The organism is Actinoplanes sp. TBRC 11911 (assembly GCF_012933445.1).
Lineage (GTDB): Bacteria > Actinomycetota > Actinomycetes > Mycobacteriales > Micromonosporaceae > Actinoplanes.
This window is the reverse complement of record NZ_JABBNC010000016.1, coordinates 115,344-173,014: the sequence shown is the minus strand read 5'-3', so window position 1 is coordinate 173,014 and position 57,671 is coordinate 115,344. Positions and strand designations below refer to the sequence as shown.

General features: G+C 68.6%; 50 protein-coding genes, 1 tRNA gene and 2 pseudogenes (2 of these 53 cut by a window edge). 36 read left to right on the top strand and 17 right to left on the bottom strand.

Going from position 1 to position 57,671, the window contains the following annotated elements; genetic code table 11:
- The coding region annotated (locus HH310_RS22590; RefSeq protein ID WP_211192474.1) for a hypothetical protein crosses the window boundary (this coding region is incomplete at its 5' end): on the top strand, positions 1-10 show 10 of its 1,034 nt. 1,024 nt of the annotated region lie to the left of the window's left edge.
- Positions 11-498: 488 nt separating this feature from the next.
- Positions 499-1,506, top strand: a complete 1,008-nt coding sequence (locus HH310_RS22585; protein WP_169177595.1) for a hypothetical protein — start codon at positions 499-501, stop codon at positions 1,504-1,506.
- Positions 1,507-1,721: 215 nt separating this feature from the next.
- On the opposite strand, the gene HH310_RS22580 is transcribed toward HH310_RS22585, so the two are convergent.
- The gene (locus HH310_RS22580; protein ID WP_312034263.1) at positions 1,722-3,041 is read right to left on the bottom strand and encodes a helix-turn-helix transcriptional regulator; all 1,320 of its coding nucleotides are present in this window, start codon (positions 3,039-3,041) and stop codon (positions 1,722-1,724) included.
- 169 nt (positions 3,042-3,210) lie between these two features.
- Here HH310_RS22580 and HH310_RS22575 point away from each other — a divergent pair, with 169 nt between their 5' ends.
- Together HH310_RS22575 and HH310_RS22570 are read left to right on the top strand one after the other, a co-directional pair.
- The gene (locus HH310_RS22575) at positions 3,211-3,996 is read left to right on the top strand and encodes a DapH/DapD/GlmU-related protein (protein ID WP_169177594.1); all 786 of its coding nucleotides are present in this window, start codon (positions 3,211-3,213) and stop codon (positions 3,994-3,996) included.
- Positions 3,993-5,177 carry an acyl-CoA dehydrogenase gene (locus tag HH310_RS22570; protein WP_312034262.1) on the top strand — a complete coding sequence of 395 codons (1,185 nt, stop codon included), beginning with the start codon at positions 3,993-3,995 and terminating at the stop codon, positions 5,175-5,177. Before HH310_RS22575 ends, HH310_RS22570 begins: the two co-directional genes overlap by 4 nt.
- A gap of 63 nt (positions 5,178-5,240) precedes the next feature.
- Here the strand turns inward: HH310_RS22570 and HH310_RS22565 are convergent, their stop codons facing one another.
- Positions 5,241-5,714: an NUDIX hydrolase gene (locus HH310_RS22565; protein WP_312034261.1), complete on the bottom strand. Its 474-nt coding sequence runs from the start codon at positions 5,712-5,714 to the stop codon at positions 5,241-5,243.
- A gap of 277 nt (positions 5,715-5,991) precedes the next feature.
- On the opposite strand from HH310_RS22565, the gene HH310_RS22560 reads away from it, so the two are divergent.
- A tRNA-Arg gene (locus HH310_RS22560) sits at positions 5,992-6,060 on the top strand.
- A gap of 640 nt (positions 6,061-6,700) precedes the next feature.
- Here the strand turns inward: HH310_RS22560 and HH310_RS22555 are convergent.
- From HH310_RS22555 to HH310_RS22545, 3 genes are all read right to left on the bottom strand, one after another.
- Entirely contained in the window at positions 6,701-8,269 is a 1,569-nt protein-coding gene (locus HH310_RS22555) for a hypothetical protein (RefSeq protein WP_169177593.1), read from the bottom strand.
- 466 nt (positions 8,270-8,735) lie between these two features.
- Positions 8,736-8,918, bottom strand: coding sequence for a hypothetical protein (locus HH310_RS22550; RefSeq protein WP_169177592.1), 183 nt, complete (start codon positions 8,916-8,918; stop codon positions 8,736-8,738).
- Entirely contained in the window at positions 8,915-9,397 is a 483-nt protein-coding gene (locus HH310_RS22545) for a helix-turn-helix domain-containing protein (RefSeq protein WP_248294278.1), read from the bottom strand. The genes HH310_RS22550 and HH310_RS22545 overlap by 4 nt, the downstream gene beginning before the upstream one ends.
- A 300-nt stretch (positions 9,398-9,697) precedes the next feature.
- Here HH310_RS22545 and HH310_RS22540 point away from each other — a divergent pair, with 300 nt between their 5' ends.
- The 4 genes from HH310_RS22540 (at position 9,698) to HH310_RS22525 (ending at position 15,718) form a co-directional block, all read left to right on the top strand.
- Entirely contained in the window at positions 9,698-10,945 is a 1,248-nt protein-coding gene (locus HH310_RS22540; protein ID WP_169177590.1) for an acyltransferase, read from the top strand.
- A gap of 172 nt (positions 10,946-11,117) precedes the next feature.
- Positions 11,118-14,045, top strand: a complete 2,928-nt coding sequence (locus tag HH310_RS22535; RefSeq protein ID WP_169177589.1) for a fibronectin type III domain-containing protein — start codon at positions 11,118-11,120, stop codon at positions 14,043-14,045.
- A gap of 456 nt (positions 14,046-14,501) precedes the next feature.
- Complete coding sequence (locus tag HH310_RS22530) at positions 14,502-15,011, top strand: putative toxin-antitoxin system toxin component, PIN family (RefSeq protein WP_169177588.1); 510 nt, start codon at positions 14,502-14,504, stop codon at positions 15,009-15,011.
- Between the two features lie 149 nt (positions 15,012-15,160).
- Positions 15,161-15,718 carry a hypothetical protein gene (locus HH310_RS22525; protein ID WP_169177587.1) on the top strand — a complete coding sequence of 186 codons (558 nt, stop codon included), beginning with the start codon at positions 15,161-15,163 and terminating at the stop codon, positions 15,716-15,718.
- A 69-nt stretch (positions 15,719-15,787) separates the two neighbouring features.
- On the opposite strand, the pseudogene HH310_RS44040 reads toward HH310_RS22525, so the two are convergent.
- A pseudogene (locus tag HH310_RS44040) lies at positions 15,788-15,940 on the bottom strand (transposase); the annotation flags it as partial.
- A gap of 126 nt (positions 15,941-16,066) precedes the next feature.
- On the opposite strand from HH310_RS44040, the gene HH310_RS45465 reads away from it, so the two are divergent.
- Together HH310_RS45465 and HH310_RS22515 are read left to right on the top strand one after the other, a co-directional pair.
- A complete protein-coding gene (locus HH310_RS45465) occupies positions 16,067-16,861 on the top strand; it encodes a peptidase inhibitor family I36 protein (protein WP_312034264.1) in 795 nt (264 codons plus the stop codon).
- A 640-nt stretch (positions 16,862-17,501) separates the two neighbouring features.
- Positions 17,502-17,690 carry a hypothetical protein gene (locus HH310_RS22515; RefSeq protein ID WP_169177585.1) on the top strand — a complete coding sequence of 63 codons (189 nt, stop codon included), beginning with the start codon at positions 17,502-17,504 and terminating at the stop codon, positions 17,688-17,690.
- 133 nt (positions 17,691-17,823) lie between these two features.
- Here the strand turns inward: HH310_RS22515 and HH310_RS22510 are convergent, their stop codons facing one another.
- Entirely contained in the window at positions 17,824-18,672 is an 849-nt protein-coding gene (locus HH310_RS22510) for a helix-turn-helix transcriptional regulator (RefSeq protein ID WP_169177584.1), read from the bottom strand.
- 445 nt (positions 18,673-19,117) lie between these two features.
- On the opposite strand from HH310_RS22510, the gene HH310_RS22505 reads away from it, so the two are divergent.
- The 15 genes from HH310_RS22505 (at position 19,118) to HH310_RS22440 (ending at position 37,094) form a co-directional block, all read left to right on the top strand.
- Entirely contained in the window at positions 19,118-20,221 is a 1,104-nt protein-coding gene (locus HH310_RS22505) for a sugar ABC transporter substrate-binding protein (protein WP_169177583.1), read from the top strand.
- Positions 20,222-20,334: 113 nt separating this feature from the next.
- Positions 20,335-21,594: a nucleotide disphospho-sugar-binding domain-containing protein gene (locus HH310_RS22500; protein ID WP_169177582.1), complete on the top strand. Its 1,260-nt coding sequence runs from the start codon at positions 20,335-20,337 to the stop codon at positions 21,592-21,594.
- A gap of 1,017 nt (positions 21,595-22,611) precedes the next feature.
- On the top strand, positions 22,612-23,211 hold the full coding sequence (locus tag HH310_RS22495) for a DsbA family protein (protein ID WP_169177581.1): 600 nt from the start codon (positions 22,612-22,614) through the stop codon (positions 23,209-23,211).
- Positions 23,212-23,308: 97 nt separating this feature from the next.
- A complete protein-coding gene (locus tag HH310_RS22490) occupies positions 23,309-24,502 on the top strand; it encodes an ROK family protein (protein WP_169177580.1) in 1,194 nt (397 codons plus the stop codon).
- 81 nt (positions 24,503-24,583) lie between these two features.
- Complete coding sequence (locus HH310_RS22485; protein ID WP_169177579.1) at positions 24,584-25,663, top strand: sugar ABC transporter substrate-binding protein; 1,080 nt, start codon at positions 24,584-24,586, stop codon at positions 25,661-25,663.
- Positions 25,660-26,427 (top strand): ATP-binding cassette domain-containing protein, encoded by a 768-nt coding sequence (locus tag HH310_RS22480; RefSeq protein WP_169177578.1) that lies wholly within the window; start codon positions 25,660-25,662, stop codon positions 26,425-26,427. Before HH310_RS22485 ends, HH310_RS22480 begins: the two co-directional genes overlap by 4 nt.
- The gene (locus HH310_RS44030) at positions 26,424-27,572 is read left to right on the top strand and encodes an ABC transporter permease subunit (RefSeq protein WP_312034260.1); all 1,149 of its coding nucleotides are present in this window, start codon (positions 26,424-26,426) and stop codon (positions 27,570-27,572) included. Before HH310_RS22480 ends, HH310_RS44030 begins: the two co-directional genes overlap by 4 nt.
- A gap of 13 nt (positions 27,573-27,585) precedes the next feature.
- Positions 27,586-28,911 (top strand): GH1 family beta-glucosidase, encoded by a 1,326-nt coding sequence (locus tag HH310_RS22475; protein WP_248294277.1) that lies wholly within the window; start codon positions 27,586-27,588, stop codon positions 28,909-28,911.
- Positions 28,912-28,923: 12 nt separating this feature from the next.
- Positions 28,924-30,558 carry a GAF domain-containing sensor histidine kinase gene (locus HH310_RS22470; RefSeq protein ID WP_169177576.1) on the top strand — a complete coding sequence of 545 codons (1,635 nt, stop codon included), beginning with the start codon at positions 28,924-28,926 and terminating at the stop codon, positions 30,556-30,558.
- 84 nt (positions 30,559-30,642) lie between these two features.
- Positions 30,643-31,692, top strand: a complete 1,050-nt coding sequence (locus HH310_RS22465) for a methyltransferase domain-containing protein (RefSeq protein WP_169177575.1) — start codon at positions 30,643-30,645, stop codon at positions 31,690-31,692.
- A gap of 85 nt (positions 31,693-31,777) precedes the next feature.
- Positions 31,778-33,328, top strand: coding sequence for a M48 family metallopeptidase (locus HH310_RS22460; RefSeq protein WP_169177574.1), 1,551 nt, complete (start codon positions 31,778-31,780; stop codon positions 33,326-33,328).
- Complete coding sequence (locus HH310_RS22455; protein ID WP_169177573.1) at positions 33,325-34,269, top strand: hypothetical protein; 945 nt, start codon at positions 33,325-33,327, stop codon at positions 34,267-34,269. Before HH310_RS22460 ends, HH310_RS22455 begins: the two co-directional genes overlap by 4 nt.
- Before the next feature lie 92 nt (positions 34,270-34,361).
- Positions 34,362-35,399 carry a hypothetical protein gene (locus HH310_RS22450; RefSeq protein ID WP_169177572.1) on the top strand — a complete coding sequence of 346 codons (1,038 nt, stop codon included), beginning with the start codon at positions 34,362-34,364 and terminating at the stop codon, positions 35,397-35,399.
- A gap of 13 nt (positions 35,400-35,412) precedes the next feature.
- Positions 35,413-36,405, top strand: a complete 993-nt coding sequence (locus HH310_RS22445) for a permease (RefSeq protein ID WP_169177571.1) — start codon at positions 35,413-35,415, stop codon at positions 36,403-36,405.
- Positions 36,402-37,094: a TIGR03943 family putative permease subunit gene (locus HH310_RS22440; protein WP_169177570.1), complete on the top strand. Its 693-nt coding sequence runs from the start codon at positions 36,402-36,404 to the stop codon at positions 37,092-37,094. Before HH310_RS22445 ends, HH310_RS22440 begins: the two co-directional genes overlap by 4 nt.
- Before the next feature lie 7 nt (positions 37,095-37,101).
- Here HH310_RS22440 and HH310_RS22435 read toward each other — a convergent pair whose 3' ends face one another.
- Positions 37,102-37,722, bottom strand: a complete 621-nt coding sequence (locus HH310_RS22435) for a TetR/AcrR family transcriptional regulator (RefSeq protein WP_169177569.1) — start codon at positions 37,720-37,722, stop codon at positions 37,102-37,104.
- 93 nt (positions 37,723-37,815) lie between these two features.
- Between HH310_RS22435 and HH310_RS22430 the strand changes: the two genes are divergently transcribed.
- Entirely contained in the window at positions 37,816-38,583 is a 768-nt protein-coding gene (locus HH310_RS22430; protein WP_169177568.1) for an SDR family oxidoreductase, read from the top strand.
- On the opposite strand, the gene HH310_RS22425 is transcribed toward HH310_RS22430, so the two are convergent.
- The 4 genes from HH310_RS22425 to HH310_RS22410 all read right to left on the bottom strand — a co-directional run bounded on the left by HH310_RS22425 (position 38,577) and on the right by HH310_RS22410 (position 44,902).
- On the bottom strand, positions 38,577-40,550 hold the full coding sequence (locus HH310_RS22425; RefSeq protein WP_169177567.1) for an ATP-binding protein: 1,974 nt from the start codon (positions 40,548-40,550) through the stop codon (positions 38,577-38,579). The two genes, HH310_RS22430 and HH310_RS22425, sit on opposite strands and share 7 nt — an antisense overlap.
- Complete coding sequence (locus tag HH310_RS22420; RefSeq protein WP_312034259.1) at positions 40,538-41,122, bottom strand: M15 family metallopeptidase; 585 nt, start codon at positions 41,120-41,122, stop codon at positions 40,538-40,540. Before HH310_RS22420 ends, HH310_RS22425 begins: the two co-directional genes overlap by 13 nt.
- Before the next feature lie 930 nt (positions 41,123-42,052).
- The gene (locus HH310_RS22415) at positions 42,053-44,056 is read right to left on the bottom strand and encodes a multicopper oxidase family protein (RefSeq protein ID WP_169177566.1); all 2,004 of its coding nucleotides are present in this window, start codon (positions 44,054-44,056) and stop codon (positions 42,053-42,055) included.
- Between the two features lie 249 nt (positions 44,057-44,305).
- On the bottom strand, positions 44,306-44,902 hold the full coding sequence (locus tag HH310_RS22410; protein ID WP_169177565.1) for a TetR/AcrR family transcriptional regulator: 597 nt from the start codon (positions 44,900-44,902) through the stop codon (positions 44,306-44,308).
- 204 nt (positions 44,903-45,106) lie between these two features.
- On the opposite strand from HH310_RS22410, the pseudogene HH310_RS45845 reads away from it, so the two are divergent.
- Together HH310_RS45845 and HH310_RS44025 are read left to right on the top strand one after the other, a co-directional pair.
- Positions 45,107-45,748: pseudogene (locus HH310_RS45845) on the top strand (serine hydrolase domain-containing protein); the annotation flags it as partial.
- Position 45,749: 1 nt separating this feature from the next.
- Positions 45,750-46,007 carry a hypothetical protein gene (locus HH310_RS44025; RefSeq protein WP_248294276.1) on the top strand — a complete coding sequence of 86 codons (258 nt, stop codon included), beginning with the start codon at positions 45,750-45,752 and terminating at the stop codon, positions 46,005-46,007.
- A gap of 52 nt (positions 46,008-46,059) precedes the next feature.
- Here the strand turns inward: HH310_RS44025 and HH310_RS22400 are convergent, their stop codons facing one another.
- A complete protein-coding gene (locus tag HH310_RS22400; protein WP_248294275.1) occupies positions 46,060-46,779 on the bottom strand; it encodes a DUF4097 family beta strand repeat-containing protein in 720 nt (239 codons plus the stop codon).
- An 87-nt stretch (positions 46,780-46,866) separates the two neighbouring features.
- On the opposite strand from HH310_RS22400, the gene HH310_RS22395 reads away from it, so the two are divergent.
- Positions 46,867-47,784, top strand: a complete 918-nt coding sequence (locus HH310_RS22395) for an arginase family protein (RefSeq protein WP_169177563.1) — start codon at positions 46,867-46,869, stop codon at positions 47,782-47,784.
- On the opposite strand, the gene HH310_RS22390 is transcribed toward HH310_RS22395, so the two are convergent.
- Positions 47,773-48,054, bottom strand: a complete 282-nt coding sequence (locus HH310_RS22390; RefSeq protein ID WP_169177562.1) for a hypothetical protein — start codon at positions 48,052-48,054, stop codon at positions 47,773-47,775. The genes HH310_RS22395 and HH310_RS22390 overlap by 12 nt on opposite strands.
- Positions 48,055-48,239: 185 nt before the next feature.
- On the opposite strand from HH310_RS22390, the gene HH310_RS22385 reads away from it, so the two are divergent.
- The 3 genes from HH310_RS22385 to HH310_RS22375 are packed head-to-tail and all read left to right on the top strand — an operon-like array spanning position 48,240 to position 50,358.
- Positions 48,240-49,127 (top strand): YbjQ family protein, encoded by an 888-nt coding sequence (locus HH310_RS22385; protein ID WP_169177561.1) that lies wholly within the window; start codon positions 48,240-48,242, stop codon positions 49,125-49,127.
- Positions 49,124-49,954 carry a heavy metal-binding domain-containing protein gene (locus HH310_RS22380; protein ID WP_211192473.1) on the top strand — a complete coding sequence of 277 codons (831 nt, stop codon included), beginning with the start codon at positions 49,124-49,126 and terminating at the stop codon, positions 49,952-49,954. Before HH310_RS22385 ends, HH310_RS22380 begins: the two co-directional genes overlap by 4 nt.
- A gap of 17 nt (positions 49,955-49,971) precedes the next feature.
- A complete protein-coding gene (locus tag HH310_RS22375) occupies positions 49,972-50,358 on the top strand; it encodes a hypothetical protein (RefSeq protein ID WP_169177560.1) in 387 nt (128 codons plus the stop codon).
- A gap of 260 nt (positions 50,359-50,618) precedes the next feature.
- On the opposite strand, the gene HH310_RS22370 is transcribed toward HH310_RS22375, so the two are convergent.
- Entirely contained in the window at positions 50,619-51,125 is a 507-nt protein-coding gene (locus HH310_RS22370) for a cupin domain-containing protein (RefSeq protein ID WP_169177559.1), read from the bottom strand.
- Positions 51,126-51,427: 302 nt separating this feature from the next.
- The gene (locus tag HH310_RS22365; RefSeq protein ID WP_169177558.1) at positions 51,428-52,603 is read right to left on the bottom strand and encodes a right-handed parallel beta-helix repeat-containing protein; all 1,176 of its coding nucleotides are present in this window, start codon (positions 52,601-52,603) and stop codon (positions 51,428-51,430) included.
- Between the two features lie 594 nt (positions 52,604-53,197).
- Between HH310_RS22365 and HH310_RS22360 the strand changes: the two genes are divergently transcribed.
- The 3 genes from HH310_RS22360 to HH310_RS45455 all read left to right on the top strand — a co-directional run bounded on the left by HH310_RS22360 (position 53,198) and on the right by HH310_RS45455 (position 56,815).
- Complete coding sequence (locus HH310_RS22360) at positions 53,198-53,572, top strand: hypothetical protein (protein WP_169177557.1); 375 nt, start codon at positions 53,198-53,200, stop codon at positions 53,570-53,572.
- Complete coding sequence (locus tag HH310_RS22355; RefSeq protein ID WP_169177556.1) at positions 53,569-55,725, top strand: bifunctional polysaccharide deacetylase/glycosyltransferase family 2 protein; 2,157 nt, start codon at positions 53,569-53,571, stop codon at positions 55,723-55,725. The genes HH310_RS22360 and HH310_RS22355 overlap by 4 nt, the downstream gene beginning before the upstream one ends.
- Positions 55,726-55,900: 175 nt before the next feature.
- The gene (locus tag HH310_RS45455; protein WP_169177555.1) at positions 55,901-56,815 is read left to right on the top strand and encodes an endonuclease/exonuclease/phosphatase family protein; all 915 of its coding nucleotides are present in this window, start codon (positions 55,901-55,903) and stop codon (positions 56,813-56,815) included.
- Here HH310_RS45455 and add read toward each other — a convergent pair.
- Positions 56,812-57,671, bottom strand: partial view of an adenosine deaminase gene (add, locus tag HH310_RS22345; protein WP_312034258.1) — the 3' portion only. Its footprint extends 97 nt past the window's final position; only the last 860 of its 957 coding nucleotides appear in the window; the start codon falls outside the window, past its right edge — the gene reads right to left on this strand; the stop codon is at positions 56,812-56,814. The two genes, HH310_RS45455 and add, sit on opposite strands and share 4 nt — an antisense overlap.

Here is a 57,671-nt window from a genome sequence, read left to right as displayed (position 1 = left end):
GCTCGACTGACCCTTACAGAGTCCTGCCGATGCCGAAAACCTCATCCGCCCTGGTCGCGGCCATCTCGATCGCCGACGTGTGCGGCTGGGTCCCGGGCCGGATTTCGATAGTCGGACCTCGGTAAAAGGGCGCTTCCCGCGACCGGTCCGGCGCGGCCCCTTCTTCCCGCTGCGGCTGGTCCAGCCGCGTGGCCCGCGAAGCGGGATCGGGGGCTGCGAGGGGAGGGCGTCGACTCGGCAGCGGGTGAGATCACGATTGGCGAGCCGCTCATCTTCGTCCGTGGGTGGTGACGCTCGACAGATTAAGCGTGGCCCTGCGGCCGGCGCCGTGGCCCGAATAGAAACTCACGGTTCGAACTGACACGACGCGACCGTCGCTCGTGAGCATCTCGTCGATGACTACGATCGCCGTCGACCGGGTTCGGCAGACGTCTTTGACTATCTGGTGGACCTGCTTGCGGCGTACGGGAAAGACATTGATCTGATGCGGGGGATGACTTGAGCGAGCGTGACGCTGACGAGCGGACGGATGTGCGGGCGCTGCCCGAGTTGGTGCTGCGGCGGCACGGGCGGCTAACGGCCGGTGATCACGGCGACGAGCTGCTGACCATGTCGGTGGGGCCGGCGGGCGAGGCCATCGGTCTGTGGTGTTCTCCCGACGACGTGGCCGGGTTGACGTCGATGACGACAGAGCCGGGTGGCGCAGCGTTCCCTGACAGTCGGGCGGCCCGCCCGGCCGACATTCGGATCACCGTGCACTGTCCTGATTTGGGCGATGTCGTGCGGGTCGCGGCGATGCCGCTGGCGTACCCGTCGGTGCAGCCGCTGCCCGGTGGCCGATCTCTGGCGGTCGGCGGTCGCTGCCTCTGGCGGCCTGAGGGACCGGACCGCAATGCCATCATGTACGCCTCGGACGGCACGGTTGCGGGTGAGTACACCCTCGGCGATGGGATTGAGGATGTCTTCACCACGCCGTCCGGGCAGGCCTGGGTCTCCTACTTCGACGAGGGGGTGTTCGGCAACTACGGGTGGGGTGGGCCGGGGCCGGCTCCGCTGGGTGCTTGCGGGTTGGCACGGTTCGGACCTGCCGGGGAACCTCGGTGGCGTTTCCCGTCGGACGGCGCATTGGGCATCGCCGACTGCTATGCACTGAACGTCGTCGGGGAGACCGCCTGGGCGTGTTACTACACAGACTTTCCGGTGGTGCGAGTCCAGCACGGGCAGGTCACGTCTTGGCGCAACGAACTCGCCAGCGGTGTCCGGGGCCTGATCGTCGACGACGGCCGGGTCGCCCTGGTCGGTGGTTACAGTGGGCACCGCGACCGGCTCGTCGTCGCGGAGCTCGGAGACGGCGCCCTGCGCGAAGTTGGCAGGTATCGGCTGGTACTGCCAGACGGCCGGCCCCTACCAGATCGGGTGCGTGTCGTCGGCCGCGGGGACCGCTTGCACATCTTTCACGGGCTGGATTGGTTCCAGATGTCCATGGACGACATCGTCAGTCCGTGACGCGCGACCCCCACTCACCGGGTGATTTGACGAGGCGCGACCGGTCACCGTGTCGCGTCGGCTGCTTGTCGATTGAGTCACGTCGTCCGCCTGGACGTTTCTTGCGGCCAAGACGCGGCGTGTGCGATTACGTCACCACCGGCGGCTGATCCGGACTTGTGCTCGTCTGGGTCGTGAGCCCCAACCCGATACTGGTCGATGCTGCGCGGCAGCGGTTAGGCGACGCCGACTCGGGTTGCGAATTCGCGTATGCCGGATAGGCCGTAGCTGGCGGGGGTGGACAGCAGGTCGCGGGTTAGTTGTTGGGCCCAGGGCCGGTATCGGACCTCTTCGGGAACGTCGCGTTCGGCGGCCAGCAGCGTGTCGTAAGCCGCTCTTGGCCGGCCGCGGCCCTGCAAGGCGAGGGCACGGTCTTCCCAGTAGCGGGCGCGGCGCTCGGCGTCAGGAATCGAGCGGGGATCGACGCGGCGGGCGTAGTCGACGGCGGCACCGTAGTCGCCAAGGGTGCGGGCGACGCTGATGCGGTAGACCGAAATTTCGGTGGTGTTGAAACGGTCGGACGTCCCGGCTGCGACGGCTGGCTGCTCAGCCTCGGCCAGCAGCGTCCACGCAGTGTCCCTGTCGTCGCGGATCGCGGCGGTGTAGGAGGCTACGGCGAGTAGCTGCCCGTACATGGCGTGATACGCCGGTCCTCCCTCTCGGGTGAAGGCGTGCACCTGCTCGGCGGCGTCGAGCACATGCCGCTGGGCGCTGTCGCCGTGATCAACGCGGCGTAGCACGGTTGCGGCGAGTCGTTGGCTCTCGGCCATGATCAGCGGGTCGTTGCCGCCGGTTGCGGCTTGTACGGCCCGGTCGGCGGTGGCGAAGGCCAGGCCGTCGTCGTGCAGCTTGATGAGCAGTTGGGTGGCGAGGCCGTACGCCTCGGCGAGTCGCTGGGCCGCGCCTGCCTGCTCGTGGAGGTCGGCCGCCGTGCGGCTGGCTGTTGCCTGGGCGAGCAGCCGCGGCAGCCGTCGGGCGAGCCTTGTGAAGCGGGTCGCGCGGTAGTCGGCTCGGCCCGCGGCGATCTGGGCGGTCATCTGCTGGGGCGGCAGCGGTTCGGCGGTGAGCCGGCCGAACAGGACGTCCTCGATGGTATTGCCGGCGGGTGCGGCGGTTGCGGGTGCCGGCATCATCGCGCCGGCCCCGACAGCGGCTGCGCCGGCCAAGAACCTGCGTCGTTGCACGGTGTCGCCCTCTCCGTCGACGGTTCTGGTCAGGGTAGACCCGTCGTGTGGTCCAGGCGTGGTTGCCAGGCCGAGCAGTTCCGCAGGTACGTCGTACAGGTCAGCCAGTCGGCGTAGTTCAGCGACGTCGCGGATAGACCGGCGACGGCTTTCCAGCCTTGACAGTGTGGATGCCGAGTAGCCGCCCGCCGCGCCGAGCTGCTGCAGGGTCAGCCCGGCCGCGAGCCGGGAGAACCGCAGGATCGTGGCGTAGTCGCCGGCCTCTGCCGCTTGTTGGACTGCGGGGTTGGCGGTCCACTGGGGTGCGCTCACGGTGGCTCCGTCCTCGCACGGGGAATTCGAGCGTGACGGTTCGGTTGCAGATCATGCAAGTCTCTTGCACGGAAAGTGACATGCCTTCTCTGGGTCGGGTCTGTCCGATGGACTGTTTACGCCGCCCGCACCACCTCGTCCGGCGGGAACGACTCACAAGGGGAGCCTGATGATGACCCATACCATCACCGATGAGCCGATCACCGCGGCGCAACTGGTCCAGGCCGGCCTGTTGCAGCTCGGCGGCGGCTGCCGGCTGCACCCGACAGCGGTGTTCATCCCTGCGGACTTGCGGGCAACCCCACGTCCGATTGTGCTGGGCGAGCAGGTCACGATTGGCGCGTACGCCGTGCTCAACGGCGGTGTGGCCATCGGCGACCGCACGTACATCGGACACCACGCCGTGCTCGGAGAACCCGAGTACGGCTACGCCGTGCGCGAGGTCTACAGCGGTGCAGGCGCCGGCACCATCATCGGCGCCGGAGTGATCATCCGCTCCGGAGCCATCGTCTACGCCGACACCACGATCGGCGACGACACGACGATCGGGCACCACACCCTCCTGCGCACCGGCGTGCACGTCGGCGCCGGCAGCCAGCTGGCCGCGAACCTCACCGTCGAGCGAGGCTGCCAGATCGGCTCCGGCGTTCGGTGCTCACCTGGTTCGCATTTGACCGCCGACACCGTCGTCGGCGACCGAGCATTCCTCGGCTCCGGCGTCCGTACGGTCAACGACCAGCAACTGATCTGGCGCGACCCCGCCCACGAGATGCCGCTGACCCCGCCCGCGTTCGGCGCAGGGAGCAAGGTCGGTACCGGCGCCGTCGTGCTCGCCGGCGTCACCGTACGCCCGGGCGCCCTCGTCGGCGCCGGCTCGGTGGTCACGCGCGACGTCGCCGAGGACACCATCGTTTACGGAGTTCCCGCCACGGCGCGCGGGCAGGTGACGCCGTGAACGCCCTGACCTGGCTGGAGCCGCTGCGTAGCAGCGTGCCCGAACTCGATACCCCCGCCTGGACAAGCCTGGAACGCTTCGATGCCGCCCTCGGCGAGTTGAGCTCTGCCGCCCCCGCCCACCACGACGCCGCAGCCTGGTCGGCGTGGCTACTCCAGCTGCGCCACGAACTCGCCGCCCGCAGGCACCGCGCCCCGACGGGCCCGGCCGGTCCGGTGTGGCAGACCCTCGCCCAGTTCCTCGCCGGCGCCCGCGACCTCGACCTGCGCGACTGCACCGGCGCCGGGCACGGAGCCATGGTCCTCACCCACGCGCCTACCGCTATCGCCCGCGCCTGGGACGAGCGGCTGCGCGCTGGCGAGCTGATCGGTATCGCCGCCACCGAACGCCATGGCGGCTCCCGCATCCGTGAGATCACCACCCGGGCCCGCCCCGGGCGTGGCGGCACCTGGCGGCTGACCGGCGAGAAGTGCTGGGTGTCCCGGCTGACCGAGGCCGCCGCATTCGTGGTGTTTGTCCGCGACCCGGACGCGCGGATCAGCGCGGTACTCGTCGACGCCGACGACCCTAGGGCCGAGCGGGACGTCATCGAGCCGTTCGGGCTCGGCGGCTGGAGCTGGGGCGCGCTGCGCCTGCACGACCTGCCGGTCGACCCCGCCACCGCGCTGCTCGGCGCCCCCGGCAACGGCCTGGAGATCTTCCACCAGCACTTCGCCCGCTTCCGGCCCCTGGTCACCGCGACCGCCCTGGGCACCGCCGCCGGCGTACACGCTCTGGTCGCCGACGCCCTGGCCGCCCGCCGCAGCACCGGCATCCTGCCCCGGGTCCGCGACAACGCCCTAATCGCCCTGGGCCGCACCCACGCCGAAATCACCGCGGCGTTGCTCGCCACGGTGACCACCACCCGGCTTGCCATGATCGGGCACCCCGCCGCCGACCTGCTCGCCCGGCTCGGCAAAGCCGCCGGCGTCGACACCGCCGTGCAAGCCGTGAACAACCTGGCTCCGCTAATCGGCGCGGCTGGCTTCCAGCGCAGTCACCCCGTCGCCAAGGCCCGCGCCGACCTGACCGGGCTGCTCTACGCCGACGGCATCCACGACAGCCTCTACCGCTCGGGCGGGGTCAGTCTGCTGGCCGGACCCGCCAATAGCAGGCTGGCCACGCTGACCGCCGCAGCCTGATTAACAACACGGGCTCCACGGCCGCGGTGCCGTGGAGCCCGTTCGCTGTCCGGGAAATGCTCCTCAGGCTACGAAGAAGCCGTTCTCCAGGTAAAGGACCGTACCCTCCGCCCGGGCTCGCATAGCCGCCGCTATCCGCCGGGCCAGTAATTCCGACAACCGCTCGGCGGCCTCCTGCTCGGTGCACCATGCCCAGCTCCGCAGTTCCTCGGCCGGTATTTGAATCTGGGCCGTCTGCTGCGGCGTGAGGATCCCGCCGTCGAAGATCAGCATCAGACCCTCGGTCCGGCCCGGCCGGGGCGGCACCCAGTCAGTCACCAGCAACCGGCGAGGTTGCACGTGTAGCGCCAGTTCCTCCTTCAGTTCGCGCACGACCGCGGCGTACGGCGACTCATCGGCTTCGACCGAACCTCCGGGGATCTCGAAGTAGTCCTTGTAGGTCGGTTCGACCAGCAGCACTCGGCCAGCGTCATCGCAGAGCAGCGCCGCAGCGCCCATGCGCTTGCGAGGCAACGACGCCGTGTAGTCGTCAGTCACCGCGCCAGGCTAACCGCGAGCGGGCCAGGGGATCCGCCTTTGGTCAGTCGCTTTGAACCGGTACTACGCAGGGTGATGGCGGTGCGTGGTGCTCCGTGGGTGATCGGATGTCGGCGACCGTTCCAGTACGGCCGAGACTGAATCAGCACGACAGGATGGCGATCGACGGTCCCGACAGCACACCAATGGTGGACTCGGCCACCACCTGCGAGAACGTAAATCCGCTCTGAACTGCTCAAATGCCTCCGGGCGAACCTTTCCGGCCGAGGGTTACACAGCGTACGTACGACCACTAGTCATCTGACTACGGATCAGAAGGTTAGGGGTTCGAGTCCCTTCGGGCGCACAGCACGGAAAGGCCGTCATCAGCGGAAACGCCGGTGACGGCCTTTCCGTTTCCCGGTTTCAAGTCGTCCCATTATGCGGAACCCGGGTGATCGGATGGTGATCGTGTGCCGCTGCGGCGTTCATCCACAGTGGAATGGGTCGTGTCGAGGGCATTTGTTCGGGGTGGGATGCGAGGACTGGTTAGTTGGTGTCCCGGTCCAAGCCGGCCGACCAGCCGCGGGAGGGTGGGCAACGAGCGGGCGCGTGGATGTGCTTGCGATCCGCTGATCGGCGCGATTGTGGGGGCGGAGTGACGCCGCCCGCCCCGCTCCAAGGCTGGATGGGCTTGACGGGCGTCTCGCCGCCCGCGGCGGCTCCGGCCGATCCATGCCGAGCCGGCAGCCGCGACTACGCTCTGCGTCGTGGAGATGACTCGGTTTCAACACGTCGGGTGAGCCGTTGGCGGCGATCTGGCTCGCCGTTAAATTTCTGAAATGTCCTCGTCTGCGCCCATGGTCGCCCAGATCGGTCTTTCTGCTCCGCGCGTCGCTCTGGTTCTCGACGGCGGAGCGGGGTGGCACTTTTGGGCGCGCCTGGTCGAGAGCTGGCGATGACTCGTCTATGACCAGCAGGTCAGCGTCTATGCCGGTGCGTATCGGTCACCGGACTCGGCGACGCGGAGGGCGGCGGAGCGCCGCGACGATGGCGGCCCCGGCGAACAGGAGGACGATTCCCGCGCTCGCGACCGCCGCCGCGGTGGTGCCCGTGATGGGAAGTTCGGCTTTGCCGTGTTCGCCGGTCACGCTGATCTCGGCCTGGTTGTTGCGAAGGTCCCGGTCGACGTTCACGCCGTCGCTGAACAGGTTGACCTGCACCTCTCCTCCTTCATCGGACACGGCCCGCGTACCGCTTACCGTGAAGGTGAACGTCAATTCGCGGCCCGGCGCGAGCATCGTCGACCGTGGCGTGCAGTCGAACTCCGCGGGACCGAAGTCGAGCAGCTCGAGGGGAGCCGAGGAGGGTGGCGTTTCGTAGTCGCCGGACGCCGAGGTGCAGCGGTCATCGGCGGAGACCACAGCCACGGACGCGGGCAGGGTTACCCGTACGGCCGGGGCGTTGTTGATGAAAGGCGGGTAGCGCAAGGTCCCTGGTCCGCGATTGGCGAGCCCGACCGCGATGGTGTGATCCCCGGGGGTGCCAGGGATCGCCGCGCCGATGGCCACCACGTCGGTGCGCCGGCCGCCCGCGACGGTCACCGTGGTGTACGAGCCGTTGTCGTCGTTGTCGATGTCGGCTTGGCGAACGCCGGCCGCCGACATAATTGTCTCGTCGAGCTGGAGCTCGGGACCGGTGCCCTGTCGGCCCTCGGGGAGGTCGCCGAAGTCGGCCCGCGAGTCCTGCCATTCGGCGGCCGTCAGCCATTCCACACTCAGCGCCGTCCGGCTGGCCGACGCGGCGTCGCGCGGCACCCGGAATGTGATCGGCGCCGACACCCGGTACGAGGATCCTGCGGTCAGCGTCGTATCGAAGGTGCACGCAACGACGTATCCGTACGTGCAGTTGCCGAAATTCGTGTCGGCCAGGAGATCCTCGTCGGCACCGATCACGGCGGTCAGTCCATCGACATCCTTCGCCCCGCTGTTACGGACCCCCGGACGCAGCGTTGCGGCACGGCCCGGAGCCACCCGCTGCGGCTTCTCGTCAAGCGCCGTCAGATTCACACCCTCGCCGATGCGGATCGCCGTGGTCTCGGTGGTCGCGGGCCCGTCGTCTATCTTCGTCGTGACCGACAAGATTCCGGCGTCGCCAACCGATGCGCCTTTCTTGGGCGTCAGGCGAAGCAAGACATCCGAGAAGGTCCAGAACCCGTACGAGCCGTCGTCGTCGGGACGCTTGAACACCCGGTGCGGCCCCCGCAGGAGACACCGCACGACGGGGCCGGCCGAGCAGTCTCCGCCCGCCTGGGAGTCGTCGATGACCACGTCGGCCACGCCTACCTTGGACGTATCGATGGTCAGGATGATGCTTTCTGCCCAGCCCGCCTGGTCGGCGAACAAAATGACGGACAGGCTCTCGTCGAGCGTGCCGCCGCCGGCCGGCAGCGTGAGATTGCGCAACGTAACGAGGCCTTCGACACCGGCGGGAGCGGCCTCGGCCGGAGTCCCGAGCGGAGCAGACACCGCTGCGGCGAGCATCGTCAGGACAACGAGACGGCGTAAGCGGGTCATGGGTCCTCTGTCGGCAGTAAGTGGACTCTTTCCCACATTCCTAGCAAAAGGCACAACGCTGCACCTGTCGAACGGACGCAAGACACCCCGAATCGCCAACCGCTATTGGCGGCTTCGACGATCGAGCGCGACAGGCTGGGGACCGGAACGGCTACGCCTTCGAGCAGCCAACCTCATCGCGGCCCCCGATCACTCGGAGCCGTGAGCCGGGTGCCGCGACCGCGCGTACGGCAGCCGCCTGTGACTTTCGGCCGTAGCTGGCACTGGTCGGCAACGATGGCCTGCGCCGTTGCGGCGTCGCGCCGACCGGTCGTTCACGATAGTGGGGAAGCGGGTCCACGTAGGACGTAATTCGCCGGTTTCGCAGTCGATCTCGGCCCGAACGGCGGAAGCGCCGAGCGCTATTCCGCTCTCGTGTACATGCCGATCCAGCGCTTGAGCCGGTTCATGACCCGCGGATCGACCTTTAGGGGTTGTCCGGGTCGTCGAAGAAGGCCAGGTCGACTTCCATGGAGGCGGTGGCCTCGCGTGGGAGGCGGTCCTCCGGGATGGCTGCCAATATCGACTGGCTGCCGATCACGACGACGTCGGGGTCGTCGGCGATCTGACTCGCCGCCCGCAGGACGTGTTCCAGCTGCTCGCGTCTCACGCCGCGTGCTCCCAGCCGCTGCGAGTGAAGGCCTTGAGGACCTGCTGGCGCTGAGGCAGGGAAAGAACCCCGGCAAAGGGGGAGTTCTGTCGTAGCTCCACGGCCTCGGGATCTTCTGAGGTCAGGGTCCTGAGGACGGCGCCGGGCCCTTCGTTCAGCTTTTCTCGCCACTGCAGCAGCCAGACCTCGGTCATGGTGCCCCGGTGTTGAACCAGGAGCCGGTCGAGGTTGGCGGCGGCCTTACCCAAAACCACGTCCGGATCGGTGACCAGGCTGCCCGCGACCGCCTGATGCAGCCACAGCGACTTGAGCTGGTCGCGCGTCAGCCTTGGCTTGGGTCGGCGCAGCGCCTCCACGGCGCTGCGCTCGACCCTGCGGTGCTTGCCGACCATGACGAACGGCAAGTCACCCCGCTCGCAGAGGTTCACCACCTGCTGGCGCGAGGTGCCCAAGAGCTTGGCCACCTCGCCGGTGGTCAAGAGGCCTCCACTGCTCGTCTCCATAGTTACAGGTTAGGCCGCAAACGCCAAAAACACAAAACGCACGCTTGGTAGCTCTGTATGTCGTGCCATGGGCACCCGGTTCACGCTGCCCGTTGACGGCCGCCCGGCGATCGTCCTGGTCAGACGGATTGACCGCTCGTCCGGGAGGGCCGGGGTCAACCGATCCAGAAAGGACGTTCACCATTTCGTCACCTCATCCCGCCGGGCGGACAGCGGCACGTGACAGCTCCTCCGTATCCTGCTGTGAATCTTGCCGTGGTTCGAGTGGGAGTGACGGTGTCGATAGTGAGTGCGGGGCGGGCTGCACGTACGGGTGGGGTGCTGGAGTCCCTGACCCGCTTGCGGTGGTATGCCGCGTTCGGGGTGTTCTGCTTCCACTACGCCAACGTCGTCGGGATCCACGACCCGGCGGTCCGGGCGGCGTTGTCGCTCGGGTACGAAGGGGTGCCGTTCTTCTTCGTGCTGTCCGGCTTCGTGCTCACCTGGGCGCACCGGCCGACGGACGGGGTCGTCCGCTTCCTGCGGAACCGCTTCGCCCGGGTCTGGCCGCTGGTGGCGGTCACCGCGGTGGTGATCGCGCTGATCGACTGGAGCGAGGGCGGCCCCCCGTCGCTGCTCGACCTGGTGTACACGCTGACGCTCACCCAGGCGTGGGTGCCCGACCACTTCTACGCGGTCAACGAGGTGACCTGGACGCTGTCCTGCGAGGCGTTCTTCTACCTGGTTTTCCCGTACGTGATCCGGGTGTTGTCCAGGTTCCGGCCGTGGGCCCTGATCGCCACGGCCATCGTCGCCGACGCGGTCACCGCCGGCACCCGGCTCTTGGTGGGCACCCACACCATGAGCCCGGGGCTCGCCAAGGAGGTGATCGCCTCGCCGCTCGCCCTCACCCCGATGTTCGTGGTCGGCATCTGCGCGGGTCTGCTGGCCAAGAACGGGGCCCGGCTGCCGGTCGGCGCGCGGACGGCGCGGCTGCTCAGCGTGGCGGCCCTGGCCGCCTGCTGGTTCTGGAGCCAGCATCCGCACCTGGTGCCCAGCCCGGTGGCCCCCGCCGTCGGGGTGTACGACGCGCTGCTGGTCCCCTTCTTCGCGCTCACCATCGCCGCCCTGGCCCGGCGCGACGCCACCGGTACGCCCGGCCGGGTGCTGTTCCGCCGGGTGCTGTACCGGCTCGGCGAGGCGTCCTACGCCTTCTACCTGGTGCACGTGGCCGTCCGGGACATCTGGATGCGGCACTGGCCGTTCACCGGCCCCGGCTCGGCCCTGCTGCCTTTGCTGGCGACCGTCGCCGTCGCCCTGCTGCTGCACAGCCTGGTGGAAAAGCCTGCCCAGCGGCTGCTCAAGGGAAGGTCGTCGAGGACCGGGCGGACGGCCGTGCCACACCAGCCGACGCCGCCGACAGCCGCGGACCGGGAGCCCGGAACCGGCAGCGACGGCGAACGTACCGTCGATCTGTCCGCTGTTGCGCAACCCGCGGTGGCTCATGCCCGGGAGGTCGGAAGCGCGGGCCCGGGCGGTGCATGAGGGCCAGGATCGCTCCACAGTGGATTTGACGTGCTCGGCCCGCTCGTGATCCGGGCAGCGCCGGCACGGTAGACCGCCCATTTCCCTGCTTTTGTCACTCGATGGGGTTTTTCGTCTATAGGCTCCGCGTATCGGGCAATTAGCGGGACGGGCGGGGAGCAAGATGCGCGGGGTGCTGCAGCGGGTTGGCGTGGCCGTGGCCGGGTTGATCCTGGTCAACGGCTGGTTCATTGATTCGGCTCAGGCCAATTCCAACTGTCCCCCGGTGATCCCGGCGTCGCCCGGCGACATGATCTCCTGCACGATCCAGGGCATTTACAACATCAACTTGATGTACGCAACGCCCAGCATCGACATCGATATCGCCGGTGGTGGTGGCGGTGGCTCCAACGGCCGTCGCGGCGGCAACGGCTCACGCGTGCTGGCCGGCAATGTGGCTCTGCCGCCCGGCACCGCGACACTCCAGGTCGTGGTCGGCCACGGCGGGATGAGCCGCCCCGTCGACAGATCAAATGGGTCCGGTGGCGGTGGCGGCTCCGGGATTTACGCGTACGACGAGAATTTCTTGTTCCTCGGCAAGGTCGCGATCGCGGCCGGCGGCGGGGCCGCCGGAACTCACGGCGACGGCGGCGACGGTGACGCCCCCGGCAGCATCGACGGTGGCGTCAGCCAGGGCGGCATGGCCGGTAGTGGCCCGAACGGTGGCGTCACCGGAGCGATCTACGAGGTGTACAACGGCTCCGGAGCGACGGTGGTGGGCCAACTCCCGTACGGGGATTCCGACAGCCCGAGCAACCACGTGCCGGCATTCGGTGGACCAGGGTGGAATGTCTGGAACTTCGAAAGCGGCGGTGGCGGTGGCGGCTACGCCGGTGGTGGCGGCGGTGGCGGCTCCGCCGACTACACCCCCACCCCCAGCAACCCGCCCATCTTCTTCGGCGGCGGTGGCGGAGGCGGATCGTCACTCAACCCGACCGGCACCCCGATTCTGCACGTGAACAACGGAGTCACCGACGCGGTGCCGTTCGGCGGTTTCGGCTACGTGAAAATCTCTGTGCCGTACCTTCCCCAGCCCGGGTCGCCGACCAACCTGCAGTCCACCCATGGTGACGGGTCCGCGCGGCTGACCTTCGACGCTCCGGTCTACACCGGCACCTCCTCGCTCGGCGACTACACCGCCACCGACCAGAACGGCGTCACCCACATCTGCCCGACCGTCGTCTGCGACATCACCGGCCTGGTCAACGGCACGTCGTACACCTTCACCGTGCACGCGAGCAACAGTTCGGGGCCCGGCGCCGAATCGGGCACCACCACGGTCGTCCCGTCGACCGTGCCGGACCCGCCGCAGATCACCGCCGTTGATCCCGGCGACGCGCAGGTCGAGGTGACCTTCACCGGGCCGGACAGCGCGCATGACGGCGGTGACACGGTCGACAAATACACCGTCACGGACACCGGCAACAGTTCTACGAACACCTGCGCCACCAGCCCGTGTACGGTCTTCGGCCTGGCCAACGGCAGTCCGTACCGGTTCGTCGTGACGGCCCACAACGTCAACGGCTGGTCGACGCCCTCGGCCCAGTCCGACGAAACGACCCCGGCGACCAGCCCGCAGACGCCTACGATCGGCAGCGCCACCGCGGGGAACGGTCAAGCGAGCGTCGCGTTTCAGCCCGGCGACACCGGCGGTGCCACGGTCACCTACACCGCGGCCTCGACCACGGGGAACCGCAGTGGCACCTGCGCCGCGAGCCCCTGCACGGTCGGCGGCCTGACCAACGGGCAGTCGTACCGGTTCAAGGTGACCGCTACCAACTGGGCCGGTTCGTCGGTCGCCTCCGCTGCCTCGAACGCGGCCGTCCCGATAGGCCCGGTGGCGGCCCCGACGACCGCACCGACCGGCCTGCGCGCATCCAGCGGGTCCGGCTGGGCCGAGGTCGCGTTCGAGCCGATCAGCGGCGCCACCTCGTACGTGGTCACGGCCTTCCCGGGTGGCCGGCAGAACTCGTGTGCCGCCTCGCCGTGCCGGGTGAGCGGCCTGACGAACGGTCAGAGCTACTCGCTGAGCGTGCACGGCATCAACGCCGGGGGTGACTCACCGGAGTCGGCAACGGTGACGGCAACACCGCTGACGATGCCCGAGGCACCCCGGTCGGTCACGGCCGTCGCTCGTGCGGGCCAGGCTTCCGTACGCTTCGACGCGCCCCTCGACAACGGCGGCTCACCGATCAGCCGGTACACGGCGACCGCCACTCCCGGCGGTTTCACCGGAACCTGCTCGGCGTCCCCGTGCACGGTCCGCGGCCTGACCAACGGCACCGCGTACACCTTCACCGTCCACGCCACCACCGCCGCCGGTGACTCACCCGAGTCGGCGTCCTCGGCCGCGGCAACGCCGACAGTCAGCCCCGTGGGCCGGCCCAACGCTCCGGGCACCCCGGTGGCCCGCGCCCGCGTCTCGTCGGTGCGGATCACCTGGACCGCCTCGACCTCGTCGATCGTCACCGGATACACCGTCACCGCCGACCCGGGCCCGGCCACCTGCACCACCACCGGCCTGAGCTGCACGCTCGGCGCGGTTGCCGGCACCGCCTATCGCTATCGGGTGGTCGCGAATGCGGCCGGCGGTCGGTCGGCTCCGAGCCGGGCCAGCGCTTCGGTGACCGCCGCCGCCCCGGCCTCGCCGGTCACGGCACCGACGACCACCCTGCGGCTCACGACCGACAAGGGCAGGATCGACACGATCGCGCCGGGCGCCACGGTCACGCTGGTCGGCTCCGGTTACGCTCCGCATTCGACGGTCACGCTCACGGCGTACCCGAAAGCGACCTTGCTCGGAACGGCCGTGACCGACGAACGTGGTTTTTTCCGGCGGACCGTGACCGTTCCGACGGCGGTCACCGACCAGATTTTCGTCTCGCTGGGCGCGGCCCCGGACGGCCAGGTCCGGGCGATGAGGATGCCGGTGACGCTGACACCCGCCGCCGGCACCCTGCCGGTGACCGGCGCGAGCGACGCTTGGATCGCGCTGGTCGGCCTGATCGCGGTCGCCGCCGGGCTGCTGCTCCGCTCGCTCATCACGAGCCGCGCCGGGTAGCGAGGGCCTGTCCGGCCGGCCCGCGTGATCGACGGGACAGGCCCTGACGCTGGTAGAGGGCGTTGGCGGCGCAAGCTCACCGGCACGCCGGATGCCCGGATACCGGACACTCAGCTCCACCACGGTATATAAGCCGCGGGGCATGTGCAATTGATTGCACATGAGATGCAGGCGAAGTATTGTTGGCCCGGGAGGTGGGAAGGCCATGGCTTCACAGACTGTTGGGTTCGCTCTCGCGGACGAGGACCGAGAGCGCCTGGACCGGCTCGTCGAGCATTTCGGCGGCGGAAACCGCTCGGCCTACTTGCGAGCGACATTGAAGGTAATGGAGTCGTTGCGCCGGGCGGAACGTCTCCGAGACCTCCAGGCGAGTAATCATCGTCGGCTGGCGGAGCAGGGAATTGCCGCTGAAGAGTTGCCTGAACTTATCCGACAGGCCTACAAGGAGTCGCAGGGGTGACACTTCCGGGCCCAGTGGCGACGCCAGTCGTCTTCGATGTCAACGTGCTGGTGCAGGCGATCGCGACAGGAAATAGTCCATATATCGCGTGGCCTTCGCCGCCACCGACTTCGGGTAACCCCTTCGCTGATTGTCTTGGGATCATCAACGATGCGGCCGAGTTCGCCCTTTGGCTTTCGCCGCACATCCTCGACAACACCGTCCGGGTCCTGCTCGCGGTTGTCGGCACGCCGAAGGACGAGGCAGAAGATTACCGGGACATCCTGATGGAGATGGCAGATGCCTCCGGGGGCGGCGTTCTGAACCCGCCGCGGACCGTCCACGACTGCGGTGACCATGAGGACAACCTCGTGCTCGATCTGGCTGCGGAGGTCGGTGCCCTCTTGATTGTGTCGGAGGACATCGACGTGACAGCCATGTCACCGTGGCGAGGGTTGCCGGTTTTGCGTGCCCGCGAATTCACCGCTCGGGTGGACGCCATGCGCAGGCATGTCCGCCGCCGGTGAGGTCCAGCTCCGCCGTAACACCGGGTCGCCTGGGCCACCCTCTTCTCGCTTTGCCCAGGACCGCCCAGCCGTGCGCCCCGATCCTCGTGGCCGTGCCGCACCAGCCGGCGCCGGCATCAGCGAAGGCCGCATTTGATTAGAGTGTCGCCGTGAAGCGCGCATTCGTCGCTCTGTCCGTCGTTCTCGTCGTTCTCGTCGCGGCCGTCGTCGGCTACGGTCAACTGCGTCGTACGCACCGCGAAGCCAGGCAGAAAGCCGCCGTCCAGGCCATCATCGACTCTCACAGTCCGCTCGAAAACGATGCTGGTCAGATCGATGACGAACGGCGCATAGGTCACAACGTGCACTTCGCGCGGGTGCCGTCGACGCTGCCGCCCGGCCTGGTCGGGATGGAGCCGAGGACAAATCCCTACCCGGAGTACATCCACGGCGTGTATGACATCTACGAGTACGACGGAGTTGAGGCGGTCGTGCTGTTTTCCGACAGCACCGGCGACTTTCCGTGCGGCGATCACAGCTGTGTGCGCGACGGCGCGGTCAACGTCTCGACCCCGGACACCAGTTATGCCTATGTGGCCGTCTGGTTGACCGGCGCAGCGGCACCGAACGCAACGGCGATCAAGCGTTTCTGGGCGAAGACCAGTTGGGTACCGATTGCCAACGCCGCGTGGTTCACTCAACTCGCGGTCGTGGGTGAAAGTCGCTAGTAATCGCGCGGTCGTCAGCCTGCTGTCGTAGGTGTTGAGACAGTGCGGCCGATGTTGTCGGTGGCGCGGATGAGCGATCGCGTTGACGACCTCGCGCAGATCCTGCCCGCCCTGACGGCCGGCGACCGAGACACGCTTGGCGCGCCACGCGTGCAGAAACGGCCCGATCAACGCCCACTGCGCGTCGGTCACATCGCTTGGATACGGCTTCCGATCACTTATGCCGGGCTCAACATCGCCGCCCACAGCCCGGTTGTGACCAAGATTCATCTTTCAGAAATTCTGTTCGGCGCATCCCGTGCTGTGGGCCAGCAGCAGGCCGCTGTTGATGTGCCGCTGCCATACACAATGGGCTCTGTCGGACTGTCCTACTTGCCCTCTCTGACCCAGAATCAGACGGCATGGCTCATCGAGGCATGCGCGCCGTGGTGTGTCACGTCTACCTATGAGTGCGGGTTGGCGAACAGACACCAGGTGGCACAAATGACCGGTTCGGATCCCAGTCCATTCAGCCCCGATGCGACTGGGTCCTCTTTGGACACGCGACGCGGGATAAATCGTCACTCGCTCGACCAGCTCAGGGCCGCTGCTGATGGTGCACACAGCGCCACCGCGTACCGTCCAATATGGCTCCGCAACCGTGAAGGCTGTCACATGGTTGACCGACGAGGCCCAAGATCCGTTGTAGTGATTATGAGAAAGCCTATGGCGATGCTCGCCGCAATCGGATTACCCGCAATTGTCGCCGCTGGCATGGCTATCGCGCCCGCCGCCGCGAACGCCGCGCCCGCGGGCGCCGCAAGCTGTCCCCAGGGCGCAGTGTGCGCGTGGTACGACATCAATTTCGGCGGGCCCATGCGAATCCTGAACCAACCCGAAATGACGAACTTCCTTTTCGATAATTACAACACTGCAAACGTAAACATGAATGACACGATAAGCTCGATCGTGAACAACAGCGATAAGATGTTCCGAGGCTGGGTGGATCACGACTTCCAGGGACTCTTCAACGTGGGTGTGGTTCCACATACGCAATCATCGGATCTGCGTAACGCTCGGTATTATGTCGGCGGCGTCTTTCAGGGTTTCCACGACTTCAACGATCAGTTGTCATCTGAACGAGTTGGTGGAGTCATATCGTAGAAATTCACCGATCAGGATGTAGCTTCGTGACTAACGTGCACACAGAAGGTGTCGACTAAACATCGGCACGTTGTGTTGTGCGTGGGCCGTCGCTTGGAGTTATGGAGCCTTTGCGCCCTCCGCCGGTAGCCGATGCGCTTTCGTTCGTCGGCCACGCCGGTTCCTGCACCGGGCGCGAGCTTCCGTCTGTGCGAGTGCCATGAAGCCCCGGCCGCCCCACCAAACCGTGGCCGGGGCTTCATCGTCGCTCTACATCCGAGGACCTGCGGCGGTCCGAGGAGGATGCGGTGGCCGTCCCAGATCTGCACCTGCAGCCAGACGTCGTAGTCCGGACGGACCGAACAGTTCTCGACGTTCCCCTCGCCCCGCTGAGCACCGCCGTGCGGCTGCACGACCTGAGGCACGGCGCGGCGTCCCTCGCCCACGAAGCGGGCGCGCGGATCTCAAGGCGCTGCAGGATCTGCTCGGGCATTCCAGCATCGTGGTCACCGCCGACGCCTACACCACAGCGTGCTCCCGGCCGCCCAGCGCCGCTGTGTCGACGCGGGTCCGTCCGATGGACTGTTTACGCCGCCCGCACCACCTCGCCCGGCGGGAACGACTCACAAGGGAGCCTGATGATGACCCATACCATCACCAAATGAGCCGATCACCGCGGCACAACTGGTCCAGGCCGGTCAAGGCCGCCCTTTTCCGGGACCTGGCCACCGAACCGGGCATGAAGGTCAACCCCGACGCGGTCACCATCGAGGGCCGCCCGGCGATCGGCCTGGGCCGCGTGGTGGACGGCTACCTGTCTGAGGAGTTGCTGTTCGACAAGCGGACGTAGCTGTTAGGCGATCGCTGGATCGCCGTGGCCGACCACAGCGATCACGTCCCCGTCGGGGGGCGCGGGCCCGGGTGGTGCCTGAGGCGACGCGGGGCGACAACAAGTGCCCAGGACCGCTCCACAGTGGTGCCAGTTACCGCAGCGGTGGCGTGCTCAGGCGGCGCAGCTCGGCCATCGACTCCTGTGAGGCTGGGTCGGAGGACGGGATCAGCAACTGGAGTGTCTGGTTCGGGTCGTCGGCGATGCGAACGGCGCGCAGGCTTGATCGGATCGGGCCAACGGCTGGGTGCCTGACGAGGTTGGAGTCGCTGGTGACGCCGCGAGCCACGCCTCTCTCCGACCAGATTTTGCGGAACAGGTCGCTCGTGTCGTTCAACTCTTCGACCAGCTCGAGCGTCTTCGGGTCGTGCGGATAGCGAGCCAGGTCCATGCGCAACATCCCTATCGCGCCGGTGGCGGCCGTGTACCAGCTCTCGTGGATCTCGCGTACCCGTTCGTTGAACATCATCCAGCGAACGGCGTTGCGCTCTCGGGACGGCATCGCGGCGAAGTCGTCCAGGAGCATCCGGCCCAGTGGGTTCACGGCCAGAATATCCAGGCCTCGACCCACCAGGAGGGCCGGAAAGTCGGACAGTCCCTCCATGAGCTCCAATGTCCCGGGTTGCACGCCTTGAACACCCGGCTGGCGGGATTTAGCAGGCTCGCTGCCGAACCGCGCCAAGTCGAATACGTGCTCACGCTCCACATCGGTCAGCTCTAGGACGTCGGCGATCGCGTTCAACACGGTGCCGCTCGGCACGATCCGCCGGCTACCCTGCTCGATTTTGGCGTAATAGTCGACGCTGACCCCGACGCGTACGGCGACGTCCTCGCGTCGCAACCCGCGTGCCCGCCGAGACGTCGAGATTATGCCTTCGCCGTTCGCTGAACGTATCGACAAGCGCCTGGAGCGGAGAAAGTCTCCCAGTGTGGGCCCCGCCATTTACCGATCCATCTCTGTACCGCTTGGACGCCTGTCGCCGGCAAGAACGACGGCGTAACACCGAGTCAAGTACAGCAGTGGTCGCCGGTCTGGGGACCAAGCATCATGGGCCACCTCTTCATATGATCTTCAATCCCACTAGCGCTGCGACAAGTAGCGCCATGCCGAGGTAACAAGGACTGACAGAACCATGTATTTCTGAGCCACTTCGGGTCATGCCAACGGCTGGTTGCGGTGCTTTGCTTGACATCGAGTGGCTCGGCCAGTCCGAGAGAGCCCGGGTTGCTTCTCGGGGAGGCTGCACGACCGGAAATTGAGACCACCCGTGCGGGCATGGCGCACAAATCACCCCCCGCCAGCGCCCGTACGGGTCATTTCCATTAGTGAGAGCGCTGCGCCACACCGAATGGCGCCACCGTGGCGCCTTATGCGAAGGACCTGAGGAATGCATAAGCGACTGTTGCCGATCGCCACGGCCGGTATTTTAATCGCCGGTGGTCTCGCGGCATGCGGTAACGATGGCGGCAGCGGCTCCGCCGGAAACAGCAGCGGATCCGCCACCGGCAAGGTTGGGGTCGTTCTGCCCGACACGAAGAGCTCGCAGCGCTGGAGCACCTTCGACCCGACCTACCTCAAGGCGGCGTTCGACGCGGCCGGTGTACCTGTCGACATCCAGAACGCGCAGGGCGACAGGACCACGTTCCAGACCATCGCCGACGGCATGATCTCGAGCGGCGTCAAGGTCCTGATCATCGTGAACCTGGACTCGGGTTCCGGTAAGGCCGTAGTCCAGAAGGCCAAGCAGGCCGGTATCGCGACGATCGACTACGACCGCCTCACCGTCAGCGGCGGCGCCGATTACTATGTGTCGTTCGACAACGTCAAGGTCGGCCAATTGCAGGGCCAGGGCCTGGTGCAGTGCCTGACCGACGACAAGGCCGTCAAGCCGAAGGTGGCCGAGCTGAACGGCGCGCCGACGGACAACAACGCCAAACTGTTCAAGCAGGGCTACGACGCGGTGCTCAAGCCGAATTACGACTCGGGCAACTACGTCAAGGGGCCGGACCAGAGCGTTCCCGATTGGGACAACGCGCAGGGCGGCACGATCTTCGAGCAGATGCTGACCGGCAACAAGGACATCAAGGGTGTCCTGGCCGCGAACGACGGCCTCGGCAACGCGGTCATCTCGGTGCTGAAGAAGAACAGGCTCAACGGCCAGGTACCGGTCACCGGCCAGGACGCCACGGTCCAGGGTCTGCAGAACATCCTGGCCGGCGACCAGTGCATGACGGTCTACAAGCCGATCAAGCAGGAAGCGGAAGCGGCGGCATCGCTGGCTGTCTCGCTCGCCAAGGGCCAGAAGCCGACCACGGCAACCGCCACGACCACCGACCCCGAGTCGGGTAAGGCCGTTCCGTCGGTTCTCCTCGACCCGCAGTCGGTCACGAAGGACCAGGTCAAGAACGTCATCGCGGATGGCTTCGTGACCAAGGCCGAAGTTTGCACCACGGCCTTCGCCAAGGCGTGCGCGGACGCGGGCATCAACTGACCCGAGTCGCTGGGCGCAGTTCACCCCCGGGACAGCGGGACGTGAACTGCGCCCAGCGATGCCCGTCCCACGTCAAAGTTCTTGCCCGCCGCAACGAGGTATCGAGACCGTTCATGTCCAATGTCATCATCGCCGGGCTCCCGGAACTCACCAACATGACGCCGCTGCTCGCGATAAGCCGGGAAATCTCGGCCCGAGGCCATGAGGTATTCGTATACACCGGTGTCAGATTCGAGGATGCGGTACGGGCCGGCGGCGCCCATTTCCGTGCCTTCCCCCGCGAGGTGGATTTCGACGAGTGGGATCTTGATCGGCATGTGCAGGAAAGCGCCATGTTCCCGATCGGGCCGGCCAGGTTCGCATTTAACATCAAGGCGGGGCTCATCCATCCGATCCCGCATCTGCTGCGAGGTCTGCAGTCCTTGCTCGACGACTTCCCCGCCGATGTGATTCTCAGTGAGCAGACCTTCCTTCCCCCGCTTGCCCTTGCGCTCGGAGTGCCGGCTGGGCAGCGCCCGGTGCTGGTCACGCTCGGCATCTCGACACCGCTGTTCCACAGTGAGGACACCGCGCCACCCGGCTCCGCGCTGCCGCCGATGCCCGGCAGCGCGGGAAAGATCCGTCATCGGGCGATGAACGCCGCGGTCGAACACTTCCTGACCGAAGTGCAGACGAGCGCCGAGCAAACCTTCGCCTCGCTCGGCGTGAAACTCGACGAGTTTCTGTGGGACGCGACGCTTCACCACAGCGACCACTACCTGCAGCTCACCGTCCCCGGATTCGAATATCCACGCAGCGACACACCGGCCCATTTCCGCTACATCGGTCCGGTCCTCCCGGACGCTGATCCAGGCAACAAAGAATGGCGCGGGAAGCGGCCGATCGTCGCGGTCATGCAAGACCAGCAGGCCGACGACGCCGAGGATTTCCTGGTGCCCGCATTGCGGGGACTGGACAGCCTCGATGTGCTGGCGGTCGTTGCGAGACGAAATAACGGCGGTGTGGAGGTAACGCCCGGCGACCTTCGCCCGGCGGCGTTCGCACCTGTCGAACAGTTGCTGTCGTCGGCAGACGTCCTTGTCTCGGACGGCAGCTACGACAATGCCCACCTCGCGTTGCGCCACGGGGTACCGATGGTCGTGGTCAGCGGCAGCGAACAGGAGGCGGAGATCGCGGCTCGGGTGGAGTGGAGCGGTACGGGCGTCCGACTGCCGACGGGGATTCCCATGCCCATAGACATCCGCACGGCGGTCCAAAAGGTGCTGGACGATCCGCGTTTCCGCGCCCGCGCCGACAATCTGCGCCAGCAAGTCAACCGCTTTCGCCCGTACGAGGTCATCGCCGAAATAGTCGCCGCGAGCCGTCGCCGCTAGTGCCTCGGCCGTACATCGTGACCGTCTCCTCGACGTGCCGCTATCGGCAGCGTGCGGCCCGGGCAAAATGAAACCGACGGCCGACTCACTGACGGACAAAGGTGTCGTTCGAGCAGGAACCGCCGCTGCCGACTGGACCCATAGCCCGAAACGCATGATGCCGCTCGGCAGCCGAACTGCTTCAGTGAGTTGATCGGCACTGACGGGAGGGGGTACCAGACGTGATCAAGCTGCCGCTGTGGCCGTTTCTCGCTGTCGTCATTTCCGTCGTGGCGGTCGGCGCACTCGTGCTGATGTTCCTGCAGGCGCTGCTGGTGTTCTCCTGAACGTCGCAGGACCGGAGAAATAGGGCATGCCATCACGTGGTGCTGCTTTGAGCGGCGTCGTGACGATCATGGCGCCCGTCGCGTAGCGGAACGTCGTTCCATCGCGATCTGTCAATGAAGCTAGAGTGCTGAAAACCTAGCGATCTTTCGCTTGAGGTCTCTTCGCTGATCGACTTTCTGCCGGCGCGGTCCTACGAGGCCCTAATGTGGGATCCGTGTCCGTTGTGCGGGAGCGGCGACCACATCGTGGCAGCGCGTCCGCATGGTGAGATCCCTGTCCATAGTGGAAGGCCTTTTCTCCGCTTTCGCGTCTTTTGCTCGGCGGTTTTCCAGGGCGTTTTGTAGACCTTGGAGACTTATGGCTCGCATGTGGGCGTAAGTCGCCAAGGTCTCGAGAAAGTCCAGGATGTGGCCGGGGTCGCCGCATAGTGGGATGGATGGACGGGGCCGCGTCGGCCTGGAGGCACGGTGCGGCTCATCGGTCACCTCGGCGGCCGATGCCGGTCGCAGACTGCCCGTCCCGGACTGCCGCGGGTCGCCGATTGCACGTTGCCAGCCGCCGGTTACCCGGTTCAAGTTTTCGGACGCTGACCGGACGGACGTGACAGGTCCTCCTTCAGGTGGCGGCTAGCGGGTCCGCTGTGGACCGGGGTGGCGGGGTGCTTGCCCGAAGTCGATCTAGGCTGGCCGAATGCGAGCAACCTTCTTCTTCGATCCCGTCTGCCCGTTCACCTGGCGCACCTCGCGCTGGCTGCTCGGTGTCGCCGCGGAGCGCGACGTGACGATCCACTGGCGCCCGATCAGCCTGGCCATCCTGAACAACTTCGAGATCGAGACCGGCGAGGACGGCGGCGACAACCCGTACCGGCCGATGATGATTGCCGCGTTCAAGGCTCATCGCCTGGTGGAGGCGCTGCGGGTGGAAGGTCGCGACGACACGATCGGCGTCTTCTACACGGAGATGGGCGCCCGCACGCACGAGGCCGGCGCGGCGCTCAGCGATGAGATCGTGGTGCAGGCCGCCGAGGCCGCCGGCATCGACGATCCGAAGTCGTTCATGAACGACAACGGCTGGGACGAGTCCGTACGCGCGTCGCACCAGACCGCGATGACGCTGGCCGGCCCGGACATCGGCTCCCCGGTGGTGCACGTGGACGGCGCGAAGCGAGGCCTGCACGGCCCGATCATCGCCGAGGTCCCGACCGGGGCCGAGGCTCTGCAACTTTGGGACCTGATCGTCCCCCTCATGCGGATGGAAAACTTCTTCGAAGTCAAGCGCGGACGCGGCTGACCGAAGAATAAACCGAGGTCAAAGGCGCTCAGGTGCTTGTGCGACCTCTTTTTTTCGACTATAAAACAATCATTGAAACAATATCGGGGGGTGTGCGGTGGTCGAGAAGGCATCGGTCAAGGACGTGCGCCGGCGCAACCGGGCCTTGATCCTTCGCCATGTGTGGCTGAACAGTCCGACTTCGCGTGGCGAGGTCGGACTGGCCACCGGCCTGTCGGCGGCCACCGTCACGAACGTCATGAACGAACTGATCGCCGAGGGTGCGGTTCGCGCGGGCGGCTTCCATGAGTCGGACGGCGGTCGCCGGCGCGCGATCGTCGGCGTGGCCGACGACGCCGGGCTGGTCATCGGCGCGGACGTCGGCGAGACCAAGATCGGCGTCAAGGTTTTCGACCTCGCCCTCCGGCCGCTCGCCGAGCGGGAGTACCCGTTCAAGGGCCGCCGGATCGAGGTGGCCGAGGCCCGCGCGGCGATCACCGCCCAGGTCGTCGCGATGCTGGCCGAGCTGAACACCAGCAGCAGCCGGGTGCTCGGGCTCGGGCTCGGCGTGCCGGGGATCGTGCAGGACCAGATCGTGCACGCCGAGGTGGTCGGCTGGCACGCCGCCGACTTCTCCGGGTTCGGCGAGCAAGTGGGCGTCCCGGTTTACATCGACAACGGCGCCAAGTCGACCACGCAGGCCGAGGCATGGTTCGGCGCGGCGCGCGGGGTCTCGCACGGCGTCATGGTGCTGATCGGCGAGGGCGCCGGGGCAGGCGTCATCACCGACGGCCGGCTCTATCGAGGGCACTCCAGCAGTGCCGGCGAATGGGGCCACACCAAGATCAGCTTGGACGGGCCACACTGCCGGTGCGGGCGTACGGGATGTGTGGAGGCCTTTGTCCGGGCCTCGACCGTGCTCGACCAGTGGTGCGGACCGGACCAGACGTGGCTGGGCCGCGAGACCGAGGGGGTCGACGCGGTTCTGCGTGCTTGGCGCGACGGTGACCCCGCCGCGAAGCGCGCCATCGACAACCTGGTCAACCACCTCGGGGTCGCCCTGTCCAACCTGGTCAACCTCTACAACCCGCAGAAGATCATCGTGGGTGGCTGGTTCGGCGAACGGATCGCCGCCGAGCTGCTGCCGGACATCCAAGCCGCGGTCCGCTCGTACGCTCTCGACCAACCGGGTGACGAGGTGGTTCTCGTCCGTTCTCAGCTCGTGCCGGTCGCGGCCGTGCTGGGAGCGGCCACCCTGCCGATCAGCCAGCTCATCGAATACGGCGAAGGCGCCGAGCGTCTGAACGCCTGAGCCACCACAGCTCTGCCACGCCGGCCCACCGAATGGGCCCCGGCGCGATGAAACACGCCTCTGCACGGAAAGGAAGAACCCATGTTGCGACGATTTATCGCTCCGATAGCGCTCACCACGACCGCTCTACTGGCGGCCGCGTGCACCCAGGGTCCGCCCGCCGCAGAGGAAGAGACCCGTGGTGACCTCTCGATCGCTTTCCTGATGCCCTGCTCGACCTGCGCCGACCGGTTCGAGAGCAAGGACAAGCCGTTCTTCACCGAGGCGGTCAAGCAGGCCGATCCGTCGATCCGGGTGATCGCCAACAACGCTCAGGGCGACGCCGCCGTCCAGCTGCAGCAGGCCGAGGCCGCGCTCACCAACGGCGCCAAGGTGATCGTGGTCAGCCCCTTTACCGCCGAGGCCGGCGCGTCGATCGTGGCGAAGGCCGATGCGGTCGGCGCCAAGGTGATCGCGTACGACGGCGCGATCGAGGGAGCGGTCCCGGCCGCGTACGTCTCCTTCCAGAACGAGAAAGTCGGCGAGCTGCAGGGGCAGTATTTGCTCGATCATCTGAGCCAGGGCGCCACGGTTGCGATGATCAACGGGGACATCACCTCGGCGCCCGGCCGCGAGTTCAAGGCCGGCGCGCACAAGGTGCTCGATCCCGCGTTCGGGTCGGGGCGGCTCAAACTCGGGTACGAGTCGGACACCCCGGGCTTCGACCCGGCCAAGGGGCAGGCGGCCATGGAGCAGGGTCTGACCAAGCTCAACGACAAGGTGCAAGGGGTCATCGCGCCCAACGACGGACTGGCCAACGCGGTCATCACCGCGCTGACGTCCCGCAAGCTCAACGGCAAGGTGCTGGTCACCGGGCAGGACGCCACCGATGCCGGGCTGGCGAGCATCCTCGTCGGCGACCAGTCGATGACCGTTTACAAGTCGATCCGCGACGAGGCCAGCGCGGCCGCCAAGATCGCGGTAGCGCTGGCGAAGGGCGACACCGCCGGTGCGGCCGCGCTGACGACCACGACGGTGGACAACGGCACCGGCAAGGTACCGGCATTGCTGCTCGAGCCGAAGGCGATCGACAAGGACAACATCGCCGACGTCGTCAAGGACGGCTACACCACCAAGGACAAGATCTGCGTCGGCGAGGCGGCCGCCAAGTGCACGCTGTGACCCCGACCCTCGAGCTGCGCGATGTGACCAAGCGATACGGCCACGTCGCGGCGCCCACCGACGTCGACTTCACGGTCACCGCCGGCGAGGTCGTGGCCCTGGTCGGCGACAACGGTGCCGGCAAGTCCACCCTCGTCAAGGCGATCGCCGGCTCGCACCGGATCGACGGCGGCGAAATCCTCATCGACGGCGGGCCGGTCGTCATCGGCTCCCCGACCGAGGCCTCCGCGCTCGGCATCGAGACCGTCTACCAGGACCTGGCGCTCTGCGACAACCTCGACGTGACCGCCAACCTCTACCTGGGCCGGGAACGCCGGCGCAGCCGCTCGCTGCTGCTCGACCAGGAGGGCATGCAGGCCCACGCAGCCGCCGTCATCGCCGACCTGGCCGCTCACCTGCCGGTGCTCGACAAGCCGGTCTCCGCGCTCTCCGGCGGGCAGCGGCAGGCCATCGCGGTCAGCCGGGCGGCGCTCTGGGGGTCTCGGATCGTGTTGCTGGACGAGCCGACGGCGGCGCTGGGCGTGGCCCAGACGGTGATGGTCTACGACCTGATCCATCGGCTGCGCGACCGTGGCCTGGCCGTCGTGGTCATCTCGCACAACATGGCCGACGTCTTCGCGGTCGCGGATCGGATCACGGTGCTGCGGCTGGGCCGCAACGCCGGCGAATTCCGGCCGGGCCGCGACTCCACCGACGACGTGGTCGCCGCGATCACCGGCAGCCGGGAGCTCGACGCGGCGGTGCGAAAGGAGAATCCTCGGTGAATCCGAGCGCTGTCTGGACGCGTACGGCCGCAAGCGGGACCGCGACGGTGGTGCTGGGCCTGGTCGTGGTCTGGGGGTTCTTCCAGTCCCTGAACGACAACTTCCTGTCCGCGCGCAACCTGTCGAACCTGTTGTTGCAGATCGCCGTGCTGGGCACCCTCGCGGTCGGCATGGTCATCGTGCTGATCCTGGGCGAGATCGACCTGTCCATCGGCGCGATCGCCGGCGTCAGCGCCGCCGTGCTCGCCCAGCTGATCACCGGTCACGGCTGGCCGGCCTGGGCCGCGATCGCGTCGGCGCTGCTGCTCGGCGCCGCGATCGGGGTCCTGCACGGCACGATCATCGCGGCCGTCGGCATCCCGTCGTTCATCATCACGCTGGCCGGGCTGCTCGTCTGGCAGGGCGTGCAGTTGTGGCTGGTCGGCGACGGCGGTCAGATCCCGATCCGGGACAGCGCGATCCGGTCGATCGCGTCGAGCTATCTGGTGCCCGCGTTCGGCTGGGTGCTCGCCGTACTCGTGATCGCGGGTTTCGCGGGGGTGCGCCTCCTGCGCCGGACCAGGCGGGTGCGCAACCAGCTGGCGGTGCGGACGCCGGCGGCCGAGGCCGCGACGGTGGCCGGCGTGGCCGTGGTGGTGCTGGCGATCACCTGGACGCTCAACTCGTACTTCGGCATTCCCTGGGTGTTCGTGCTGCTCCTCGGCCTCGCGGCGGCCGGCGGCGTGCTGATGACCGGCACCAACTTCGGCCGCCACGTCTACGCGATCGGCGGTAACCGGGAGGCGGCCCGGCGCGCCGGAATCCCGGTGCGGCGCACTGTCGTGCTGGTGTTCGCGCTGATCTCGGCGATCGCCGCGCTGGCCGGGATCATCGAGGCGTCCCGGCAGTTCTCCGCCTCCAATGCGCTGGGCGGCGGCACCCTGCAGCTCAACGCGATCGCCGCGGCGGTCATCGGCGGCACCAGCCTGTTCGGCGGGCGCGGCCGGGTCCACCAGGCCGTCCTCGGGGCGCTCGTGGTCGGCAGCGTGCAGAACGGCCTGGACCTGCTCGGCGAGCCGGCCGCGGTCAAGAACATCGCCACCGGCGTCATCCTCGTGGTCGCCGTCGTGCTCGACGCCCTCGGCCGCCGTCGCCGAGCCCTCTGAAAGGACGGAAACCATGACTACCTTCCCGGACGGCTTTCTCTGGGGTGCGGCCACCGCCGCGTACCAGATCGAGGGAGCGGTGGCCGAGGATGGCCGCGGTCCGTCCATCTGGGACACCTTCACCCACACCCCCGGGGCGGTGCTGCGCGGCGACACCGGCGACGTCGCCTGCGACCACTACCACCGCTGGCCGGCCGACCTGGACCTGCTGAGCGAGCTGGGGGTCGGCGCGTACCGCTTCTCGGTGGCCTGGCCGCGGATCGTGCCGGCGGGTTCCGGGCAGATCAACGCGGCCGGGCTCGACTTCTACGACCGGCTGACCGACGGGCTGCTCGAGCGCGGCATCGACCCGATGGTCACGCTCTACCACTGGGATCTGCCGCAGGCCCTGCAGGATCGCGGCGGCTGGGCGAACCGGGACACGGCCTCGTACTTCGCCGACTACGTCCGCGTCGTGCACGAGCGGCTGGGTGACCGCGTGCCGTATTGGCTGACCCTGAACGAGCCGTACTGCTCGGCGTTCGTCGGGCATCTCGACGGCACGCACGCGCCGGGCCTGCGCGACCAACGGGTGGCGGTGACCGCGCTGCATCACCTGCTGCTGGCACACGGCAAGGCGGTGACGGCGTTGCGGGCCGACGGGGTGACCGGCCAGGTAGGCATCAGCTGCAACCTGACCTCGGTGCTTCCGGCGAGCGACGACCCGGCCGACCTGGCCGCCTCGCGCCGGCTTGACCTGCACGAGAACCGGATGTTCCTCAACCCGCTCTTCTTCGGCGCCTACCCGCCGGACGCGGCCGCGCAGTACGGAGAGCTTTCCTTCGTACGCGACGGCGACCTCGAACTGATCTCGGCACCGCTGGACTACTTCGGGATCAATTACTACGAGGCCCATCACGTACGCGCCGACCCCGTCCACGGTTGGCAACGGGTGCCGCCCGCGAACCCGACCGCGACCGGCATCGGGGTGAACCCGCGTGGTCTGCGGGACGTTCTCGAACGGGTCTACTTCGACTACACGTCGCTGCCGCTGGTGGTCACCGAGACCGGGCTCGCCCTGCACGACTACGTGGCTCCGGACGGCGGCATCGACGACCACGAGCGCATCGCGTTCTTCGAAGCCCACGTCCGGGCCGCCCACGACGCGATGTCGGCGGGCGTGCCGCTCATCGGGTTCTTCCCGTGGTCGTTCATGGACAACTTCGAATGGGCCTCGGGGTACGGGGTCCGGTACGGCCTCTACTACGTCGACTACCTGACCCAGCAGCGATTGCCCAAGGACAGCGCTCACTGGTACGCGAGCGTGATCAAAGCCAACGGCCTCACCGGCGACTCATAACAAGTGATCACCATGACAGCTTCTCTCCCACGTGGGTGGTTCGTCGCGATGGCGGTCGGCGCGGCGGCGGCGACCACGGCCGTCGCGCGCAACGCCATCGCGGCCGGACGCGCCCGCGGCAACCTGGCCGACGAGCAGGCGGCGCTCCGGCGCGTCGCCACCCTGGTCGCGCGCGGATGCACCCCGTCCGACGTGTTCGCGGCGGTCGCCAAGGAGCTCGGCCGGTTGTTCGGTGCGGAAACCGCCTTCGTGGCCCGGCTGACGACGAACCCGGACGCGAACGCGGAGCCGTACGGAACGATCGTCGGCTCCTATCACCGATCGGCGACGCCGACGCCGCCCGGCACGACGCTGCCACTGAGCGACACGATCGATGCCGGCGCACCGGTCCGGGTCGGCGGGGAGATCACCGCGCCCGTCGTGGTCGGCTCGCGCGTGTGGGGTGTGACGGTCGTGCGGTCCCCGGAGGCCTTCCCGCCCGGCGCCGAGTCCCGGGTCGCCGACTTCGTCCTGCTCATCGCCATGGCGATCAGCAACAGCGAGGCGGTCGAGCGCGGGGCCCGGCTCGGCAACGTCCAGGAGGCGCTGCGCCGCATCGCCGTGCTCATCGCCAACGGCGAGGCTCCGGAGCGGGTGTTCGCCGCGATCACCAGTGAGGTCCTGCACCATTTCGGGGACGGCGGCTCGGTCCGGCTGCTGCGCTTCGAGCCCGACGGCGACACCGTCACCCTGGTCGCCCATCAGGGCACGCCCCGGCCGCACGTCGAGACCGGGCAACCGTTCACCATGGCGCGCCCGCGTGGCGGAATCGTGGAGACGGTGCGCCGCACCGGGCGGGCCGCCCGCGTCGAAGACTTCCGCGCGCTTGCGGGTGCGGAGGCGATCGTGCGCGAAGGCCTCATCTCCGCGGTGGGCATTCCCGTGTACGTCACCGGGCGGCTGTGGGGGCTGATCGCCATCGGCAGCGCGAAGGGACCGTTACCGGTCGACCTCGAATCCCGCATGACGCAGTTCACCGGCCTGGTCGCCACCGCGGTGGCGGACGCGCAAAGCCGGGCCGAGCTGATCGACTCCCGCGCCCGGATCGTCGCCGCCTCCGACGAGACCCGGCGGTGCATCGAACGCGACCTGCACGACGGCGTCCAGCAGAGCCTGGTCGCGGTCGCCCTGCGGCTGCAGACCGGCGGTGGCGGCGACGAGGTGGCGGGAGCGGCCGCCGACCTGATGGCCGCCATCGATCAGTTGCGGGAGCTGTCGCACGGCATCCACCCGGCCGTGCTGTCTCGTTCCGGTTTGACGCCGGCGCTACGAGCACTGGGCCGCCGCTCACCGTTGCCGATGAAGATGGACCTGCGGATCGACGGGCGCCTGCCGACGCCGGTCGAGGTCGGCGCCTACTACGTGGTCTCGGAAGTGCTGACGAACGCCGCTAAACACGCGCACGCGTCGGCCGTCGGCGTCGAGGCCGAGACGATGGACGGGGTGCTGACGGTCCGGGTGCGTGACGACGGTGTGGGCGGCGCGGACCCGGCGCTCGGGTCGGGGCTGCTCGGGCTCAAGGACCGCATCGAGGCGTTGGGCGGCACCTTCGAGGTGCTCAGCCCGCTGGGCGAGGGCACCACGGTGGTCTGCCACGTCCCGATCTGAGTCGGCCGCATCACCTGACTGAACCTGGGCAACGCCCACGCTGTTCGGCCTTCGTACAGCGAGACTGGGCAGACAGGAAGTTAGATGACCGACAAGACGAGCGAATTCGTGGCGCGTGTGGTCAACGACAAGGCCGCGGCGTCCTCCGGACTCACCGTGTCGATCGGCATACGCGTCGGATTATACCGGGCAATGGCCGGTGCCGGGCCACTGACGATCAAGGAATTGGCCGCGCGTACGGGACTTGTCGAGCGCTACGTGGGTGAGTGGCTGGCCGCGCAGGTGACGAGCGAGTACGTGTTCTTCGATCCCGGCCACGACACATACGTGCTTCCGGACGAGCACGCCGCGGTCTTGGCGGACCCGGACTCCCCGGTCAACGCGACCGGCGGGTTCACGCTGCTCCAGGCGCTGTTCCGGGTGGAAGACGCGCTGGTCGAGGCCTTCCGCTCGGGCGACGGCGTGGGCTGGGCCCAGCACGCCCCGGACCTGTTCGCCGGGATAGCCGAGTTCTTTCGGCCCGGATATCAGGCGAACCTGGTGCGGCGTTGGCTGCCCGCCCTCGACGGCGTCGTCGGCAAGCTCACGGCGGGCGCGAAGGTCGCGGACGTCGGGAGCGGCTTCGGCCACTCGACAATGCTGATGGCGGCGGCCTTCCCGTCCTCGACCTTCCATGGGATCGACTTCCACGAACCGTCGGTGGAGGCCGCCCGACGCGAGGCGGCCGAACGCGGCCTCGCCGACCGGGTGAGCTTCGCGGTCGGCCGCGCGGTGGACCTCACCGGCGACGAATACGACCTCGTCACGTTTTTCGACGCCCTGCACGACATGGGTGACCCGGTGGCCGTGCTGCGGCGGGTGGCGGCGAAACTCAGCGCGGACGGCACGGTGATGCTCGTCGAGCCGAACACGTCGGCGAACCTGCTGGACAACATCAACCCGGTCGGACGGTCGTTCGCGGCGACGTCGGTGGCGCTGTGCCTGCCGGCGGCGCTCGCCCAGAACGGCCCCTATGCGCTCGGGAACCACGCCGGGGAAGAGGTGTTGCGCGGCATCGCCGCCGAAGCCGGCCTGCGAACCTGGCGGGTGGCGGCCGAGACCGTGGCCAACCGCGTCTACGAGGTCAAGCACTGAGCGGCGGGGCGGTGCTTCTGTCGATCTTTGTGGCACACTGTCGCCCGGCCGAATGGGGCTCACGTTTGTCGAGACGGGGAACGGCATGGCGACACTCGCGCGCGCCTTGAAAATCATCACTCTGTTACTCGGGTTCTACCTGCTCTGCGTGGTGTTGCTCGCCGGGCTCGTGGTGGTCGACTACTTCGCGCTCGACACGTCCAGCGCGTGGCACGTACCTAAGCTGATCTTCCTGTTGCTGGCCGCCACGGTCGGTGTGTTCATCGTCGTGGTGCGCGGCCTGTTCGTTTCCGTACGCGTACGGCAGAAGGACCTGAACGGCCTGCCGGTCAGCCGCGCCGAGCAGCCCGCGCTGTGGCAGCGGGTGACCGCCCTCGCCGAGACCGTGGGCACCCGCCCGCCCGCCGAGATCCGGCTGGTACCGCAGGTCAACGCCGCCGTGCTGGAACACGCGCACCTGATGGGTCTGCTGCCCGGCAAGCGCCGGATGATGATCGGCGTGCCGCTCATGCAGGCGCTGACCGTGCCGGAGCTGGACGCCGTTCTCGCGCACGAGCTCGGCCACTACAGCGACCGGCACTCGCGGCTCGCCCCGCTCGCCGGCCGGGCCCGGGCCAGTGTGATGGGCACGCTGAAAGCGGTCAGCCGGCAGCGAACGGGTGGCCGGTTCAAGTGGCCGGGCAGCGACGCCTACGCGGCACTGTTCCACGCGTACGCCGGACTGGTGCTCCGGCACACCTTCGCGATCAGCCGGGAACAGGAGTACGCGGCCGACCGGATCGCGGCGCAGGCCGGCGGCCGGGCGAACGCGGCGTCCGCGCTGCGCAAGCTGCCCGCCACGGACGCGGCCTACGACTACTACCTCAATGAGTTCATCGGGCTGGGCCTGCGGAACAAGCTGGTGCCACCCCCACCGGAGGTGCTCGGCGGGTTCGGCCGCTTCCTGGTCGACCCGGAGCGGATGAAGGAGATGGCCGAGCTCGGCGACCCGGACGACTCGGACGAGGCACACGCGTTCGACTCGCACCCGCCGATCGCCGACCGGATCGCCGCGATCATGACGTTGCCGGACGACGGCCGGCCCCCGGCCGAGGCAGCCGGTGGGCACGAGACGCGGGCGTTCGCGCTGCTGCACAACCCGGTCGCCGTCCTCACCGCACTGGGCATCGAGATGGTGGGCAAGCACGCCGCGGCGGCGCAGGTCGCCGACTGGGACACGATCGCGCGTACCGCCCGCCTCGGCGGCGCCCAGGAGAACTCGAAGCCGATCCAGCACCTCGTCAGTTCGATGATCGGCCGGCCGGCCCGGTTCACCGACTTCCTCGCCTTGGTCGAGGCCGGCCGCCTGAGCGAGATCTTGGAGCGGATGGACCGTACCGAGACGGCGATGCGGCTGAAGGTGCCGCCGCCGGCGCAGCGCGAGTTCAAGAAGAACGCGCTCGGCCGGATGCTCGTCGGCTGGGCGGTGTTCGAGCTGGTGCCGTCGGGCCGGGCGACGATCGAGCACTCCTGGTCCGGCTTCGGCGGCGAGATGAAGTTCGCCGGCCTGGACGACAAGGCGCTCACCGAGGGCGTCGAGGCGTTGCTGACGATGTGGCCGGACACGGCCCTGATCCGACAGGTGGTGCCGGCATGACCGCCGTGGCGACCGGAAACGGCATCGACGAGAGCTCGGCCGGCGCGATCGCCGCCGAGCAGGAGGCCACCGCGATGGCAGCGGCGGGCGACTGGCGCGCGATGTCGCGGCGGCTGGCCTCGCTGCCCCCGGCGTCGGAATACCGGCTGGCCATGGTGACGACGCTCGGCGACGCCGCGGCCAAGGACGACCGATGGCTGTGGGAGTGGCTCGCGGCCGAGCCCGCGAACACCTCGGCCCTGGCCGTGCAGATCAACTACGTCGTCACCGTGGCGTGGGACGTGCGTACCGCCGCGCTGCCCGAGGACGTCGACCGCGAGCAGTGGCAGACCTTCTTCCGTACGCTTCGTAACGGCAAAATCATCCTCGCGCGCGCGACCACCGCGGACGCTGCCGACCCGGCGCCGCTGATCGCGATGCAGACCGTGGCTCTGGGTCTGCAGTGGACGAACGACGAGTATCGCGAACTGCTCGCGAAGGTCCACGACCGGGCGCCCTACTCGTTCAACGCCCACAATCGCGCGATGCGTTACTTCCTGCCCCGCTGGTTCGGCAGCCTCGAACTGGTCGAGCGGTACGTCGAGGACGTCCTCGCCGGCGCGCCGGCCGGCTCGGTGCTGACCGCGATGCGCCTCGAGATGCTCTACCTCGAGTTCCGCCCGAAGGACGACGCCGGCCGCAAGGCGTTTTACCGCGGCGAGCGCTTCAACCGGGCCCTCGACGCCGGTATCGCGGACGCGGCGGCCGCCGACCCGGCGCACCCGAAACTGCCGTACCTGCGGCACTGGCTCGCGCACGGCCTGTGGCAGGCCGGGCGGCTCGCCGAGGCCGCCGTCCAGTTCCGGGCCATCGGAAACTACTGCGGCGCGGACCCGTGGAACTGGTACGGCGACAAGGCGGGCACGTTCCGGGAGGCGCGCGACGCCAGCTACGCCACCTGAGGTTTACCGACTGAACGGTGAGCCGGATCGGCCGGTGCAGCGTATGTATGGCAGTGACCTCCTGGAAGAGCCGTCTGCGGGGACCGGCGGGAATGGCGACCGCGCTGGTGGCCGGTGTCCTGCTGCTGGTGCTTCCGGCGGCCGGCAAGCAGGTCCACCCGCCGCCGGCCGCGATGGAGCTGGGCTGGCCGAACGCCAAGCGGGCGGTACTGGCGGCCACGCTGACCGACGGGACGCCGTACGAGCCGGGCCTGTTTTTGAACGCCGGCACGTCCATCGGCACCGCGCCCAGCAAGGATCACCGGTGGGTGCGGCTGCTGGAACGCCGGTCGGACGGCTCGGTCGTGCTGATCCGCGAATTGCCGCAGGGCCGTTCCCCCTCGTTCTCGGGGTTGGCCGCGGCCGGCGACACCCTGGTCTGGATCGAAAATCTGACGCAGGGCAAGTCGTCGGTGTGGACGTCCAGTCTGCGGCGGCCCGCGCCGCGTTCGCTGACCGCCGACGCGGGCGACGTCGCGTCCGACCAATCGGCGTACGACCTGGTCATCGCCGCGGGCAGCGTCTACTGGACGGCGTCCGGCGCGAGCGATACCACCGAGGTTCGGTCGGTGCCGTTGAGCGGGGGCGCTGTCACGGTGCGTGCCGAGCCGGGTGACTGGGGACTGTCGGCGTGGCCGTACATGGTCAACGGTGTTATCTCCGCGCCCGGGACCACCCTGATCCGCGATCTGGTGACCGGGCGGGACCGGGCCGTGCGGAGTGTCGCCCGCGCGATCACGCGGTGCAGTCCGTCCTGGTGCGAGATGTCCGTGGTGGACAAGCACGGCGAAACGTCGGTCGAGCTGATGCGGCCCGACGGCAGCCACCGGATGCGGGTCGGCGGCAGCGACATGGCCGGCGCGCTGCCCGACCCGGTGGTGCTCGACCGCTTCGAAATCCTGGCGCAGTTCGACACGAACTCGCAGCTCACCAACCACACCGTGCTGATCGCGTACGAGCTTGCCACCCATCGCCAAGTGCTGATCAGCCCGGATGCCTTCGACGTGACGTACCGGGCCGGGGTCTTGTGGTGGTCGACCGGGACCGACGACAACTTCATCCGGCACGCCGTCGATCTGCGTACCGTCTGACCTCAGGAGCATCATGGCCATAGAGACCGTCGCGCCGCCGGCTTCGAAGCGCGCGCGCCGACGCGTACGGCCGGTGGAGATTCTGGCCGTTGTCCTGGTGTTGGTCATCCTGGCGCGGGGACCGCTGGCCGCGCTGGTGTCCAACCCGCGGCTGGCGACCTGGATGACCGTGTTCGTGTCGGTGCTGGTGCAGGCGACGCCGTTCCTGGTGCTGGGCGTGCTGCTGTCGGCCGCGATCGCCGTCTACGTGCCCCGCTCGTTCTGGGCTCGGGCGCTGCCGCGGCATCCGGTGCTCGCGGTGCCGGCGGCGGGGCTGGCCGGAGTGGTCCTGCCCGGGTGCGAGTGCGGCAGCGTCCCGATCGCCGGTGCCCTCATCCGCCGCGGCGTGACCCCGGCGGCCGCGCTCGCGTTCCTGCTGGCCGCACCGGCCATCAACCCGGTGGTGCTGACCGCGACGGCCATCGCCTTCCCGAAGAACCCGGGGATGGTGGTCGGGCGAGCCGGCGCGAGCCTGCTGGTCGCCGTACTGATGGGCTGGATGTGGCTGCGGCTCGGCAAAGAAAAGTGGATCAAGCTGCCGCACCGGCCGGAATACGACGGCATGCCGCGGTTCCAGGCGTTCGTGGCCGCCTGCCGGCACGACGTCATGCACGCGGGCGGCTTCCTGGTCATCGGTGCGGCCGCGGCGGCCACCATCAACGTCACCGTGCCGCAGGCCTGGATGCAGTCGCTGGCCGGCAACGCGGTCCTGGCGGTGATCACGCTGGCGTTGCTGGCCGTCCTGCTCTCGATCTGCAGCGAGGCCGACGCCTTCGTCGCCGCGTCGCTGTCCACCTTCTCGCTGACCGCCCGGCTGGTGTTCCTGGTGGTCGGCCCGATGGTCGACCTCAAGCTGATCGCCATGCAGTCCGGCGTGTTCGGCCGCGGGTTCGCCTGGCGGTTCGCACCGGCCACTTTGGTCATGGCGATCCTCGTCGGTACGGCGTTCGGGACGGTGCTGCTGTGAACCGGCGCGTCCAGTCCGTACTCATGCTGCTTCTCGGCGGTGCCATCCTGCGCATCGCGATCACCGGTTCCTACCAGCGCTACGTCAAGCACGGCCTGCGTCCGCTCCTGCTGCTGGCGGGCGCGTTCCTGGTGATCATGGCGGTGCTGACGCTCTGGTACGAGATCCGCGTACGCCACCCCGGCGGTCACTCGCACGAGCCCGGCGTCGGATGGCTGCTGTTGCTGCCCGCGCTGGTGCTGCTGACCCTGTCACCGCCGGCCCTGAGCAGTTTCGCCGCCGCGAAGGCCGGGACCGTCGTGGTGTCGTCGCAGTCGGACTATCCGCCGTTGCCACCCGGGAACCCGGCACCGGTCAAGCTGCTGGACTACTCCGCCCGCGCGATCTACGACAGCGGGCGCAGCCTGACCGGGCGCACGGTGCGGCTCGACGGTTTCGTGACGCCCGGCCCGGGTGGGCATCCGGTCCTCGCCCGCATCGTGCTCACCTGCTGCGCCGCCGACGGCCGCCCGGTCAAGGTCGGCCTGGACGGCAAAGCACCGACCGGCCTGCCCACCGGCACCTGGATCCAGGCCGACGGCGTCTACTCGACCCGGACCGGCAACGACCCGATCAACAAGGCCAAGATCCCCTACCTCACGGTCACCGCATGGCAGGAAATCCCCACCCCGCAGGACCCGTACGACTGAGCGACGGTCAGGCGGGCCGGTTGGCGTGCAGCGCGCCCAGGGCGACGTCGATGGCCGCCTCGAGCCGGGGATGCCACGGGTCGGCGGACGACATCACCTGCACGCCCTGCAGGACGGTGGTGAGGAAGTGGGCCGCTGCCGCGGCGTCCGTCGAAGCCGGAATCTCGCCCGCCACGCGGGCCCGGAGCAGCGCGGACTCGAGCGCCTGGTCGATGCGTTCGAGGGTGGCGCGCACGCGGTCCATGGCCTGCTCATCGTCGGCACGGTCCATCGCCGTGCCGACGATCAGGCAGCCGCCCGGGTCGCCGGGCTCGCCGGCCGCCGCGCGCTCCTGGGCGGCCTGATTCGCCTGGGCGATGCCGATCAGCAGCGCGCGAAGCCGGGGCAGCAGCGGCCCGGCAGCCGAGACGGCAGCCAGCAGGCCGGTGGTCTGCCCGTCGCAATAGCGATCCAGCGCCCGGTGGAAGAGCGACTCCTTGTCGCCGAACGCCGCATACAGGCTGCCGGGCTTCAGGCCGAGCTCCTGACCGAGGTCGCGCAGTGACGTGCCGTCGTAGCCGTGCCGCCAGAACAGTCGCATGGCCTGCTCGACGGCACGGTCCTCGTCGAAGATCCGGGGGCGTCCCACCGGGTCAGCCTACCCCTTCTTGATCGACCGCTCAAAAACGTGCTAGCTTCCCGTTCGTCAGTTTTTGAACGACCGACCAAAAAGGGATTTCTGGTGCGCAGATTTGACGGCAAGGTCGCGGTGGTCACCGGAGCAACCAGCGGAATGGGTCTCGCGGCCGCGCGGCGCCTCGCCGAGGAGGGTGCCGCCGTCGTGCTGGCCGGCCGCCGGAAGGCGCTCGGCGACGAAGCGGTCGCCGACATCCGGGCACGCGGCGGCGAGGCGATGTTCGTGCAGGCCGACGTGACGAACGAACCGGACGTCGCGGCGCTCGTCGACACGACCGTACGGGCGTACGGGCGGCTGGATGTGAGTTTTGACAACGCGGGCGGTGGCGGCGACGGGACCTCCTTCGGGCCGGTCGCGGGAGTCCCGGCGGTGTCCTTCTCGGACAACATCACGCTGAACCTGACCAGCGCCTTCCTCTCCATCAAGTACCAGGTGCCCGCGATGCTCGTCGGCGGTGGCGGGGCGATCCTGCTCAACGGCAGCAACATGGGCGTCGTCGGGATCGCGGGAGCGGCCGCCTACGTGGCCGCGAAACACGGCGTCGTCGGGCTCGCCCGGTCGGCCGCGCTCGAGTTCGCCGAGCAGGGCATCCGCGTCAACGCCCTGGTCACCGGGGGTGTCGACACGCCGATGTTCCGCACCACGATGGGGGCCACCCCGGAGGGTGCCGCCGCCATCGCGGCGGGACATCCGATGAAGCGGGTCGCGCAGCCCGCGGAGATCGCTTCGTTCGTCGCGTATCTGCTGGCGGACGAGGCGAGCTTCGTGACCGGAGCCGCGTTGGCCGTCGACGGCGGCTGGACCGCTCAGTAGCCGGCGCGATCGGCCGCGGGCACCCAGAACTCGACCTCGGTGCCCTCGCCCGGTGCACTATGGATGGTCGTGATGCCGCCGAGGTCGGCGATCCGGCCCTTCATCGACTGAGCCACGCCGAGACGGCCGCCGACGGCCGCCTCGGCCAGCCGATCGGGACCGAACCCGACCCCGTCGTCGCGGACCGTCACGCGAACGCCGTCGCTCTCCTCCTCGAGCAGGATCCAGACATGCGCACCGGCGCCCGCGTGCCGGCGCACGTTGTCGAGCGCGGCCTGGACCGCCGCGGTCAGCTCGGTGGCCGTGCGGGTCGGCAGCATCACCGGTTGGGCCGGCGCGGCCACGTCGATCGCGGGCGAGCCCAGCGCCACCAGCTCGGTGCGCAGGTCTTCGCGCGCGTTGCCGCCGGCCGTCGACCGGCCGCGCAGCAGGTTGCGCAGGGCGACCTCCTGCCGGCCGGCCAGCTCGGCCAGTTCCGGGCCGGGACCGCCGAGCTCGGAGCCGTGCCGCTGCACCAGCGCCAGCACCTGCAGCACGCCGTCGTGGATCGGGCGGGCCAGGCGATCGCGCTCGGCGGCGGCGGCCTCCTGCCGGATCTGCTCGGTGCGCAGCCGTTCGGCCCGCCGGGCGGCGAACACCTGGCCCAGGCCCAGCCCGCCGATCGCGCCGGCCGCGACGAGCAGCAGCAACGCCGAGGTGTTCAGGTGCAGGACCGGGTTGAGGTACGACGACACGGGCTCGCCGTCGCTGTTCAGATAGGTGACCGCGACGGCCGCGGTACCACCCGCGCTGAGCATCGTGGCGAGCGGTCCGAGCGCGGCCGGGAGGGCGCCGCGCGGGGCCAGTATCGGGGCGGTCGCACCGGTCACGGCGGTGCCGGCGGCCGCGATGACGATCAGGATCAGCACCCCGGGCACGACCTGGTGCTGGTCGGCGAGCTTTTCCGGGTGGGCACCGGTGGCGGCGTACGCGATGAGCAGCGCGACGGCACCGCCCACCGCGAGCGCGACGGCGGCCGGAACGCGCCACCGGCTCGCGGCGGCGGCCGCGCCGATCCCGACACCGACCAGCGCGGCGATCCAGCGTACCGGCCGGTCGAAGCTCATCGCGGTGACCGCGAGCAGCAGCGGCGCCACCACGGCGACCTGCACTATCGCCGCGGTGAGCGCGCCGCCGAGCGACCAGAGCCCGGAGACGACGGCGAGCACGAAGACGATCGTCAGCAGGATGGCGCCGAGGACGCCCTCCACCGCGAGCGGATGCCGGTAGAGCGGGCTGAAGCCCACGCCGAGCAGGACGCCCAGCCGGTCCACGGTCAGGAAGCCGAGCGGGACGGTGCTGGCGACGGCGAGCGTGCCGGTCAGCGGCAGTCGCACCCGCTGCCACCACGAGCCGGCGACCGGCTCCGCGCGGGGCGGGCGCCGCCGCAGCATCGGGATCTGGCACATGAAACCGGCCGCGATGAGCACCAGGTGGATCGGCTTCAGCCCGTGCCCGCCGTCCTGCCAGCTGGCGCCGAGCAAGCCGGTCCCGACCACGGCTCCGCCGACCGCCAGCCCGGCGACCGCCGATCCCCAGCCGGGGGAGCCGCGGCGCACCAGGCCCTGGGCGCAGGCCAGCAGACCGATCAACGCGAACATGACGCGCGCGTAGGTGCCGGCCATGACCAGGGAATACGGCGGCTGCGAGGCGCTGAACGGCCACTCGGCCAGGATCGGCGCGATGCTCAGCAGGGCGGCCGCGGCCAGCAGGTACGGCCAGAAGCGCAGCAGGCACAACCCGATCGCGGTTGCCGCGATCGGCACGACCAGCGGCACCCAGCCCCCGCCGTAGTGAGCGCCGTAGCTCATCCCGCCGAGGAACGGTGGCGTCGCGGCGCTGCCGCCGCTCGGCGACATGGCGACGGCGAGGATAAGAGCGCCGCCCACGCCGCCGACGACGGGTCCGGCGGCAGTCACCTTGCCCATGTCATGATCATCTCAGACGTGTCGGTCGGACGGGTGACGCCCGAATGTGGCAGACGTGCCGGTCTGCCCTCGGGCCGGTATTCGAAGTGCCACCACTCGTTGTCGTAAATGCGGTAGAGCCCGTACGACCCGCCGTGTCGCTCCAGCCAGCGCGCCCCCTCCGCCGGGCGCACATCGAGCGCGGTGCCGGCCACGTGCCGCGACTCCGCCGGTGGCAAGACCCGCCGGCGGGCTACCTCGGCCGAGCCGGTGCGCCGCACCGCTTCGGCGAACAGCCGTGCCTGATGGTAGGCGTGGCGATGCCCCGAGGTGAGGCCGAGCAGCTCGCGGTGCCGCCACAGCGCCCGGGTGCGGGCGGCCTCGAACGCCGCCCGCGTCGCCGGGGTCAGACCGTCTAGGTCTTCGGCCGGGAAACGGGTGGCCAGCGCCCACTGGCAGGCGACGTGCCGGGCCATGCCGGGACCACCGACGAGCCGGGCGACGGGGACGAACGCGACCGCGAGCAGCAGGGTGATCCACCGATATGCCGCATCGCGTCGCCGCGCCGCGTGCGCGGCCCGCCCCCGCCTCACCCCAAACCGCCATGATCCATCAACGTCATGGCGCCAACTTGCCGGATTGGACGGACGTTTTCCTGAGTACGCCTACTCAACCGAAGTGGACAAACCTAAGCCCCGAGGGAAGCACAACGCGCGGTCGAGCAAGATCGAGGCGGCCGCCGCCGTTACCGCGACGAGTAAGTCCTTACCGTGGTGGATAGGCGGTGCGTGACCTGGTCATGGTGTGGGAGCTGCGCGGTGGTGCGAGAGCTGAGGCGCTGTGGCGTTCCGTTCGCGGCCGGGCGGTCCCGCTATGTGGGACACTGCAGTCGCATCGTGGATTTTTGTGAACCTTGGAGAGTTGTGCCCACATAGTGCGCGTACGGAATTAACTCGGCGTGTTGCTGATTTCGGCCATTCGATCTGCTAAGGCAGCTTCGTTACCTGCGCGTTCGCCAAGCCTGGACGTCTTCACTGGACAGATAACTTCCGACAAAGCCGCTGGTCAGCCAGCCGCCATGGGATAAATCGGTACAAAACGCGAAACTACGAGTTATTTTTTCGCAGGCCCATACAAGCCATAACTCTCCAAGGTTCACATTCGGCCGGAGAAAGCTGCCGGTCAAAAGCCTCATTATGTGACAAAAACCGCCTCTACAGTGGACGTTGGTCCCACATCGCGGACGGTGGGTCCATGATGCGGGCGCGGGTCTCAGCAGGCGGTCGCCCGTCTCACGCAATGGAAGCGCCGCGCGGCCGCGCGGCGAGCCCGCCTGTCCGGCGGCTCAGCCGATCGTCCAGATCTCAGGAAATGTCGGATATGCGCGAGGGTCGCCGAGCCAGTACGACGAGCTGACCGCCGACCTGGTGCAGTGGGGCAACACGGTTGCCGCGGTGGCGGGGCTGGCGGACGACGGTCGTGCGGGGTCGCGTGGGGTCCCCGTCCACGCGACCCCGTACCGGTCAGTTGCCCATGTCCATATTGCTCATGTCCATGCCGGCCATGTCGCCCATCGCGGCCGGGGCGGCGGTGATGGTGGCCGTCGAATGCGGCTTACCCATGGCGGCCATCGTGACGTTCTGCACGGCGGACACCGACGACGGCATGATCACGAGGGGTCGCATCATGCCGCCGTCCTCGTGATCGAGGATGTGGCAGTGGTACATGAAGCGGCCGGTCTGCCGCCCGTACTGCCCGGCGATCGTCACCATCGTGTTGACCGGAACCGCGACGGTGTCCTTCCAGCCCGACTCGCCGGCCTTGATCGGCAGGCTGTCCTTGACGGTGATCGGCTTGCTGGTCCCGAAGAGCTTCAGGTCGAAGGCGCTTCCGTCGATGCTGCGCCGTTCGAGCAGCTGGAAGTCCATCAGGTGGATGTGCATGGGATGGGTGATGATCCGGCCCAGCGGGTCGATGTTGATGAAGGTCCACTTCTCCCAGTTGCCGGAGCTGGTGAAGTAGCTCGTGGTGTCCTCGAAGTAGTTGGCGATGCTGCGGAACGTACGCTTGCCGGTCGGCAACGCGATCTGCACGATGCCCTTCCCGCTCGGCGTGCCGGCCGGCACCTCTTCGAGTTCCATCAGCGTCGGCATGCCCGAGCCGTCGAAGACGAGCGCGACGAACCGCTCGGTGATGTTCTTCGGCAATTCGGCCGCGGTGAGCTGCTTGAAGTTCGACGCCAGCTTCGACGGCAGCGCGTACGGGGCGGACTTGCCCTTCTCGACGCGGAACTGCATGACGTTCGGGAACGGCATCTCGGTTCCGGGCGGCCCGTCCGGGACCGGCGTGCCCGGGGCGGTGCCAGGGAACGTGTTGACCAGCCGCAGTCGCTTGCCGGCCAGCGCCGCGAAGTCGATGACGAGGTCGACGCGCTCGGCGGGGCTGAGCGTGAGAGGGCCGTCGACCACCTTCGGCGTGCCGAGAAGACCCAGGTCGGTGCCGATCACCTTCATCGCGCCCACCACGGGCTTACCGGTGGCGTCGTCGATGAGGGTCAGCGCGAAGTCGCGGCCGACCGCGCCGTTGACCAGCCGGAATCGGTAGGCGCGGGCGTCGACGTCGAGATACGGCCAGACCACACCATTGACCATCGTGTACGGGCCGACGAAGTGCGCGGCGACCGGCAGAACACCCTTGGTGTACGGGCCGAGCAGCAGTCGTTTGTTCAGCAGTTCGCCGGTGAGCCGCCCGCGCGAGTCGGTCTCGAAGTTGACGTCGGAGAGCATCAGCGGGATCTCGTACTTGCCGCGTGGGAGTTTGAGCGCGTCCTCGCGGGAGTCGCGGATGATGTAGTTGCCGATGAGCCCGGCGAAGACGTTGATGCCGGTGATCGGCATCGCGTGGTCGTGGTAGAACAGGTGCGTCGCGGCGTTGTCGTTCAGATACTCGGTGAGCTGCGAATATCCGGGCGTGATCCCACCGTCGGCCATGCCGTCGTGGATCGCGAACTGGTGCGCGCCGTGCAGGTGGATCGTGGTCCACGCGGTCAGGGCGTCGATCTCGGGCCGGGCGATGGTGCCGGCCGATCCGGGCGCGTTGATCGGGTCGGTGGGGGTGGTGCCGGGAGGGCCCGCCCACACCGCTTTGACCGGGCTGGTGCCGGCGAGCTGGTTGGTCCAAGCGATGCGGATGCGCTGCTGGCTGCGCGTCTCGATGGTCGGTCCGGGGAAATGTCCCTCGAATGTCCACATCGGGGTCGGCGGCAGCTGGGAATGCAGCCGCACGTGTTTCGCCACGAGTTTGATATCGGTGACGTCTTTGCCCGATGGGGAAAGCGTGGGCGGGATGCGCAGCGGATCCTTGAACGGCGTCAGCTGACTGACCTGGGGTGAGTCCGCACCGCTGGTCAGCACCTCCACACCGCCGGTCAGCTCGGTCGGGATGACGGCGGCGTCCGCCTGGGCGCCGCCGGCCAGCTGATCCGTCACTCCGTAGATCGTGGCGCCGGCCACCGCGGTGCCGGCCATGCCCAGAACGGTTCGCCGTCTGGCCCGGATCGGGCTCCGGCCACTGTCCGGTACGTCTTTTAGGTCGTCGTCTAGCACGAGAAAACTCCAGGGTTCAGCGCCCCGTCCATGCTCGGAAGAGCATTGATCGGGGTAATGCGAATATTTGCGAAAGGCACGCCGACGGCGACGTCGCTATTGCGCGTCTTGAGAAAGTCGGGTACGCCGAATAGGCCGCATCATGTCAATGCGGCGGTGAATTGCTCGAAATTACCGGTCCGGGCGGACCAAAGGTGCGAGCATCTCGCGAAGCGCGCGCTCGGTCTCGGGTTGGCTCAGTTTCGACGCGATTCGCAGGACTTCCCACGTACGCACGTCGCAAATGGCAATCAATTGCGCGAGTCGCCGATCGTGATCGGCGTCGGGAAGGTCTTTAAGAGTGGCGGCGAAAACCCGCGTACACCATTCGCGGTGGTATTCCCGGCCGGTGGTGAGAATGCCGTGCAGGGCCGGCGCCGTCGCTTCCTCGGCGAGCATTTTGAGCGTGAGACGGCCGGTGATCTCGTAGTTCGCGACCAGCGCGGCGACCACGTCATCGAGCGCGTCGGCCACCGCTTGATCGCGTCGTCCCGCGATGTCGCTGGCCAGCCGGTCGAACATGGCGGTGAAGACGCCGTCCTTGTCGCCGAAACGGCGAAGCACGGTCTGCGTCGTGACGCCGGAGCGCGAGGCGATGTCGGCAAGGGTTATGTCGGCAATCGGCTTTTCCTCGAACAACTCCCAGGTGGCATCCAGAACAGCGGCGGCAGTGTTCGCCGCCGCGGTGGCGCGCGCGGTCATTCGGTAGGGCCGCGTACCGGCTTTCATGTCAGTGACACTAACGCGAATCTGCGTACGTGCGGTGCCTGCACCCGCGATGAGGACCTAGATCACTTCCATGTATGCGCATTGAACTCTGACCCCTAAGTGGACGTGTCCGGGTTCATTTCCGCCGCCTCGCTCCCCGCTGCAGGGCGACATACCGCTCCGTGTAGCGGCGATGGGGTCGACCCGGCCGGTCTGAGGCAGGCGATGGCCGTCCTGCCCAACGCCGAGGCGACCGCGGCGCAGGTGCGGGTCACCACGCCGAGCGGCTGCTGGACGGGCTCGTCCGGGGTGGCGGACCTGCGCACCCAGGCTCCGGTTCCGGCGAACGCGCGATTCCGGATCGGCAGCGTCACCAAGGTCTTCACGGCCACCGTCGTCCTGAATCACACGGACGGCCGGCCCAGCCCGACGCTGCCGGACGACATCGAGTGGTCACTGGCACACCGATACGACCGGTGGACGCCCGAGGCGATTGTCCGGCAAGCGCTGCGCAACCCCCGCGAGTTCGATCCGGGCACGAAACAGCACTACACGAACATGGGCTACATCGTCGCCGGCATGCTGATCGAGAAAATCACCGGCCACCCGTACGCCTCGGAGATCCAGCAGCGGATCTCCGGTCCGCTCGGGCTACGTGACACCTATGTTCCGGGCGACGACCCGACGATTCGTGGCCCGCACACACAGGGCTACCGGAGCGTCACGCGCGATGGCGTGACGAGCCTGGTCGACGTGACAAAGTGGAGCCAGACCATCACGCCGGCCTCCGGGGACATGATCTCCACGCTGGCCGACCTGGACACCTTCCTTCGGCGGCCGGCTGCTGCCGAAGGCCCAGCTCGACGAGATGTTCACGCTGCCCGCGGTCGACGACGTCAGCGGCGGCCTCGCGACGCACAGCGCCGGCCTGGAGGCGACCACACTGCCCACCGGCGAAGTGCTGTGGGCGAAGTCCGGCGCCCGCTACGGCTACGCCGCCGCGATCGGGGGCAGCCGGGACGGCAGCTTCCGGCTCGTGTACTCGGTGAATGCCACCGACGCGAAGGGCGACGGTCAGATGAGCACGGCCGAGGACATCATCTATGCCGCTCCGGCCATGCGCTAAGCCCTATCGCCGGTCGCCCCGCGGGGCGACCGGCGATGTGCGCGGTGGTGTTTTACAGGCTGCGGGCGGTGATGTCGCCGTGGGTGGTGGTGGCGTGGATGTCGAGTTCGGGGGTGCCGTCGTTCTTGAGCGAGTTGTTGACCCGGCCGTAGCCGGTGCCGGCGTCCAGGGCGGCGGAGACGCCGGTGGCGGCGCCGATCGTGATGTTGCCGTACTGGGTGCTGAGAAGCACCTTGCCGTGGGTGGCTTCGCCGACGCGGATGTCGCCGCCGGCGGTGCTGATCTGTGCCGGTCCGGTGAGCCGGCCGATCTCGACGTCGCCGTCGACCGCGGTCAGTTGCACGCCCGCGGCCTCCTCAATATTGATGGCGCGGTAGGCGCCGTCGAAGCTGAGCTCGCCGAGCCGTCCGGTCGTGTGCAGCTCGGCGGCGCCGGTCTTGGCCTGGACCCGGGATCCGGCGGGCAGGTGCACGAGCACGTGCAGGGATCCGGTGGGCCCGAATACCTGGTTGTGCATGCCCGGCGTGTGGATGCACAGCACCCCGTCGGCGAACTCGACGCTGGCTTGGGAGGCCATCTTCACGTCACGGTTCTTCGACGCGTCGGCGGGCCGGACCTCGACGCTGGTGGACGTGGCGGCAACGAGTTCGACGCGGCCGGCGGGGATCTCGAGGATGGCGGTGATCGGGGCGGTGGTGGCGAAGTTCTGCATGGTGCTGTCCTCCGGGGCTGGGGCCGGCTGCGTGTTGCCGTCCGTCGTGAGAACCACCATTGCGGCCCGGGCTGCCACCGCCCTGACACGCACCTGACACCACCACTGACAATGCCCAGTGCCGCGCCCGGCCCGTACGCTCGGGTGATGTCCGGCACTGGTTGGTTCCTGCTCGGCGCGCCCTGGGATTGCTCCGGCACGGGCCGCGGCGAAATGCGGGCACCCGAGGCTCTCCGGGCGGCGGGCCTGACCGGGCTTGCCGACCTCGACCTCGGCGACGCCGCGACGGTCATCTCCGACAGCCGGCGCGATGCGGCCACCGGGGTGCTGGCGCTGACCGACACCATCGCGGCGGCGGGTGAGCTGGCGGCCGCGCTGCGAGCCGGCATCCGCGACCACCCGGCCCGGCGCCCGCTCATCATCGGCGGCGACTGCAGCCTGCTCCTCGGCGTGTTCGCCGGGCTCCCCGGTCTCGCTGACGAATTCGACGGCGGCCGGGATGGTGCGGTTGGGCTCTGGATGGTCGACGGGCATCCGGACTATCTCGACGCGGCCGGGTCGGACACCGGCGAGACCGCGGATCTGGAGCTTGCCCTGCTCACCGGGGACGGCCCGGAGAGTCTGGTGACGCTGGGCGGGCGGGTGCCGATGGTGGCGGCCCGGCACGTCGCCCTGATCGGGCACCGCACGTCCGGCCTCGATGCCGCGGCGGCCGCGGAGCTGGCCCGGGTGCCGGGCGACATGCTCGCCCTGGACGCTCGCGCGGTGGTCGGCGATCCGCGGGCCACCGGGCGTCGAGCGGCGGCGTGGGCCGCGCGCCTGCGATTGCCGATGTGGCTGCACGTCGATGTGGACGTCCTCGATCCGTCGGCGATGCCGGCGGTCACCTACCCCCAGGCCGGCGGGCCGGACCTCGACCAGCTCGCGGCACTGCTGACCCCGCTCGCCGCCGCCCCGGACCTGATCGGTGTCAGCGTCGCCGACTTCCGTCCGGACCTCGACCCGGACGGCCGGTACGCGGCGCGACTGGTCGGGCTGCTCGAACGCATCCTGTCAGGCGACTAGGGTCAAGCCACGGCGGGCGGCGTGCCGCGGCCCGTACAGGTCGGTCACCACGTGCCGGGCCCAGCGCATCCGCGGAGCCGCGAGCTCGGGATAGTCGCCGTACTCGCGGGCCACGTCGGCGGCGCAGCCTCGCACGCCGCCGCGGGTGCGCACGGCGACGCGGATCACCTGTTCGACGAGGGCGTAGTCGGGCTGGCTGCCGGTCGCCAACCCGCTGGTGAACAAGGCTTCGGCGCGGGCGGCGGTCAAGATCGTGGCGGCGGTGTTCATGGTGGGCTCGGGTCTCTCGCTACGGGCGTACGGAAACTTGATTTCCTTAGGAATTTCTTACCATCGCTGTGCCGTGGACGCTGTAGCGCCGACCACGTGAGGGGCAGCTCACCCCGCGTCCGGCGAATTGAGCGACGGGATGACGAAGATGAACGCCGCGCCTGGTAGCGGGGTATGACTGGAACGTGACAGTTGACGGTTGGGACGGGCGCGGACTGCCGCCCGTGGCGCGGGCGCGCGTCGAGCGAGCCTCGGCCGACGGCGTGCGCACCTCGCTGTTGTCGGCCGACGGGCTGGCGGGCCTCGAGGTGGCAGGGTTCGATACCGTCGGTGAGGTGCTCGGCACGACGGTGATGCAGATCGGCTGGAGCGGCTGGGGTGGCTGTGGCTGGCAGCCCGGCTACGGCTTCATGGGCAACATGGGCGGCCCGGCCACCGTGTCGCCGTCGTCACGCTGGTCCGGCTACGAGCCGTACGCACAGGCGATTCGCCAGGGCCGGGACACCGCCATGGACCGGATGCGCCAGGAGGCTGCCGCGCTCGGTGCCGACGGCGTGGTCGGGGTCCGGTTCACCGAAGAGGTCATGGACGGGCAGAAGCGCGAGTTCATGGCGCTCGGCACGGCGGTCCGTTCGCGCGGGTCGCAGCGGCCGGCCAAGCCGTTCACGACCGACCTCGCCGCGCAGGACGTCGCCAAGCTGATGGGCTCGGGCTGGGTGCCGGCCGGGCTGATCTACGGCCTGGCCATCGCGGTCCGCCACGATGACTGGCGCACGATCCAGTCCCAGAGCTACCTGGCCGGCAACATCGAGGTGTCCGGCTACACCGAGCTGATCACCCACGTACGGGCGGCGGCCCGGCACGACTTCACCGCCCACGTCTCCTCGCTGGGCGCGGACGCCGCGCTGATGTCCGGCCTCTGGTCGACGATGTGGAAGATCGAGGCCGGCGAGAACCACACCGACCACGCCGCCGAGTGCATCGTCACCGGCAACGCGATCGCCCGGTTCCACGTCACAAACGTTCCTACCCCTAGCAGTCTCACCATCTTGCCGCTGCGGAGTTCCCGATGACCGTGCATGCCTCTTCCACTGGCGTACCCGACGATGCCATGCGCCGCCTGGCGGAGATGCGCCCCGGGCAGCCCACCAGCCTGTTCACCTCGGACCTGAGCGTCAACGAGTTCCTGCTCGTGCGCGAGGCCGGCTTCCGGCCGCTCGGTCTGGTGCTCGGCTCGAGCATCTATCACGTCGGCATCCAGCTCGGCCGCTGGAGCCAGAACCGCGAGCTGGACCAGCTTTCCCAGGCGATGTACCACGCGCGGGAGCTGGCGATGACCCGGATGGAGGCCGAGGCGGACGCGCTCGGCGCCGACGGCATCGTGGGGGTGCGGCTCGACATCGAGTTCAAGGAGTTCGGCTCCGAGCTGGCCGAGTTCATCGCGATCGGCACCGCGGTCAAGGCGGACGAGCCACCGGCCTCCGGCGGCACCTGGCGCAACCGGAACAACCAGCCGTTCACCAGCGACCTCTCCGGGCAGGACTTCTGGACGCTGATCCAGGCCGGGTACGCCCCGCTCGGCATGACCATGGGCACCTGCGTCTACCACATCGCCCACCAGCGCTTCTGGCAGGCGATGGGCAACATCGGGCAGAACGTCGAGATCCCGCAGTACACCGAGGCGCTCTACGACGCCCGCGAGCTGGCGATGAGCCGCATGCAGGCGGAGGCGGAGCAGCTCGGCGCCGAGGGCATCGTCGGCGTGCAGATGCTCTCGAACGCGCACCGCTGGGGCGGCCACACCACCGAGTTCTTCGCGATCGGTACGGCCGTGCGCCCGCTACGCTCCGACCACGTCATCACCAAGCCGCAGCTCGTGCTGCCCCTGACCGACCGATGAGCGACAGCCTCGGCCCGATGGGCGACCTGCACCTGATCGCGGCCGCGCTGCGCCTCGACCGGGCGGACGTCGAGTCGTACACCCGGGTCTTGACGACGGTGCTCGGCGAGGCGCTGCCGCCGGGCATGGTCACGGTGGAACGCAAGCGGTCGATGGCGGACCGGATGAACGGCCGCCCCGGGACGCCGGTGTCGCTGGCCATCACGACGCCCGACGAGCAGCTTCTGTTGCGGCAGCAGGCGCACGGCGTGCACGCGGAGATTCAGCAGGTCGTGCGCGGGGTGACCATCAAGCGCAGCACCGTCGGGATCGACGACTGGCTGATCGCGCTGGCCGGTCTGCTGTCGCGCCTCGCGGCCGGCTCGGCGGCGGCCCGCGAGGCGCTCACGAAGCTGCTCGACTAACCGGGCGTCCGGTAAGCCGTCACGCGAGCCCGGGCCGCCGGGGGGCGGTCCGGGCTTTCCCGCTAGAGAGACCAGCGAGAACCCGCAACTCGCAAACCGGCAACCCGCATTGGTTCGGCGACTCGCAGCCCGCGACCGACATTCGCCGCCGAGATGCCCGACGAGCCGCACATGTCTCAAGGTCGCCGTGTAGCCAGCCTGGCTGGACGCGCGTCTCGTCCATCCGGACGAAAGCGAGCAATGCCCTGACGCGACGGTCGCTAGATCGAGGGACGGCCGCCCTCGGGCTTGAACAGATAGTCGAGCTCGGTGCGGTATACGAGATCGGGGTTGATGTCGGCGACCGCGGCCATCGCCTCGGCCGTCCGCTCGGCGTCCCAGATGACCGGGGCCGAGCCGGGCTCCGGCTTGTCGCCGCCGTGCAGGAACATCAGCTCGGGGCCGCCCGGGGTGAAGAAGAACAGCATGCGAGCTTCCGCGTCGCCCACGTTCATGAACCGGTGCAGCGTCCCCCTGGGCACGTGCACGAACGCGCCCGGCTCCGCGGTGATCGTCTTCTCGCCACCGAGGAACGCGATCGTCCCGGACAGAAGAAAGAAGCTTTCGTCCGTACGCTCGTGAATGTGCGGCAGCGGGCCCGCGCCGACCGGCACCTGGCCCTCGATGAACCCGATCGCCCCGGCGCCGTCCTCGGCGGACGCCAGCACCCGGTAGACGTCGCCGGACACCCACCGGACGATGCCGCCATCGGCCGGCGTGTAAAGCACCCGGTCTGATTGGAAAATGCCCTGTCCATCGGGCTCAACAAGACTCAATGCAATTCGTCCTCTCCTGCTGCCACCTCGATGACATGCAAGCACGCGCATAGGCGGCTTCCACGACGGAAGTGATGGCGATCGCAGGTGACCAAAATCTTGTGAGATCTTGCCGGTAGTCCGGCTGATCGCGGCCAATTTCTTCCGGGGACTCCAGGTCTTTTGCGCGATGGCGCGGGCCGCGGCGAAGCCTGGGGACGCCGCTGCCCGCCGTCCCCGGGGGGACGACGGGCAGCAGCCGGAGGGGGACCGGGTCAGTTGACCGAGACGTCGACGTCGTCCGAGGTGAAGACGTTGTCGTGGATGCCGTTCGCGGTGATCGGGCCGACCAGGAAGGCGCCGAAGTGGTCCGGGCCGATCAGGTTGTTCTTGACCGTGATGGTCAGCGGGCCGGCCGAGCCGACGAAGACGCCGGTGGTCTCCTTGTCCTGCACGGGGAACGCCAGGTCGCCGTTGCTGTTGTTGGTGCCGATCTGGTTGCTGGTGACGACGTTGCCGTTCAGGTCCTGACCGGGAGCGTGGCTGTGCACGGCGACGCCGGCGTGGCCGTTTGCGTTGATCATGTTGCGGGTCACGGTGTTGTTGTAGACCGCGCCGCCCGGGGCTCCGGTCGCCATCTGGACGCCGGCGCCGCCGCCGCCCTGCAGGCCATTCGCGAAGATGTTGTTGCCGACGACCGTGTTGTTGAAGACGCCGGCTACCTTCGGGGCGGGCTTGCCGCCGGGGGCCGCCGCCGGGTTGTGGCCGGCGAGGACCACTCCGCAGGCGGTGTGGTTGTTGCCGACCGTGTTGTTTGAGATCACGTTGTGCGAGGTCGGGCCGGTCTCGTCGGTCAGCAGGATGCCGCCGGCGCCGTCGATGACCACGTTGTTGCTGACCAGCGCGTCGGTGGCGCCGAGCAGGTGGATGTTCTCGCCGCAGTCGTTCTTGGCGCCGTTGGTCGGCTGGCAGAACTCGTAATCGGTGGAGACCGGGTTCACGAGCGCGACGCCCTGGTCGTTGGACGTGACCGTGTTGTGCTCGATGGTCGCGTTCTTCGCGTTCTTGACGAGGATGCCCTCGCCGGTCGCGTTCTTCACGGTGAAGCCCGAGATGGTCACGTGATTCGCGGTGACCAGGAAACCGTTGATGAGCTTCGTGGCATCGATCGTGGCGTTGTCGCGTCCCTCGATCTTGACGGTCTTGTTGACCGCCACGTCCTCGCGGTAGGTGCCACCGCAGACGATGACCGTGCCGCCGTCCGCGACCGCGTCGATCGCCTTGTTGATCGAGGTGAAGCTGGCGGTCGAGCAACCGCGGTCGGCCGACCGGCTGTTCGCCTTCGTTGCTACGTAAACCGTCTGCGGAGCTCCGTGATGGGCCGGCGAGGCCTGCGCGGCGGCTATCCCGATAAACGGCGCCACGGCCAGGGCCGCAAAACCCAGGGTCACGATTCTTGCTTTCACTGGACCACCTAATGAAGGAGCGATCTGCTCGGAGAAAGAGAAGCCGTCCGGCTATTTGCGCCCTAGTGAGGCCGTCGTGCGGCGGGCTGCAAATGGGAGGGCTGCGACAAAGATCATGGTGGCCCACTTTGGGCTATCACAATGCTTCTATGAGGTCCGCCACGGTTACGGAAAACGAACGTTAATTTCGGCAAGCACGATCTCGACGGGCGTCGAAGTACTCAGCGTCCAGTCGGCCCTTCCGGACAGTGTGGACGCCGTCACGTACAGCAAGATGTTTGGGATCGGAAAACCGGCGGAAGAATCCAAACAGGACTTAACCGGGCGGTGGGTCCAATTGGAAACAAGTGGAGCTGATGGATTATCTTGATCGCGTGGAGCGGGCGGAGGCGATCGACAGTCCACCGATGACCGCCATCCAGGCCGAGGGTGTGCTGCGGACGCGGTTACCACCTGCTCGGCGCCATCCCAGAACAGGCTGACCTCGACCGACGTGGCAGCAAGACCCGACCCGACACGACGCCATCGTCCAGAGCGGCATTAATCCGTGTGTCTGTCGATAGACGGAGGAGGACAGTCTTGGCCCGCGACGTACTGGGCTCCCAGGACCCGACGCCCGGCGACTCCGGCCAGGCCGAGCAGTTACCAGATCCCATGTCCGAGCTCGAGCAGACCCGGATCGTGGTGGTCTTCGAGGACGCCCTCACCGACGTCCCCGGTCCCGACGAAACACAGGTCGTGGTGCCGGAGAGCACAGTCACCAGCATCATTCGCGTCGACGCACCGGCGAAGAAACCCGTGTTCGTCGACCCCAGCGGTCGTCGCGGACGGCGGGTGCGCCGGTGGGCGTACGGGATCGGGGTCCTGGTTCTGTTGATCGTGGCGGCCGCGTGGGTGGTTCAGCTCGATGGCTGGGCGAAGCCGCCGACGCCGGCGAGCAGCGTGGCCAAATGACGATTTATCAGGCCACGCCGCCGCCGCAGGTGGACGATCCCTCGTCTACCGGACGCATTCCGGCGGTCCGGCGCCAGCGACGCCTATTACGCGCGGTGCTCGCGGTGATCGCGCTCGTGGTCATCGCCACCGTGGTGGTCGTCGAGGTCTACACCGGCGCCGGGTTCAGCCCGGACGGCACCAACCCGCGTTCCGAGGTAAGCAACAAGGTGCCGGAGAAGGTCACCGACGGTGGCCCGGTGATCGACATGCGCAACGGTCAGCCCGAGTCCCTGCGGATGCCGAAGCGGACCATCGCGTTAACTTTCGATGACGGTCCGGATCCCACGTGGACACCCAAAATTCTCGACGTGTTGGCCAAATACCACGCGCCGGCGACCTTCTTCGTGGTGGGCACCCAGGTCACCCGTAACCCCGGACTCGCCGAGCGCATTGTCCGCGAGGGCCACGAGATCGGCGCCCACACGTTTACCCACCCCGACCTCGCGCGGATTCCGGATTGGCAACGCAATCTGGAGAATTCCGAGACCCAGCTGGCCATCGCGTACGCCACCGGGCGCTCGACGCTGATGCTGCGCCCGCCGTATTCGTCATTCCCGGACGCGATCACCAATAGCGATTACGTCACCGTGACCCAGGCGGCTCAGGACGGCTATTTGACCGTGCTGGACGACATGGACAGCGAGGACTGGCAGAAACCCGGCGTCCGGCAGATCGTGCGTAACGCGACCCCGCGCGGCGACGACGGCGAGGTCATCCTGTTCCACGACGCCGGCGGTAACCGTGAGGAGTCGGTGGCGGCCCTCAACGTCCTGATCCCGCAACTGCAGGCGGACGGTTACACCTTCACCACCGTCGGCGCGGCGATGCACATGGACGTCAACCCCGAGGCCAGCGCGTCGGCGGTGTGGCGCGGGCGAGCCATGGCGTGGACGGTGCGCGGTTCCGACGGCGTACTGCGGCTGCTCTGGTATTTGATGATCATCGCGGGTGGCCTGATCGCCATCCGCACGCTGGTGCTGTTCATCTTCGCCTGGGCGCACGCCCGGCAGCGGCGGCGCAGCTCGTGGGGCTCGATGGACGAACCGGTCACCATCGTCGTGCCCGCTTACAACGAAGAGAAGAACATCGGCGCGGCCGTCACCTCGCTGGCGCAATCCCAGCACGGCGGGGGCGTCGAGGTCGTGGTGGTCGACGACGGCTCGACCGACAGCACCGCCGATGAGATCAAGAAATTAAAGCTTCCCAACGTACGCCTCGTCCAGGTGCCCAACGGCGGCAAGGCGAACGCGCTGAACACCGGGATGGCGTTCGCCAGCAACGAGCTGATCGTCATGGTGGACGCCGACACGGTGGTGGATCCGGACTCGATCCACCGGCTCATCCAGCCGTTCGCCGACGAGACGGTCGGCGCCGTGGCCGGCAACGTCAAGGTCGTCAACCGGCGCGGGCTGCTGGGCAAGTGGCAGCACATCGAGTACGTGATCGGGTTCAGCCTGGACCGGCGGCTATACGACACGATGGGCTGCATCTCCACCATCCCGGGTGCGCTCGGTGCGTTCCGGCGCAAGGCGCTGACGCAGGTCGGTGGGCTGAGCGAGGACACCCTCGCCGAGGACACCGACCTGACGATGGCGATCCAGCGGGCGGGCTGGCGCGTGGTGTACGAGGAGTCCGCCAAGGCGTACACGGAGGCGCCGGCGAGTCTCGGCCAGCTGTGGAAGCAGCGCTACCGCTGGAGCTACGGCACCATGCAGGCGATGTGGAAACACCGGCACGCGCTGCGCGAGAAGACTCGTTTCGGCCGTGGCGGGCTCCCGCTGATCGCCCTGTTCAGCGTGCTGCTTCCGCTGCTGGCGCCGCTGATCGACCTGATGGCGGTGTACGGCTTCCTGTTCCTCGACCGCAAGGTGACCGCGATCGGCTGGGGCGCCATGATGGTCGTGCAGGTGCTGACCGCCGTGCTCGCGTTCCGTCTCGACCGGGAAAGCCTGCGCCCGCTGTGGAGCCTGCCGCTGCAGCAGATCGTGTACCGCCAGGTGATGTACATGGTGCTGGTGCACTCGGCCCTCACCGCGATCACCGGCCGTCGGTTGCGCTGGCAGACGATCCGCCGCACCGGCGCCCTCACCCAGGGCCAGCCGGCGGGCTAGGACAGCCCTCGGTCAGTTCGTTCGCCGAACGCCACCCGCTGATCCGGCGGGTGGCGTTCTGGCACGGCGGCGTTAATTGGGGAGTCCCGGGCAACGGCGGCGACTCTACGGTTGGCGCGCGAGGCTGGGAGGGGAGATCACCGTGGGTGAGGGTGTTGGTCGCTACCGTGAGCGGGTGAAGGTTGGCGCGCTGGTCGTGGTCGGTGGGGTCGCGGCGGGTCTGAGCCTGCTGCTGGTCGCTCACCAGGCGGTTCCCGGCTCGGCCGGTTCGCTTCTGGACAGTGTGCTGCCGTGGCTGGCGGCGCCGATCCTGCTGCTCGTGATTGTCGCGGTCGTGACGCGGCGTGTCGGGGTGATCGCGGCGGCGCTGGTGCCGGTGGTGGTCTGGGTCGTCCTGTTCGCTCCGACGCTGACCGACCGCGCCCAGGCCGGCGGGCACGACCTGCGGGTCGCCTCGCTCAACCTCGGGAAGGCCACGGCCGGCGAGGCCCTGCCGCCGTTGCTGGCCGAGCACCCCGACGTGATCGTGCTCGAGGAGATCACCGCCGCCAACCGGCGCTCGGTGACGAAGACGCTGGCGGACGCGTACCCGCACCACTCGGAGACCGGGACCGTCGCGGTGTTCAGTCGCTTCCGCCTTTCGGACACCGAGCCGGTCGACATCCATATCGGCTGGACCCGGGCCATCGCCACCACCATCGCGACCGGCGCCGGTCCGGTCCGGGTCGTTGCCGCGCACCTGGCCTCGGCCCGGGCCGACATGACCGCCGACCGGGACCGGACGGTCGCGGCGCTGGCCGCGGCGGCACACGCGGACCCCAGCCCGCGGTTGGTACTGGCCGGTGATCTGAACACCGCGACCACCGACCGGCAGTTCGCGGCGTTCGCGCCGCTGCGGGACAGCCAGCAACAGGCCGGGTCCGGTTTCGGGTTCACCTGGCCGTCCGCGTTGCCGATGCTGCGGCCCGATCACATCCTGGCGCGCGGGCTGACCGCCCGGAACTCGTGGGTGCTGCGCGTCCCGGGCAGCGACCACCGGGCCGTGCTCGCCGACTACGAAGCCGACGCGAGCGGCACCGGAAACGCCTAGCCGGCGAGCCAGGCGTCCACGCCCGCCAGCATGGTGGCGGCCAACGACGACGGCGCCGCGGAGGCGGTGATCGAGTTGCGGGCGATGGTGGCGAGTTCGCTGTCGGTCAGACCGGCGTCCGAGCGCAGCAGCTCGTACTGACCGGTCAGTTCCACCCCGAACAGCAGCGGGTCGTCGCTGCCCAGCACCACCGGCACGCCGGCGTCGAGCAGCGCACGGACCGGCAGCTCGGCGACCGTATTCACGCCGAGCGGCGGATACGACGCCGGGCAGATCTCCAACGCCACCCCGGTGTCGGCCAGCAGCCGGACCACCGCCGGGTCGCCCGCCGCGGTCAGCCCGTGACCGATCCGGCGCGCGCCGAGCACCTCGACGCAGCGGCGGACGTGCGCGGGCCCTTCGTAGAAGCCGCCGTGCGGGACGATCCGCAGCCCGGCCTCGGCCGCTATCCGGCAGGCGGGCGCGAAGTCCTCGACCCGGCCGAGCCGCTCGTCGTTGGACAGGCCGAAGCCGATCACACCCCGGTCGGCGTAGCGCGCGGCCAGGTGGGCCATCTCCACCGCGACGGCGGGTGACGCCGCCCAGCTCGAGGCGAGGATCAGCCCGGCGCCGCCGGCCAGGGCGGCTTCGACGACCGCTTCGACGCTTCCGAGGCGTACGGCGTAGGAAGTGGGGTCCACCTGGATCTCCACCCACGCGGCGTCACCGGACACCGCCTCGGTGACCACCCGGGTGATGTCGGCCGCGGTCCGCAGCACGGCCCGCGCGGTGTCGTAGAGGGTCTGGAACACCTCCCAGCCGTGCGTCACACCGGCCGCCGCCGGGCGAAGCGGAAGCGCCGCCGGAAGCGGAAGGC

Coding starts and splice junctions, on each gene's coding strand:
- HH310_RS22375 (WP_169177560.1), top strand. CDS start 49,972: ATGGGCGACCTGCACCTGATCGCGGCCGCGCTGCGCCTCGACCGGGCG.
- HH310_RS22425 (WP_169177567.1), bottom strand. CDS start 40,550: ATGGGCAAGGTGACTGCCGCCGGACCCGTCGTCGGCGGCGTGGGCGGC.
- HH310_RS22400 (WP_248294275.1), bottom strand. CDS start 46,779: ATGGTGGTTCTCACGACGGACGGCAACACGCAGCCGGCCCCAGCCCCG.
- HH310_RS22575 (WP_169177594.1), top strand. CDS start 3,211: ATGATGACCCATACCATCACCGATGAGCCGATCACCGCGGCGCAACTG.
- HH310_RS22355 (WP_169177556.1), top strand. CDS start 53,569: ATGACGATTTATCAGGCCACGCCGCCGCCGCAGGTGGACGATCCCTCG.
- HH310_RS22460 (WP_169177574.1), top strand. CDS start 31,778: ATGGCGACACTCGCGCGCGCCTTGAAAATCATCACTCTGTTACTCGGG.
- HH310_RS22500 (WP_169177582.1), top strand. CDS start 20,335: ATGTCCAATGTCATCATCGCCGGGCTCCCGGAACTCACCAACATGACG.
- HH310_RS22470 (WP_169177576.1), top strand. CDS start 28,924: ATGACAGCTTCTCTCCCACGTGGGTGGTTCGTCGCGATGGCGGTCGGC.
- HH310_RS22515 (WP_169177585.1), top strand. CDS start 17,502: ATGAGCCGATCACCGCGGCACAACTGGTCCAGGCCGGTCAAGGCCGCC.
- HH310_RS22445 (WP_169177571.1), top strand. CDS start 35,413: ATGGCCATAGAGACCGTCGCGCCGCCGGCTTCGAAGCGCGCGCGCCGA.
- HH310_RS22390 (WP_169177562.1), bottom strand. CDS start 48,054: ATGAACACCGCCGCCACGATCTTGACCGCCGCCCGCGCCGAAGCCTTG.
- HH310_RS22555 (WP_169177593.1), bottom strand. CDS start 8,269: ATGACCCGCTTACGCCGTCTCGTTGTCCTGACGATGCTCGCCGCAGCG.
- HH310_RS22455 (WP_169177573.1), top strand. CDS start 33,325: ATGACCGCCGTGGCGACCGGAAACGGCATCGACGAGAGCTCGGCCGGC.
- HH310_RS44025 (WP_248294276.1), top strand. CDS start 45,750: ATGTTCACGCTGCCCGCGGTCGACGACGTCAGCGGCGGCCTCGCGACG.
- HH310_RS22415 (WP_169177566.1), bottom strand. CDS start 44,056: ATGGCCGGCACCGCGGTGGCCGGCGCCACGATCTACGGAGTGACGGAT.
- HH310_RS22395 (WP_169177563.1), top strand. CDS start 46,867: ATGTCCGGCACTGGTTGGTTCCTGCTCGGCGCGCCCTGGGATTGCTCC.
- HH310_RS22450 (WP_169177572.1), top strand. CDS start 34,362: ATGGCGACCGCGCTGGTGGCCGGTGTCCTGCTGCTGGTGCTTCCGGCG.
- HH310_RS22465 (WP_169177575.1), top strand. CDS start 30,643: ATGACCGACAAGACGAGCGAATTCGTGGCGCGTGTGGTCAACGACAAG.
- HH310_RS22495 (WP_169177581.1), top strand. CDS start 22,612: ATGCGAGCAACCTTCTTCTTCGATCCCGTCTGCCCGTTCACCTGGCGC.
- HH310_RS22505 (WP_169177583.1), top strand. CDS start 19,118: ATGCATAAGCGACTGTTGCCGATCGCCACGGCCGGTATTTTAATCGCC.
- HH310_RS22475 (WP_248294277.1), top strand. CDS start 27,586: ATGACTACCTTCCCGGACGGCTTTCTCTGGGGTGCGGCCACCGCCGCG.
- HH310_RS22380 (WP_211192473.1), top strand. CDS start 49,124: ATGACCGTGCATGCCTCTTCCACTGGCGTACCCGACGATGCCATGCGC.
- HH310_RS45465 (WP_312034264.1), top strand. CDS start 16,067: ATGGGCTCTGTCGGACTGTCCTACTTGCCCTCTCTGACCCAGAATCAG.
- HH310_RS22485 (WP_169177579.1), top strand. CDS start 24,584: ATGTTGCGACGATTTATCGCTCCGATAGCGCTCACCACGACCGCTCTA.
- HH310_RS22410 (WP_169177565.1), bottom strand. CDS start 44,902: ATGAAAGCCGGTACGCGGCCCTACCGAATGACCGCGCGCGCCACCGCG.
- HH310_RS22510 (WP_169177584.1), bottom strand. CDS start 18,672: ATGGCGGGGCCCACACTGGGAGACTTTCTCCGCTCCAGGCGCTTGTCG.